Here is a 52,641-nt window from a genome sequence, read left to right on the forward strand (position 1 = left end):
CGGTGATGACGAAGGTCGATTCGCAGTCGACGATGCGGCCGGCCAAAGCGTCCGGCGAAAAGCCGCCGAAGACGATCGAATGGATGGCGCCGATGCGCGTGCAGGCGAGCATTGCATAGGCGGCTTCCGGGATCATCGGCATGTAGATGGTGACGCGGTCGCCCTTCTTGACGCCGTGCTTCTTCATCACATTGGCGAGCCGGCACACATGCTCGTAGAGCTCGCTGTAGGTGATCTTCTTGTCGTCGTAGGGGTTGTCGCCTTCCCAGATGATGGCGGTCTGGTTGCCGCGCTTCTTCAGGTGCCGGTCGATGCAGTTATACGAGACGTTGGTCAGCCCGTCCTCGAACCATTTGATCGAGACCTTGCCGTCGAAGGAGGTGTTCTTGACCTTGCTGTAAGGCTTGAACCAGTCGATGCGCTTGCCGTGCTTGCCCCAGAACTTGTCCGGGTTCTTGACGCTGTCGGCGTACCATTTCAGGTAGGTGTCATTATCGATCAGCGCGTTCTTCTTCCACGCCGGCTGGACGCGATGGACATGCACATCGGACATTTTTCACTTTCCTCCCGAACCAAACCGCCGGCTTGAAACGCCGGCGGGGATCACGGCGACGGGGCCGCGAATTCGGCGGCATTATTACCAGTTCCGCGGTGACGGCAACATTAGACGTTGGATTCGCGTGGCGGGATGCCGCAGGTGTGCTCTCCGGTGCTGTCAGCACTCGACGAAGCTCGCTGCTAACTGCATGTTTTTGCGCGGAAAACCCGCTTGCGATCAGGAAAAATCAATAGACAGTTAAGCAACGGTGCGCACAATCCAGCGTTGGGAGGAAGGAGAAACAACCTGGGGACCGCCATGCGCGACCATTCCGAAATGGACCTGATGCTCAAAGGCTACGGCTTGACCACGGCCAAGATCCTTTATCATTTCCCCGACCATCCGCATCTGCTGCAGAGCTTCATCTGGCAGGATTACGACCTGGCGCCGAAGTTTCCGGTGCTGATCCGGTTCATCGAGTTCTGGAAGGCCAGGCTCGACGGGCCACTGCATTCAGTCAGCTACACGCACCAGAAGCTGATCGCGCCGAACGAATGGCGCAAGGTCGACGGCGAGTTCGTGCTGCACTGAGCGCAGTAGCAAGGCGTTTTATCGACCACTAGTGATGGCACAAACGCGCATGGCGTCATCATCCCTGGGCGAAGCAGGAGCGAAGCTCCGTCGCGGAGACCCTGGGATGACGAGGTTAGGGAGGCTTCGATAGCGTCGATCAGACCGCCGGCGGGTTGAGCCGGGCGAAACCTTCCTGGCGGCGATAGGGGAAATACGGGTAGGGCGCGGTGACTTCGCTCGCCGCGTCGAGTTTCCTGATCTGCTGCGGCGTCAACGTCCAGCCGACGGCGCCGAGGTTCTGGCGCAGCTGCTCCTCGTTGCGGGCACCGATGATGACCGAGGAGACAGTCGGGCGCCGCAGGAGCCAGTTGATGGCGATCTGTGGCACGCTCTTGCCTGTCTCCTCGGCCACCGCGTCAAGGGCATCCATGACGCGGTAGAGATGCTCGTCCTCGACCGGCGGGCCGAAGCTTGCCGTGTCATGCAGCCGGCTCTTTTCCGGCAAAGCCTGGCCGCGGCGGATCTTGCCGGTCAGGCGGCCCCAGCCGAGCGGGCTCCACACCAGGGCGCCGACGCCCTGGTCGAGGCCAAGCGGCATCAGCTCCCACTCATAGTCGCGGCCGACCAGCGAATAGTAGACCTGATGCGCGACATAGCGCGGGTAGCCGTGCCTGTCGGCCAGCCCAAGCGACTTCATCACTTGCCAGCCGGAAAAATTGGAGACGCCCACATAGCGCAGCTTGCCGGCGCGCACGAGCTCGTCCAGCGTCGACAGCACCTCCTCGATCGGCGTGCCGGCGTCGAAGGCATGCAGCTGCAGCAGGTCGATGTAGTCGGTACCGAGGCGCTTCAGGGCGTCTTCCACCGATCTGATCAGCCGCGAACGCGACGAGCCGTAGTCGGCCGGCCCGTCGCCCATCGGCAGAGAGGTCTTGGTCGAGATCAGCACGGCATCGCGGCGGCCCTTGATGGCTTCGCCAAGCACTTGTTCCGAAGCGCCGTTCGAATAGACGTCGGCGGTGTCGAACAGGTTGACGCCGGCTTCGAGGCAGATGTCGATCAGCCGCCGCGCCTCCGTGGCGTCGCTGTTGCCCCAGGCGCCGAACAGCGGGCCGGAGCCGCCAAAGGTTCCCGTGCCGAACGACAGCGCCGGTACTTTCAGGCCCGATGCGCCGAGACGTCGATAGTCCATTTTTCTGCTCCTGCTGGTGTGGAAGCAAGGGATGTTGAAAAGCGGTCTGGCTTTGCCAGCTGAATGTCACGACCGGACGGAAGCAGGCGTGCCGAGCGTGGCAGGGCGATCGAGACGCAGCGCCAGCAACGCCACGGCGAGCGCCGTGAGCGGTACCAGGGCGGCGACCCAGGGGAGCGCGCCAAGGCCGAGGCCATCGGCGATGACCGCGCCACCAAGCCAGGCACCGGCGGCATTGCCGAGATTGAAGGCGGCGATGTTGAAGGACGAGGCGAGGCTCTGGCCGGCACCCTGCGCCTTTTCCAGCACCCACATCTGCAGTGGCGCAACGGTGGCGAAGGCGGCGGCGCCCAGCAGGCCGACATAGATGACGGCCATGACCTGGCTGTGGATGGCGAAGCTCATGGTTGCCAGCACCAGCGCCAGCACCACGAGACTGCCCAGCACGGCCGGCACCAGCCAGCGATCGGCGACCTTGCCGCCGGCGAGATTGCCGGCGATCAGACCACCGCCGAAGACGAGCAGGATCGGCGACACGGCCGCTTCGTGGAAGCCGGTGATCTCAGTCAGCAACGGGGTGATGTAGGTGAAGACGGCGAAGACGCCGGCGTAGCCGAGTACGGTGGTGGCGAGGCCGAGCAGGACGGGCGTGCGGCGCAGCACGGCGAGATCGGCGCGCAGGTCGCTCTTTTCAGGCGCCGTCCGGCTGCGCGGCACCAGAGCCAAGATGACGGCGAAGGCCGCCAGACCGACCACGGTGACCGCCCCGAAGGTCGCCCGCCAGCCGAAGGCCTGGCCGAGCCAGGTGCCGAAGGGCACGCCGAGGATGTTGGCGATGGTCAGGCCGGTGAACATCAGCGCGATCGCCGAGGCCTTCTTGTTGGGCGCGACCAGTCCGGTGGCGACGACGGAGCCGACGCCGAAGAAGGTGCCATGGGCAAAGGCGGTGATGACGCGCGCGCCCATCAGGGTCCAGTAGTCGGGGGCCAACGCACAGGCGAGATTGCCAAGCGTGAAGATCGCCATCAGCGCCAGAAGCACGGTCTTGCGTGGCCAGTTGCCGGTGGCGATGGTCAACAAGGGCGCGCCGATGACGACGCCGAGCGCGTAGCCCGAAATGAGCTGGCCGGCGGCCGAGATCGAGACGCCGAGATCCTTGCTGACATCAAGCAGCAGACCCATGATGACGAATTCGGTGACACCGATGCCGAAGGCACCGGCGGCGAGGGCGTAGAGAGCTAGAGGCATGGCGGTTTCCACTTCGACGACGAAGAGCGCCTGTCCAAACCCGCGCCCCGACCCGGAAGATCGTGTTGCCTCGCACTGTGAACCAGACTTGCAGTAGGCACATTTTCTGTGAAATAGATTCACAGATGGCGAGACCCGACATCAACCGCTCCGGCGAGATCGAAGTGTTCGTGCGCGTCGTCGAGGCGGGCAGCTTTTCCGCCGCGGCGCGCGAGCTGCGCATGACGCCATCGGCGGTCAGCAAGCTGATCGCGCGGCTGGAGGCCAGGCTTGGCGCACGGCTGGTCAGCCGCTCGACACGTCGCCTGCAGATGACGCCGGAAGGCACCGCGTTCTATGAAAGTGGTCTGCGCATCCTTGCCGATATGGCGGCGGCCGAGCGCGAGGCGGCGGCGGGTGCAGCGCCGCGCGGGCGGCTGCGCGTCAACACCTACGTGCCATTCGGCGTGCACCGGCTGATCCCGCTTCTGCCACGCTTCCTGGAGCGCTACAGAGAGATCTCGGTCGATCTGGTGCTGACCGACAGTGTCATCGACCTGATGGCCGAACGCGCCGATGTCGCCATTCGTGCCGGACCACTTGGCGAATCACGGCTGGTGGCGCGCAAGCTCGGGCAAAGCCCGGTGGTGGTCGTTGCCGCGCCCTCATATCTCGAGGCGAATGGCACGCCGCGGACACTTGCCGAACTGGAGCGCCACAACCGCATGGGCTTCGGCTTTGTCCGCCATATTGACGGTTGGCCGTTTGTCGATGCGGCCGGCGCTGCCGTCATCATCCCCATCACGGGCAATGCGCTTGTCGGCGACGGCGAAGCGATGCGGCTGATGACGTTGGCCGGGGTCGGCATCTCCAGGCTGGCACGCTGGCATGTGGCGCCCGACATCGCCGCCGGGCGGCTGGTGCCGCTGCTGGAGGAGTTCAACCCGGGCGACGAGGAGGTTACCCACGCCGTCTATGTCGGCCAGGGCCGTCACCTGCCGGCGCGAGTGCGTGCCTTTCTCGATTTTCTTGGCGAGAGCGTGCGGCTGACCTGACATCCCGGGAGCCGACGGGCTCCCGGGATGGTCATCATTGGCAGGGCGCTATGCCTTCGGCGTGAACGGCGCCGGGCGCCGGCCCGCTGTCTGGCGCTCCAGCATCCAGCCGGGATATTCGGCCGGCAAGGCGCTGACCTCGTCGAGCTTGGCGAGATCGTCCGCGTCGAGCTTCACTTCAGTCGCGGAAAGGTTCTGTTCGAGCTGCTCCATGCGGCTTGCCCCGATGATCACGCTCATCACGAAAGGCTTGGCCAGGACATAGCCGAGCGCAACCGTGGCGACACTGACGCCATGCTTGGCGGCGATCTCGCGCATGACGGCGACGGCCGCCCAGGCGCGGTCCTCGTTGACCGGCGGGAAGTTGAAGCTGGCGCGACGGCCCTCGCCATTACCGGGCGCGCCGGGACCGTATTTGCCCGACAGCAGGCCGCCGGCCATCGGCGACCACACCATCAGGCCGAGCTTTTCCTCGTTGAGCAGCGGCACGATCTCGCGTTCGAGGTCACGGCCGGCGATCGAATAATAGGACTGGACGGTTTCGAAGCGGGCGAACCCCTTGCGGTCGGCGATGCCGAGCGCCTTGGCGATACGCCATGCCGCCCAGTTGGAGACGCCGACATAGCGGACCTTGCCGCTGGCGACCAGGTCATCCAGCGCCCGCAGCGTCTCGTCGATCGGCGTCACCGTGTCGGTGCCGTGCAGCTGATAGAGATCGATATGGTCGAGCTGCAGCCGTTCAAGGCTGGCGTCGACCGAATCCATGATGTGGCCGCGCGAGGAGCCGCGCTGGTTCGGGCCGTCGCCCATGGCGCCATGGACCTTGGTGGCGATGACAACGTTCCGTCTGTCGACAGCGAGATCCCTGAGCGACTGGCCAAGCAGCCGTTCGGACTCGCCGAAGGAGTAGACATCGGCGGTATCGAAGAAATTGACACCGGCGGCGAGCGAGCGGGCGACGATCTCGTTGACGCCCTTCTGGTCGAGGCTGGCGATCAGGCCCCATTGGGCATTTTCGCCGGCGGCGCCGAATGTCATGGTGCCGAGGCAGAGTTCGGAGACGAACATCCCCGTGTTTCCAAGCTGGTTGTAACGCATGGTAAAGCTCCAGGAGAATTGTGAATGGCACAAAACAAATAGGAACGGTACGTTTCGTTTCAACCTTTGGCACAACGGACTTGCCGAACTGGTCCAAGGCCGTGGCGTATCAGCGGCTGCCGAAGATCGCCGAACCGACCCTGACACTGGTGGCGCCAAAGGCGATCGCCGTCTCGTAGTCGCCCGACATGCCCATCGACAGTGTCGCGACGCCGGCTTCCTTGCCGAGCTTCTCGAGCAAGGCGAAGTGGGGGCCGGGGTTCTCGTCGGCCGGCGGGATGCACATCAGGCCTTCGATGACGAGGCCATGGATATCGCGGCAGCGGGCGACGAAGGCCACCGCGTCGCGTGGCTCGATGCCGGCCTTTTGCGGCTCGGAGCCGGTGTTGACCTGGACGTAGAGTTCTGGCGCCCGGCCTTGCCGGGCGATCTCCTTGGCGAGTTCGGCGGCGATCTTCTCGCGATCGACCGTCTCGATGACGTCGAACAGCGCCACTGCTTCCTTGGCTTTGTTGGATTGTAGCGGGCCGATCAGGTGCAATTCGATATCCGGGAATGCCTGCTTCAGCGCCGGCCATTTGCCCTGCGCTTCCTGCACGCGGTTCTCGCCGAAGACGCGCTGGCCGGCCTCGATGACCGGGCTTATGTCGGCTGCATCGAAGGTCTTGGAGACCGCGACCAGCGTCACCGCGCCGGCTTCGCGACCAGCCTCTCGCTCGGCGGCGGCGATCTTCGTCTTGACCGCGAAAAACTGCTGAACGGCGTTGCCCATATGCGAATCCCGCTGTTTTGACCCGCGTTTTTACCCTACGCGATGCCCATATGGTTGACGGGTTTGCCAAACCATGGTGAACACCCGGACCACATTCCCTGAACCGCCGAGCTGTCGCCCGCGGTCCGCGCCTGCTTTTAAGTGAAAAACATCCGATGGCAACCGAACGATACAATCCGCGCGCGTCAGAGCCCAAATGGCAGAAGGCCTGGGACGCCAAAAAGCTGTTCGAGGCGAACAACGACGATCCACGCCCGAAATACTATGTGCTGGAGATGTTCCCCTATCCGTCAGGGCGCATCCATATCGGCCACACCCGCAACTACACGATGGGCGATGTGGTGGCGCGCTACAAGCGGGCCAAGGGTTTCAATGTGCTGCACCCGATGGGCTGGGACGCTTTCGGCATGCCGGCCGAGAACGCCGCGATGCAGAACAAGGTCCATCCCAAGGAGTGGACCTATCAGAACATCGCCACCATGCGCGAGCAGCTCAAGGTCATGGGCCTGTCGCTGGATTGGGCGCGCGAATTCGCGACCTGCGACGTCGACTATTATCACCGCCAGCAGATGCTGTTCCTCGATTTCGTCGAGAAGGGGCTGGTGACGCGCAAATCCTCCAAGGTCAACTGGGACCCGGAGGACATGACCGTGCTCGCCAACGAGCAGGTCATCGACGGCCGCGGCTGGCGCTCGGGCGCACTGGTCGAACAGCGCGAACTGACGCAGTGGTTCTTCAAGATCACCGACTTTGCGCAGGACCTGCTGGACTCGCTCGACGGCCTCGACGAGTGGCCTGAAAAAGTGAAGCTGATGCAGCAGAACTGGATCGGCCGTTCGGAAGGTCTGCTGATCCGCTGGCCGCTGGCGGCACCTATTTCCGGCGAGCATGAGCTGGAAGTCTACACGACAAGGCCCGACACTATTTTCGGCGCCTCCTTCATGGCTGTCGCCGCCGATCATCCGCTGGCAAAAAAAGCCGCCGAGAACAACCCGGCGCTGGCGAAGTTCATCGAGGAAGTCCGTCACATGGGCACTTCGGTGGCGGCGCTGGAGACGGCCGAGAAAAAGGGTTTCGATACCGGCATCCGCGTCGTCCATCCGTTCGACGACAGCTGGACGCTGCCGGTCTATGTCGCCAATTTCGTGCTGATGGAATACGGCACCGGCGCCATCTTCGGCTGCCCGTCCGGCGACCAGCGCGATCTCGACTTCGCCAACAAATACGGCCTGCCGGTGATCCCGGTGGTGATGCCGGAGGGTGCCGATGCGAAGACCTTCCAGATCACCGAGGAAGCCTATGTCGACGACGGCGTGATGATCAACTCGCGCTTCCTCGACGGCATGAAGCCTGAGAAGGCGTTCAACGAGGTCGCGAAGCTCTTGGAGCAGAAGACCATCGGCAACCGGCCGATGGCCGAGCGCAAGGTGAATTTCCGCCTGCGCGACTGGGGCATTTCGCGCCAGCGCTACTGGGGCTGCCCGATCCCGATGATCCATTGCGAGGATTGCGGCGTGGTGCCGGTGCCGAAGGCCGACCTGCCGGTCAGGCTGCCCGACGATGTCGAGTTCGACCGGCCCGGCAATCCGCTCGACCGCCATCCGACCTGGCGGCACGTCAAATGTCCGCAATGCGGCAAGGATGCGCGGCGCGAAACCGACACGATGGACACGTTCGTCGATTCGTCGTGGTACTTCGCCCGCTTCACGGCACCCTGGGCGCATGAGCCGACCGATCCCAAGGCGGCGAACGAGTGGCTGCCGGTCGACCAGTATATTGGCGGCATCGAGCATGCGATCCTGCACCTGCTCTATTCGCGCTTCTTCACCCGCGCCATGCGCGAGACAGGCCATGTCGATCTGGCCGAGCCGTTCAAGGGCCTGTTCACGCAAGGCATGGTGGTGCACGAAACCTACCGCGTCGGCTCGGCATCGAATGGTCGCTGGCTGGCGCCCACCGAGGTGCGCCTGGAGGGCGTCGATGGCGAACGCCGCGCCTTCGACATCGCCACCGGCGAGGCCGTCACCATCGGCCCGCTCGAAAAGATGTCGAAGTCGAAGAAGAACACGGTGAGCCCGGAAGACATCACCGACGGCTACGGCGCGGATACCGCACGCTGGTTCATGCTGTCGGATTCGCCGCCCGAACGCGACGTCGAGTGGACCGACGATGGCGCCGCCGGAGCGCATCGCTTCATCCAGCGCATCTGGCGCCTGGTGTCGACGGCGGCCGAAACGCTGGCAGGCATCAAGCCCGGGGCGGCTGGTGCCGGCGAAGCCGGAGCGGTCTCGAAGGCCGCGCACAAGATCCTGAAGGCGGTCGGCGAGGATATCGAAAAACTCGCCTTCAACCGCGCCATTGCCCGCATCTACGAACTGGCCAACGCGCTGACCGCGCCGCTCAACGAAGTGGCGGAAGGCAAGGCCGATCCGGCGCTGCGGGACGCCTGCCGCGAGGCCGTCGAGATCCTCGTGCATCTCATCGCGCCGGTCATGCCGCATCTGGCCGAGGAGTGCTGGGAAGCGCTTGGTGGCACCGATCTGGTCGCCGAACGGCCATGGCCGGCCTTCGATCCGGCGCTGGTCGTCGACAACGAAGTCACCTATCCGATCCAGGTCAACGGCAAGAAGCGGGGGGATTTGACAATTGCCCGCGACGCGGACCAAGGTGCGGTCGAAAAAGCGGTATTGGCTCTCGACTTCGTGCAGAAAGCGCTCGAAGGTAAGGCACCGCGCAAGGTGATCATCGTGCCGCAGAGGATCGTCAATGTCGTTGCCTGATCCGAAGAAGACAGACGTGAGCCGCGTGCTGCGCCACATCGCGCTTGCGGGCCTGATCGGCTCGCTTGCGCTGGTCTCGGCCTGCACGGTGCACCCGCTCTATTCGAACGCGCCGCTGTCTGCCGGCTCGAACGCCAGCGCCAATGCCGAGTTGGCGTCGATCGGCATCAAGCCGGTCAAGACGCGGTACGCCCAGCAGGTGCGCAACAATTTGATCTTCGGATTTGGACGCGGCGCCGGCGAACCAGCGTCGCCCGCCTATTCGCTTGATCTCAGTGTTACCGAAGCCGTCGAATCCTCGGCACTTGTGCAGGTTGGGACCGATCAGGACGAGCCGACCGCCGGTTCCGTGACGCTGACCGCCAGCTACTTGCTGCACGATGCGAGTACCGGGGCGGTGATCGCATCCGGCAAGCGCTCGATCACTTCGTCCTTCGACAGGCCGCGTCAGGAATTCGCCTCGTACCGGGCGCAGATCGACGCCGAGAATCGCGCCGCGCGCGAACTGGCCGAAGCGCTGCAGCTATCCATCGCCCAGGACCTGGTCAGGCACGGCAAGACAGCCGGCTAGCGCCCTCTTCGTTTCACGGAAACGCAATCTCGATCTTGGTGCTCGGGTCGCTTTGCGATGGCCAAGAGCCAGATCTTCGGCTCTCCTTCTATCCCTACGCTTGTGGATGAGTGGTTGATCGTGGGTGACGATCAGCGGCCCGAATCCGATCGTCCGCCATCGCTGCGAAAGATGAGGCTCGGTCGCTCCGGCGGAGCCGACGGGAAGCAACTGTTAACCACTCGCTCCCTATTGCTCGGAGGATGTTTCGGAGTGAGTCTTGAGAATGGAATCCAAGCGTTTTCCTCGGGTCAATTCATTGAATACAGCTTCGCCCGATGATCCCGAGGGTGAGCGTTTCAACGGCATGAGCGACAAGGTAGATGGCCGGCAGGCTGGCGCAGCCAGGGCCGGCCATTCCCCGCGGTTTGTTGATCTCGGCGGCAACGAAAGCCCTGCCTGGCAAGACTATTTCTTCCTGGCGCCGAATGTGCGGTTCACGCGCACGCCAGATTACGAAGCCAACACGCGCCGTCCGCAGCACGACCAGATTGCCGTCGAGCAAAGCGAAGCACAGGTGCCGCCGGCGCGGCAGGGAAGCACACAAGCCACCGGGGCTGCGGCATCCCACGCAGCCTCGTCCCCGCCATTGTCGGTGCCGATGAAAAGCCCCGCTTTGGACGTGGCCCGGCCGCCTGCCGGCAACAGGGCCATGATGCGTGAGAGACCGCCGGTGCCGGCCACGGCGCCGGCTGCGCCGGTGGGTCCGAGGATGGCAGCGACGGCACGCGCACCCGCAGCGTCTGCCCAGAGGACGGCGGCGGTCAAGACGACCGGCCGCGAAAATGTGCGCTGGCCCTATCTGTCGGATCACGTCTTTTTCGAGGTCATGGCGCCCTACATGATCGAAGGTCCGTCACCAGCGCCGCGCGCCGTCCCGGTTCGGCGCACAGCCGCGCCGGTTGCCGAACAGGTCGACGTTCGTGCCACGCCAACGGCCGATCTCACCTCGTCGTTCCGTGTCATTGAATGCCTGCCAGGCTTGCAAGCGCCGTCAGCCGTGCCGGACGTCCGCCCGGCCAATTCGAACGAAGCCGCGGTGCAGCCGGCGGCGGTCGCAATTCCTGCCACTGTGAGCAACGCCATTTCGGTACGAGCCGTGCCGGCTCCGGAAGAGACCGTGCCGGTTCCGGTCGCGCGCGTATCTTCGCCACTGCCCATGGCCGGCAGGATTGTGTCAATGACGACCGGCGGTCCCTATGAGCTTCCCTCCGAAGAGCTGTTGCAGCAGCCGCCGGAGGGACAAGGCTTTTACATGTCGCAGGAGCGGCTCGAGCAGAACGCCGATCTTCTGGAAAGCGTGCTCGAGGATTTCGGCGTGCGCGGCGAGATCATTCATGTTCGCCCAGGCCCGGTCGTCACGCTCTATGAGTTCGAGCCGGCACCCGGTGTCAAATCCTCCCGTGTCATCGGGCTTGCCGACGATATCGCCCGCTCCATGTCGGCGATTTCGGCGCGCGTCGCTGTCGTGCCTGGCCGAAACGTCATCGGCATCGAACTTCCGAACGAGACGCGCGAAACCGTCTATTTCCGCGAGCTGATCGAATCGGAGGGTTTTCGTAAGACCAGCTGCAAGCTGGCGCTTTGTCTCGGCAAGACGATCGGCGGTGAGCCGGTCATCGCCGAACTGGCGAAGATGCCCCATTTGCTCGTCGCCGGCACCACCGGCTCCGGCAAGTCGGTCGCCATCAACACCATGATCCTGTCCTTGCTTTACCGGCTGAAGCCGGAAGAGTGCCGGCTGATCATGGTCGACCCAAAGATGCTCGAACTCTCCGTCTATGACGGCATCCCGCATCTCCTGACCCCCGTCGTCACCGATCCCAAAAAAGCCGTCACCGCACTCAAATGGGCGGTGCGCGAGATGGAGGACCGCTATCGCAAGATGGCGCGGCTCGGTGTGCGCAACATCGACGGCTACAACGAGCGCGCCGCCGTCGCCCGCGACAAGGGCGAGACGGTTGTCATGACCGTGCAGGCCGGCTTCGAAAAGGGCACTGGCGAACCGCTTTTCGAGCAGCAGGAAATCGACCTTGCGCCGATGCCGTACATCGTCGTCATCGTCGATGAGATGGCCGATCTGATGATGGTTGCCGGCAAGGAGATCGAAGGCGCCATCCAGCGTCTGGCGCAGATGGCGCGCGCCGCCGGCATCCACCTGATCATGGCAACGCAACGCCCCTCGGTCGATGTCATCACGGGCACGATCAAGGCGAACTTCCCAACCCGGATTTCCTTCCAGGTGACATCCAAGATCGACAGCCGCACCATCCTCGGTGAGCAGGGCGCCGAACAGCTGCTCGGCCAGGGCGACATGTTGCACATGATGGGCGGGGGGCGCATTTCCCGCGTGCATGGACCCTTTGTTTCCGACGCGGAGGTCGAGCATGTCGTGGCGCATCTGAAGGCGCAAGGCCGGCCTGAATATCTGGAAACCGTGACAGCCGACGAGGATGAGGAAGAAACCGAAGACGACCAGGGCGCGGTCTTCGACAAGGGATCCGTTGCGGCCGAAGACAGCGATGCCATTTACGATGAGGCGGTCAAGGTGGTGGTGCGTGACAAGAAGTGTTCGACGTCCTACATCCAGCGCCGCCTCGGCATCGGTTACAACCGCGCCGCATCCCTGGTCGAGCGCATGGAAAAGGAAGGGTTGGTCGGCGCACCCAACCATGTCGGCAAACGCGAGATCATCATGGGGCGGCGCCAGCAGGTGAGCGCGCCTGACGATGACGGCATCGATTGAGCGGTAGCGCCTTTGGCGATGCGGCTTCTTCGGAAGCGCATATGAAAAAAGGCCGGTTGCCCGGCCTTTTTTGTCAAAGCGGCGACTGGCTTCAGCCGATCTTCTGGCCGGTCTTCGCCCAGTCGGCCAGGAACTGCTCCAGGCCCTTGTCGGTCAGCGGATGCTTGACCAGCGCTTTCAGCGTCGCCGGCGGGGCCGTAACAACATCGGCGCCGATCAGTGCTGCCTGCTTGACATGGTTCACGGTGCGAACCGAAGCGACGAGGATCTCGGTCTGGAAGTCGTAATTGTCGTAGATCTGCCGGATCTCCTGGATCAATTCCATGCCATCCGAGCCGGTGTCGTCGACGCGGCCGACGAAGGGCGAGATGAAGGAGGCGCCGGCCTTGGCGGCGAGCAGCGCCTGGTTGGCCGAGAAGCAGAGCGTGACGTTGACCATGCGGTTCATCTGCGTGCGGATCGTCTTGCAGGCCTTCAGTCCGTCGAGCGTCAGCGGCACCTTGATGCAGACATTGGGCGCGATCTTGGCCAGCACCTCGGCCTCCGCCATCATGTCCTTGTACTCGGTCGCCACGACTTCCGCCGAGACCGGACCTTCGACGATATCGCAGATCTGCTTGGTGACGTCGGCGATCTTGCCGCCCGATTTGAGAATCAGCGACGGGTTGGTGGTGACGCCGTCGAGCAGTCCCAGATCGTTCAGCTCACGGATATCCTTGATGTCGGCGGTGTCGACAAAAAATTTCATGGCGGTCTCCTGACGATTTCGTCGTGCCGACAAGGGCACGTTCAGCGTTGCGCTTTGATCTAGACCAAAGTCGGGGCAAGGTCACGCCTCATGATCGAAGATTCGCCCTTTGTCGCGGCCGCACCGGTGCTGGTGCCGATGCCCGCAGAACGCCCCTACACCTACGCAGTGCCAACAGGCATGCGTGTGGTGCCGGGTTCGATCGTGCGTGTGCCGCTCGGCCCGCGCCAGGTCGCCGGTATCGTCTGGGATGGCGCCGTCGAGAAGGTCGACGCAAGAAAGCTGCGTCCCATCGAGCAGGTCTTCGATTGCCCGCCGATCGACCGCGCGATGCGCCGTTTTGTCGACTGGGTGGCGCAGTACACGCTGTCGCCGCCGGGCATGGTGGCGCGCATGCTGCTCAGGGCGCCGGAGGCCTTCGATCCCGAACCGTGGATCGAAGGGCTGCAACGCACCCGCATCGCACCCGACCGGATGACGGGGGCGAGAGAGCGCGTGCTGGAGACAGCCGAAGGCGGTCTTGCCTGGACGCGGTCGGGCCTCGCCCATGCGGCCGGTGTATCGTCGACGGTGATCGACGGCCTGAAGGCGCAAGGCGTGTTCGAGACGGTGATGATCCCGCCGCGACCGGTGGTGGCCGCGCCCGATTCCGGCTATGCCATGCCGGAATTGATGCCGGACCAGAGTGACGCGGCGCTGATGCTGCGCGCCAATGTCGCAGCCGGCGTGTTCAATGTCGCGCTGCTCGACGGCGTCACCGGCTCGGGCAAGACCGAGGTCTATTTCGAGGCGGTGGCGGCGGCGCTCGACCAGGGCAAGCAGGTGCTGATCCTGCTGCCGGAGATCGCGCTGACGCATGCCTTTCTCGAACGCTTCCAGCAACGCTTTGGCGCCAAGCCGGGCGAATGGCATTCCGACCTGCCGCCGAGGATGCGGGAACGGGTCTGGCGGCAAGTGGCGGAGGGCGGCGTGCGTGTCGTCGCCGGCGCGCGTTCGGCGCTGTTCCTGCCGTTCAAGGAGCTTGGCCTGATCGTCGTCGACGAGGAACACGACCCTGCCTACAAGCAGGAAGACCGCGTCTTCTACAATGCGCGCGACATGGCGGTGGTGCGCGGCCATATCGGCAGCTTTCCGGTCGTGCTGGCGTCGGCGACGCCATCGGTCGAAAGCCGCGTCAATGCCCAGCAGGGTCGATACAGCAGGGCCGTGCTCACCGCCCGCTTCGCCGAGGCGGCGCTGCCGCACCTCAAGGCGATCGACATGCGGCGCGCGCCGCCCGCGCGCGGCGGCTTCCTGTCTCCGGTGCTGCTCGACCATATGCGCCAGACGCTTGAGAGGAAGGAGCAGTCGCTGCTGTTCCTCAACCGGCGCGGCTATGCGCCGCTGACGCTGTGCCGGGTCTGCGGCCATCGCTTCGGCTGTCCGGTCTGCTCGGCCTGGCTGGTCGAGCATCGCTTCCGCGGCCAGCTCGTCTGCCATCATTGCGGGCACAATGAGCGCCGTCCCGAGGCCTGCCCGGAATGCGGCACGCTCGATCATCTGGTGGCTTGTGGGCCAGGCGTCGAGCGCATCGCCGAGGAGGTCGTCGCGCATTTCCCCGACGCGCGCACCATCGTTTTGTCGTCCGACCTGATGGGCGGCGTGCGGCGGCTGCGGCTGGAGCTGGAGGCGATCGCCAATGGCGAGGCCGACATCGTCATCGGCACGCAACTGGTCGCCAAGGGCCACAACTTCCCCAACATGACCCTGGTCGGCGTCGTCGACGCCGATCTCGGCCTGGCCAATGGCGATCCGCGCGCCGCCGAGCGCACCTTCCAGCTGCTCAGCCAGGTGACCGGCCGCGCCGGCCGCACCGGCAAGAAGAGCCTCGGCCTGCTGCAGACCTTCCAACCCGATCATCCGGTGATGCGGGCGATCGTCTCCGGCGATGCCGAGGCTTTTTACGAACGCGAGATCGCCGAGCGCGAGCGGGCGGCCTTGCCGCCCTTCGGCCGGCTCGCCGGCGTCATCGTCAGCGCGGTGACGCGAGCGGAAGCCGAGGGCCACGCACGCGGCCTGCGTCGCGCCGCGCCCGAGGCCACCGACCTGTTCGTGCTCGGGCCGGCCGAGGCGCCGCTGTCCTTGCTCGGCGGCCGTCACCGCTTCCGGCTGCTGATCCAGGGCGAAAAGCGCGCCGACATGCAAGGCTTCATCCGCGCCATGCTGGCCAACGGGCCGAAGCAGCGCGGCTCGGTCAGGGTGCAGGTCGACATCGACCCGCAGAGCTTTTTGTAGGGTCGCGATATCAGCGCTCGGCCCAAGCCGGAGAGAGATGGAAGATGAAAACCCTTGGCCTTCTGGGCGGCATGAGCTGGGAATCGACCGCCATCTACTACCGCCTGCTCAACGAGATGGTGCGCGAGCGCCTGGGCGGCTTGCATTCGGCGAAACTGCTGCTGTGGTCGTTCGACTTCGCCGAGATCGCCGAGCGGCAGCATCATGGCGACTGGGACGGCGCCGGCGTGCTTCTCGTCGAAGCGGCGCGCAAGCTCGAGGCGGGCGGCGCGGAGGGCCTGCTTCTGTGCACCAACACCATGCACAGGCTGGCCGATCAGGTGCAGGCGTCCGTATCGATCCCGCTGATCCACATCGCCGACGCCACCGCGGTGGCGATCAAGCGCACCGGCATGCAGCGCCCGGCGCTGCTGGCGACCCGCTTCACCATGGAGCAGGATTTCTACAAGGGCCGCCTCGCCGACAAACATGGTCTGCGGCCCGTCGTGCCCGATGCGGCCGGGCGCGACATGGTCCATCGCGTCATCTACGAGGAACTGTGCCAGGGCGTCGTCGCCGAAGCCTCCAAGGCGGCCTATATTGCCGAGACCGAACGCCTGCGGCGCGAAGAGGCGGCCGACAGCGTCATCATGGGCTGCACCGAGATCACCATGCTCATCGGCCAGCAGGACTTCGACATCCCGGTCTTCGACACGACGCGCATTCATGTCGAAGCGGCGGTCGAGTTCGCGCTGGGCTGACCGGCTTCCGCTCGAAAATCGCCGACGCCTATCTGGCGCATGTCTGCGCCTTGGCTAGAATGCCCGGAATTTCAAAGCAGGCATTTCGAGGGGACACGATGGATTTTGCGTTTCCATGGCCGATGAGCCAGGGCGAATGGCTGGCTTGGTCGAGCGCGGTCGTCACCGCGCTGCTCGGTCTTCTGTTTTTTCTGGCGCCTGCCCTGGCCTTTCGTGTCCTGCGCTTGCAGGTCAAGCCCGAGAAGGCGGCGGCGATCGCCGAGGGGCGCGGCAGAATGTCGGGCTTTTATCTCGGCGTCGGCCTGTGCTGCATCCTGCTGGCGCAGCCGCTGATCTACATGACGCTTGGCTTCTCCTGGCTGTTCACCGCCTTCGGCAGGCTGCTGTCGATGATGTCGGATGGCGCCAACACGCCTTTCAACTGGGTCTCCATTGTGGTGGAATTGGCGCTGGCGGCGTTGCCGCTCGCCTTCGCCTTCGGCTTTGTGCCTTGAATCCTTAGCTATTCCGGGGCGCAAGACGGGTGACTTTCGCCGGATGCGACAATAGTGCCTGAAAACCATGCGGAACGACGCATTGCGGTCTTAAAATGCCTGTGCTAGACGGCAATCGACTTTCGGCCGGGGATAGCGGAAGCCGCGCCTCCGTGCTCGAAAAAATGCAGTAAGGTCAAAGATTTAGCCAGAGTTTTTGCTCGCGCCAACAATCTGCGGCCTGTCAGACAAGAGAAAAGACGGTCCGTGGCCCAATCGTCATCGCCAATCTCAGGTGTCGCAGAACGCTATGCGGGTTCGCTGTTCGAACTCGCGCTGCAGGCAAATTCCATCGCCAAGGTCGAGGCCGACCTCAACAGTTTCGAAGCGATGCTCGCGGGCAGCGCCGATCTTACCCGGCTGATCAACAGCCCGGTGTTTTCCAGCGAGGACCAGGCCAAGGCTATCGCGGCGATCGCCGACAAGGCCAAGATCACCGGCCTCACCGGCAATTTTCTGCGCGTCGTCGCCAGGAACCGCCGGCTGTTCGCCATCCCCGGCATGATCAGGGCATTCCGCCAGATCGCCGCCGAACATCGTGGCGAGACTGCTGCCGAAGTGACGTCGGCTCATGAGCTGACCGCCGCCCAGCAGACCGAACTCAAGGCGGCGCTGAAGGGCGTTGCCGGCAAGGATGTGGCCATTTCCGTCACCGTCGATCAGTCGCTGCTCGGCGGGCTGGTGGTCAAGATGGGCTCGCGCCAGATCGATACGTCGCTCAAAACCAAACTCAATTCGCTCAAGCTTGCACTGAAAGAGGTCGGCTGATGGACATCCGCGCCGCGGAAATTTCCGCAATTCTGAGAGACCAGATCAAGAATTTTGGCAAGGAGGCCGAGGTCTCCGAAGTAGGACAGGTGCTGTCCGTCGGTGACGGTATCGCCCGCGTCTACGGCCTCGACAACGTCCAGGCCGGCGAGATGGTCGAATTCCCCGGCGGCATCCGCGGCATGGCGCTCAACCTCGAAGCCGACAATGTCGGCGTCGTCATCTTCGGTGCCGACCGTGACATCAAGGAAGGCGACATCGTCAAGCGCACTGGCGCCATCGTCGACGTTCCCGTCGGCCCCGGCCTGCTCGGCCGCGTCGTCGACGCGCTCGGCAACCCGATCGACGGCAAGGGCCCGATCAAGGCAGTCGAGCGCAAGCGCGTCGACGTCAAGGCGCCCGGCATCATCCCGCGCAAGTCGGTGCATGAGCCGATGTCGACCGGCCTCAAGGCCATCGATGCGCTGATCCCGGTCGGTCGCGGCCAGCGCGAGCTGGTCATCGGCGACCGTCAGACCGGCAAGACCGCCATCATCCTCGACACGATGCTCAACCAGAAGTCGGTGCACGACAACGGCCCCGAGAAGGAAAAGCTCTACTGCGTCTACGTCGCCGTTGGTCAGAAGCGCTCGACGGTCGCGCAGTTCGTCAAGGTGCTGGAAGAGCGCGGCGCGCTGGAATACTCGATCATCATCGCCGCCACCGCGTCCGATCCGGCGCCGATGCAGTTCCTGGCGCCGTTCGCCGGCTGCACCATGGGTGAATATTTCCGCGACAATGGCATGCATGCGCTGATCAGCTACGACGATCTGTCGAAGCAGGCCGTCGCTTACCGCCAGATGTCGCTGCTGCTGCGCCGCCCGCCGGGCCGCGAAGCCTATCCGGGCGACGTCTTCTATCTGCATTCGCGCCTGCTCGAGCGCGCCGCCAAGCTCAATGACGACATGGGCGCCGGTTCGCTGACCGCCCTGCCGATCATCGAGACGCAGGCCAATGACGTTTCGGCCTACATCCCGACCAACGTGATCTCGATCACCGACGGCCAGATCTTCCTGGAAACCAATCTGTTCTTCCAGGGCATCCGTCCCGCCGTCAACGTTGGCCTGTCGGTCAGCCGCGTCGGCTCTGCCGCGCAGGTCAAGGCGATGAAGCAGGTCGCCGGCTCGATCAAGGGCGAGCTCGCGCAGTACCGCGAAATGGCGGCCTTCGCGCAGTTCGGCTCGGATCTCGACGCCGCCACGCAGCGCCTGCTCAACCGCGGATCGCGCCTGACCGAGCTGCTGAAGCAGCCGCAGTTCTCGCCACTGAAGACGGAAGAGCAGGTCGCGGTGATCTTCGCCGGCGTCAACGGCTATCTCGACAAGCTGCCGGTCAACCAGGTCGGCAAGTTCGAGCATGGCCTGCTCAGCCACATGCGTGCGGCCGGCAAGGATGTGCTCGAGGCCATTCGCAAGGAAAAGGCGCTGTCGGACGATCTGCGCGCGAAGCTTAAGGCGGAAATCGACGCCTTCGCCAAGACCTTTGCTTGAACGAAGCCGGACGACGGGATCAGGTTTGAAGCATGCCTTCACTAAAAGACCTTCGTAACCGTATCGCCTCGGTCAAGGCGACGCAGAAGATCACCAAGGCGATGCAGATGGTCGCCGCGGCGAAGCTGCGCCGCGCGCAAGAGGCCGCGGAAGCGGCGCGTCCCTATTCGGAGCGCATGGGTTCCGTACTGGCCAATATCACCCAAGCTATCGGCGGCGGCGGCGATGCCCCGGCGCTGATGACCGGCACCGGCAAGGACGACGTGCATCTGCTCGTCGTCTGCACCGCCGAGCGCGGTCTGTGCGGCGGCTTCAATTCGCAGATCGCGCGCCTTGCCCGCGACCATATCCGCAAGCTGCTGGCCGACGGTAAGCAGGTCAAGATCATCTGCGTCGGCAAGAAGGGTTTCGATATCCTGCGCCGCGATTATGCATCGATGATCCTCGAGCGCGTCGACCTGCGCGAAGTCAAGACGCTCGGCTTCGTCAATGCCGACGCCATCGCCAAGAAGGTCATCAACCTCTTCAACGAGGGCGGCTTCGACATCTGCACGCTGTTCTATTCGCAGTTCAAGTCGGTGATCAGCCAGATCCCGACCACGCAGCAGATCATTCCGGCCGGTCTCGCCTCCGCTCCCGCAGAGGCGGTGGATGGTGGCAACGCCGTCTACGAATACGAACCGGAGCCGGGCGAAATCCTCTCAGACCTTATTCCGCGCAACATCTCGGTGCAGGTTTTCCGGGCGCTGCTCGAAAACGCGGCCGGCGAAATGGGCGCCAAGATGAGCGCCATGGACAATGCGACGCGCAACGCCGGCGAGATGATCAACAAGCTGTCGATCACCTACAACCGTCAGCGGCAGGCGCAGATCACCAAGGAACTGATCGAAATCATTTCGGGCGCCGAGGCGCTCTAGGCGCGGTTCGCGGGTCATCGACCCGCGACCGGACCGCGTGAGAAACAAAGGACGAAAAAGGGTAAAGACGATGGCGAAAGCAGCGACCCCCAATACGGCGGCCCCCAAGGCCGCAGCCGCGAAGACCGCAGCCCCCGCGAAGGCGGCAAAGGCTCCGGCAGCGGCAGCCAAGGCGGCTCCGGCGAAGGTATCTCCGGCAAAGACGGCGGCAGCACCCGCAAAGGCCGCCGCAGCCAGGACATCGGCAGTGGCCACCAAGGCGACCGGCGTCGTCGGCAAGGTTCGCCAGGTCATCGGCGCCGTCGTCGACGTGCAGTTCGGCGATCACCTGCCGGCGATCCTGAACGCGCTCGAGACCACCAATGTCGGCAATCGCCTGGTGCTCGAGGTTGCCCAGCATCTGGGTGAAAACACCGTGCGCTGCATCGCCATGGACTCGACCGAAGGTCTGGTACGCGGCCAGGAAGTGCGCGACACCGGCGCGCCGATCACCGTTCCGGTCGGCCCGGGCATGCTCGGCCGCATCATCAACGTCATCGGCGAGCCGGTCGACGAAGAAGGCCCGGTTGACGCGATCGAAATGCGCTCCATCCATCAGCCGGCTCCGAGCTATGTCGAGCAGTCGACGGAGGCCCAGATCCTGATCACCGGCATCAAGGTGCTCGACCTGCTGGCGCCCTACGCCAAGGGCGGCAAGATCGGCCTGTTCGGCGGCGCCGGCGTCGGCAAGACCGTGCTGATCCAGGAACTGATCAACAACATCGCCAAGGCGCATGGCGGCTACTCGGTGTTCGCCGGCGTCGGCGAGCGCACCCGCGAAGGCAACGATCTCTATCACGAGTTCATCGAATCCGGCGTCAATAAGAAGGGCGGCGGCGAAGGCTCCAAGGCGGCACTCGTCTATGGCCAGATGAACGAGCCGCCGGGCGCGCGCGCCCGCGTCGGCCTGACCGGCCTGACGGTTGCGGAATATTTCCGCGACCAGGGCCAGGACGTGCTGTTCTTCGTCGACAACATCTTCCGCTTCACGCAGGCGGGTTCGGAAGTGTCGGCTCTGCTCGGCCGTATCCCGTCGGCCGTGGGCTATCAGCCGACGCTCGCCACCGACATGGGCGCGCTGCAGGAACGCATCACCACCACCACCAAGGGTTCGATCACCTCGGTGCAGGCCATCTACGTGCCGGCCGACGACTTGACCGATCCGGCGCCGGCGACCTCGTTCGCCCACCTTGACGCGACGACGACGCTGAACCGCGCCATCGCCGAAAAGGGCATCTACCCGGCTGTCGATCCGCTGGATTCGACCTCGCGCATGCTCGACCCGCTGGTCGTCGGCGACGAGCACTATGGCGTCGCGCGCCAGGTGCAGTCGATCCTCCAGCGCTACAAGTCGCTGCAGGACATCATCGCCATCCTGGGCATGGACGAGCTATCGGAAGAGGACAAGCAGACGGTGGCCCGCGCCCGCAAGATCGAGCGCTTCCTGTCGCAGCCCTTCTTCGTCGCCGAAGTGTTCACCGGCGCGCCGGGCAAGCTGGTCGACCTCGCCGACACCATCAAGGGCTTTAAGGGCCTCTGCAACGGCGACTACGACCACCTTCCGGAAGCTGCCTTCTACATGGTCGGCGGCATCGAGGAAGCAGTCGAGAAGGCACAGCGCCTGGCGGCTGAAGCGGCTTAATTTAGGGAATAGGGAGTAGTCAGTAGCGGGTAGGGAATAGCAGCTGCGTGATGTGGGCCGGTCAGGACCACTTACTACTGCCTAGTTCCTATTCCCTACTCACTAAATTGATCATGGCTGAAGCTTTCAAATTCGAACTGGTTTCGCCAGAGCGCCTGCTGGTTTCCGAGCAGGTCGAGTCCGTCGTCATTCCAGGCGCCGAAGGCGAGATGACCGTGATGGCGCATCACGCGCCGGTCATGACCACCATCAAGCCGGGTGTCGTCACGGTGAAGACTGCGTCGGGTGGCGAAGAGCGCTATGTCGTGTTCGGCGGTTTCGCCGACATCGTCCCGGCCGGTTGCACGCTGCTGGCGGAATCGGCTGTCGCGGTGAAGGATGTCGATCGTGCCGATCTCGCGCGCCGCATCCAGGAAGCCAAGGAAGACGCCGCCGACGCCAAGGACGACCAGGCCCGCAGCAAGGCGGAACAGTTCCTCAGCCAACTCACCACGCTGGAAGGCGCCATCCTGCCGGCCTGAGCCGGATCGCGATCGTGATTGGAAAAAGCGGGGCTTGCCCCGCTTTTTGTTTAGCTGCCCAATGCAGCGAAGGCAGCCGCCGGTCCGCCACGGCGTAACTGTTCAAGATGGTTGGCTGTGAGCTCCATCAATCTTTCGCGCCCTGGCTCCCCCTTGGCAAAGCCGGCCAGGTCGAACACCGCGGCGACAGTCTCGGCGGCCGACAGGCGGTTGCCACAGATTGCTGTCATCGGCACGTCGAGCGGATCAGTGAAATGCGCCTCGGGCAAGGCTTTGCCACGCGCTTCGCAGGCCGCGATCCAGGCGGCCACCACCAGCATAAGATGCCTTGGCGCGGCGCTTGCATGGAGGCGCTCGATGGCCGACGCGACGATACGCTGCGGCAGTTTCTGGCTGCCGTCATTGGCGATCTGCGCGGTGCGGTGGGCGAGCGCGGTGTTGGAAAAACGCTCCGCGAGTTCGGCCGTGTAGGCTGATGTATCGAGCCCGGCATCCTCGGGCAACGTCGGAATGGCTTCGGCCCACAATGCGTCAACAAACTGGCGTATCGCCGGGTCGGCGAAGGCGCGGTCGACGGTGGCGTGACCGCTGAGCAGGCCGAGATAGGCGATCCCCGAATGCGCGCCGTTGAGCAGCCTGAGCTTCATGTCCTCGAACGGCCCGACGTCTTCGACCATGGTGACGCCGAACCGTTCCCAAGCCGGTCGTCCCGCTGGGAACCGGTCCTCGATCACCCACTGGCAGAATGGCTCGGTCATGACCGGCCAGGCGTCCTCGACACCGAGTTCGACGGCGATCCTTGCCCGGTCGGCGTCGGTGGTTGCGGGCACGATGCGGTCGACCATGCTCGACGGAAAGGCAACCTGGTCGGCGATGTGGCGGGCGAGCCCGGCATCGCCCTTCGCGCCGAGCCTGGTATCGCCCATTTGGTCGAGCCTGGCATCGCGCAATTCGGCGAATTCGGTCAGCAGCCGGTGCAGCGTGGCGCCGTTGGCCGGCAGGTTGTCGCAACAGAGCACGGTGAAGGGCGGCGTGCCGGCGTCGCGTCGCCGGGCAAGCGCCTCGGCGAGAAAACCATGCGCGGTCTTCGGCATTTGCGGATTCGCCAGATCATGGACGATATCGGGATGAGCGGTGTCCAGTCCGCCGCCCGCTGCCCTCAGATAGGCCTTTTCGGTGATCGTCAGTGTCACGATGCGGGTGCGCGGATCGGTCAGCGCGGCCAGCACGGCGCACGGGTCTTCCGGCGCCACCAGCATCGAGCCGATGGAGCCGATGACGCGGAGTTTCTCCTCGCCGCTGCTCCTGATTGCCAGCGTGTAGAGCCCATCCTGTGGCGAGAGCGCGTCGCGCGTATCGACGCTGCGCAGCGAAACGCCGACGATGCCCCAGTCCATGCCCCCCGCCGCCAGGCAGTTGTCGACGTAGGCCGCCTGATGGGCGCGGTGGAAGGCGCCGACGCCGAGATGCACGATACCGGGGATGACCTTGCTGCGGTCGTATCCCGGGATTGCGACCCGCTTGGGCAACTGTTGTAGCGTGGTGTCGGACAGATGGCTGCTGGTCATCGCATTGCAGGAGCTAAGGGGTTTGGGCAGCGTGGCATGGAGATATCCCGGCGCGGCGGATGACAAGCGGCGTAACACCTGTTTCCGCCTGCCGCAAGGATGCCTGTTTCGGAGGCGACGTTGACATCGCCTCTGGGCGAACGTACCGATAACCAATCTGGAAGGAGCCGCTTTTCCCATGGTCGCGCTGACCGATCCGGACCTGCTGTTTCCATCCGAGGCGCATTCGCGCTCGCTTGCCCGCGGCCTCTACGCCGGCGTCAAGGATCTGCCGATCGTCAGCCCGCACGGCCACACCGATCCGCGCTGGTATGCGCTCAACGAGCCGTTTCCCGATCCGGCGCAACTGCTCATCGTGCCGGATCACTACATCTTCCGCATGCTGTTCAGCCAAGGCGTGCGCCTCGAGGATCTCGGCGTGGCGACGCTGGACGGCGCACCGGTGGAGACCGACGGCCGGGCGATCTGGCGGCGCTTTGCCGAAAACTATTTCCTCTTCCGCGGCACGCCGACCAGGCTTTGGTTCGACCATGTGCTGGCGCATCTGTTCAACATCGAGGAGCCGTTGAACGCCGCGACCGCCGACCGCCATTACGACGCCATCGCGACGCTGCTGCAGTGGGAGAATTTCCGCCCGCGCGCTTTGTTCGAGCGCTTCAACATCGAGGTGATCGCGACGACGGAAGGCGCGCTCGACGATCTCAAATGGCACCAGATGATCCGCGACAGCGGCTGGCAGGGCAGGGTCGTCACCGCCTACCGGCCGGATGCAATCGTCGATCCCGACTTCGAAGGGTTTTCAGCCAATCTCGACCGGCTCGGCGAGATCACCGGCTGCGACACGGGCCGCTGGGCCGGCTATCTCGATGCGCATCGCCAGCGGCGCGCCTTCTTCAAAAGCTTTGGCGCGACCTCGTCCGACCACGGTCATCCGACGGCCGAGACCGCCAATCTCTCCGATGCGGCGGCCGAAGAGCTGTTCAATCGGGTTCGCCATGGTTCGGGCGACGAGCGCGAGAAGCGGCTGTTTCGCGCCCAGATGCTGACCGAGATGGCCAAGATGAGCCGGGATGACGGGCTGGTCCTGCAGATCCATCCCGGCTCCCAGCGCAACCACTCGCGCGCCATCTTCGAGACATTCGGCCGGGACAAGGGTTTCGATATTCCGACCAGGACCGACTACGTCTCGGCATTGAAGCCGCTGCTCGACTGTGTCGGGCTGGAGCGCGAGCTGACGATCATCCTGTTCACGCTCGACGAGAGCAGCTATGCGCGCGAGCTGGCGCCGCTGGCCGGCGTCTACCCGGCGCTGAGGCTCGGCCCGGCGTGGTGGTTCCACGACAGCCCGGAAGGGATGCGCCGGTTTCGCGAGATGACCACCGAAACGGCCGGCTTCTACAACACCGTCGGCTTCAACGACGACACCCGTGCCTTTCCGTCGATTCCGGCGCGCCACGACGTGGCGCGCCGGGTCGACTGCGCTTTCCTGGCCAAACTCGTCGCCGAGCACAGGCTGCGCGAAGACGAGGCGCATGAGCTGGCGCGGGAACTGGCCTATACGCTCGCCAAGAAAGCCTATCGGCTCTGAAATATGCTGCCGCGGGCCCGGCTGTCTGGCGCGATGAGGAGGGACGATGACTCAAGCAAGGATTTTCGCGCATGCCGGCGAGGGTGCCTGGACGGCGACGGCGGACGGCAATCGCCGCCGTGTTCTCTTGCACACCGATGAACTGATGATGGTCGAGTTCGGCTTCGACAAGGGTGGCGTTGGCGCCCTGCATTCGCACCCGCACGTCCAGGCAAGCTATGTCGCCGAAGGCCGCTTCGAGGTGACCATTGACGGCCGGACCGAGATTTTGGAAGCCGGCGGCAGCTTCATCGTGCCGTCCGGTCTGGTGCACGGCGTCAAGGCCCTGGAGGCAGGGCGGCTGGTCGACAGTTTCACGCCGCACCGGGCTGATTTCCTCGCCTGATCGAGTGGAATCAGTGCGCGCCGGAAGGTGCCCGCGCCGCTTTGGTCCAGCACATCTCGCAAACGAAAAAACCCGCACCTCCGGAGAGGCGCGGGCTGCCGCCTGCGCGCTCTTGCGCCGCGAGACTCCAAACATCACCGCAGGAATACGAACCTGCCGCATCATGGCGAAAACAGGCGGCGCAGTGGCCGGGGCATCGGTGGGAAGGATGCGGATCAGAACTTGTAGCTTAGGCCGGCCCGGATATCGTGCGTCTGGAGATCAACGTTCGCCTTGACCAATCCGGTCGCTGCCGAGAGGTCCTTGCTGCCGAAGTCGGAATAGCGATATTCGACCCGAGCGATCCATTTGTCAGTGAAGGCATGCTCGACGCCAGCCCCAACCGTCCAGCCAATATGGGTTTCCTCGTGGAGTGGTATTTCACCGACGCTGACGCTGGATGCAGTCAATTCATATTTGGCCGCGGCCACGCCGGCAGTGATGTAAGGCAAAGTCCGATCGAAAGCGTAGCCGGCCCGCAGCCGCGCCGAACCCGACCATTTGACTTCGTTCCTGAGCAACACGTTGTCCAAGGTCGTCAGCCCATCCACATTGTTGTCCGTAACATCAGCCTCGACACCGAGCACGAAGCGGTTCGCCATTTCCTGATTGACGCCGATATGGATGCCGCCAATAAAACCGTCCGGATCGATTGAGCTGCCAACGTCCCCGATGAAAAGATCGGATTTTCCGGCTGCGTAACCGAAGTGAATGCCGGCATAGAGGCCAGACCAGGTAAAGCCCGCTTCAACCGGCGCTGGCTCGCCATCGACGATGGCGTCGGCCGCGAAGGCAGAGCTCGTCATGAAAATCATTGCAGATGTGATCAAAATCGTTTTCTTCATCGTAAATCCCTGAAAATTGGAAACGTTGCGTGGCGTGGAAATGGCAGGTGGGCACACGATGCTGCCCAGCAACGAGCTGTTGCAGTGCTTTGGCAATGCATTGCACTTCGCTACGCCAGCGTGGCGCACGTCGATCCGCGACTGGTATCGACGTGCGATGGGGTGTCTTACGACCAGTGAATTGTCACTTTTTGCTCGGATCGTCCGCCGGGTTGACGTAGGTGATCGCGAAGGGGCCCTCGCCGTGAACCTGGACAATCGTATCGCTTGTCGTCCACGCGTAGTGATTCATTCCAGTCGGGGCAACGCCGAAGCCGCCAGCCGTCAGTTCGATACCCTTCGCCTCGTCGAGCTTGTCGCCCATGCCGATATGAAAGCTGCCGGAAATCACCGTCACATATTCCGAGGTGGGGTGGTTGTGCGCGGGAATTTTGTAGCCTGCGGGCATCTTCAGCCGCAGCACATAGATGCCGTCCTTTGACGGATCGCCTGCAACAACCGCGAACTGCGCGCCAGCTGGAAGGACAGCAGGAGCAGGACTCCATTTGATGCTGTCGGCATTCATTGGCATATCATCAGCAAGCAGCTGCGCTGTTCCAACAAGCAGAAGTGCAAGTGTGCAGGCAAGTTTCAACATCCTGGTGTCTCCATTTGGTTCGCGGAAATGTTGCGTTTTTGCTGAGCTCGACGGATGACAAGGTCAGGCCATCGGATGGGGACTATTCGGCTGAGCTGCAGCGTTTGGAGATGTAGACGCCCGACTCGAGGTTCAACAATGATTGCAACATCGGATTTACATGCAGGGACACCGGATCACGGGCCTCCTGCCGGGCCGGACCTGTTGTCGGAAATGCTGAAAGCCGTAAGACTGACCGGCTCCGTCTTTCTGAACGCCTGCTTTAGCGCGCCGTTCGGCGTCGTGGCCCCGAAATACTACGACCCGTCCGCCCCCATGGCGCACCTGCGCCATATCAGCATTTTCCATTTTGTCGTGACGGGCAACTGCACTTTCGAGGCTGCAAACGGCGAGCGGCGCGAAGTCACTGCTGGCGATCTGCTGTTCCTGCCATTCGCCGGTCATCACAAGATCTGGAAGGGCGAACCGCTGGTCATGGCCGAAGCCGGACACATCGTTCAGCCTGGTCGCATCGAAGGGATGTGGACTGTCAACTATGGCGGCGGCGGTGACGAATTGCGCATGGTCTGCGGCTTCCTCGAGTCTTCGGAATTTCTGTTCGCGCCGGTGTTCCGCACGCTTCCGGCGCTCATCGTCGAGAAGATGTCGGACGACAAGGTTGGCGCCCTGATCGCCTCAACCGTGCGCGAAATCGATTTGCACGTCGAGGCGGCGGCGCCGGGTTCGCAGGCGATGCTTGGAAGGCTCATGGAGCTTCTGTTCGTCGAACTGCTGAGGCGCCATGTCGCCCGGCTTCCACCCGGCTCAAAGGGTTGGTTCGCGGCGCTGAACGATCCGATTGTCGGAAGGACGCTGCAGCTTCTCCACGCCGACCCCGCGCGCCACTGGACCGTTGGTCAGATTGCCGACAAGGTTGGCTCATCGCGCACGATCGTTGCAGAGCGGTTCAACGCGCTGCTCGGCCGCCCGCCGATCGAATACGTGACGAGCTGGAGGATCCAGCTGGCTGGAGAGCGTCTGCGTTTCGGCCACGAAAGTCTCGCAAGTATCGCTGCCGGTGTTGGGTATCAATCCGAGGCTGCATTCAGTCGCGCCTTCAAACGCGTTACCGGGATCACGCCGGGAAAATGGCGAGAACGGACCGGCTCCCCCGCGGGTTTTGCCATAGGAACTGCTTCACCCTGGGCCGCTTCGAGGTGACATAGACGGCCGGACAGAAATCCTCGAGACCGGCGGCGGCTTCATCGTTCCGTCCGGTCTGGTGCACGGTGTCAGGAACTGGAAGCGGGCGGCCACCGATTCGCGGTCATTCGGAAATGACAAAACCCGCGCCTCCGAAGAGGCGCGGGCAGTTGCCTGGGCGCCTGTGGCGCCGCGGTACTCAAGACATAACCGCAGAATTGGAAACCTGCCGGATCATGGTGAATATAAGCTTAACGCGCCGGTGCCGGGTGGTCGCGACGGCTGGTGGCCAGCAAGCGATGAGTGGCTTCGAGAATGGCCTCGACCGGCGTGTCGGCGATATCGGCCGACCCGCCACGCCTCGGCGCCGTCACCACTTCGACCATATTCGACAGCGGTCGCCAACGCTCCATGTTGGCGCCGTTGTTGACGATCACCGTCGGGGTCATGACTGCGGCGAACAGGTGCCCAAGACCGCCTTCCATGCCGACATAGGCGGTCGCCATCTCGCCGAGCGCGAGCAGCAGATCACCGAACGCCTCGGTATCGAGCCCAAGATCCGGACCGACCACGGATAAACGAGGTTCCTTGGCGGCAAGGGTCTGCCACGTCGGTCCGTTGCCAGGAGTCACCAGATAGAGCACCTGGTAGCCGGCATCGATGAGATTGCCTGATATGGCTGATATCTGGGCCTCGCTCATGGACTTGTTGCTCCTGGCGTTGCCGCCGAGAAGCACGAGCGGACGGTCGTCCGCGCCGCGAAGCCGGCGCGCCAGGGCGCGGGCGGCCAGCGGCACGTCCAGCCTATGGTCGAACGGCAGGTGCCGGCCAGCCAGGCGCTCGATCAGCCGATGATAGCGCCAGGCATTGTGTTCGGGACGCAGCGTCCATCTGGTGCCCCATCGCAACGACAGAAGATGGCCGGCAAAATTCGGCTCGTAGCGGACGCCGCGACCGAGAAGCTGCAATCCGGTCACCATCAGGCCGGGTACCCCCGCGCGGAGGTCGACGACCGTTGCCTTTCCCCCGCGCGGCGCGAACTCGGCCAAAATGGCGGAAAGCGGCAGCACGGTCCTGAAATCGTCAACGAGGGGGGCGACGTGCCTGCGCAGCACGCCCGTGAGCGAGGACCTGCCCAAGCTGCCATAGACGATGTGGCTCCGCGGGAAAGCCGTCCGTGCGGCGCGCAATGCCGGTATCCGCAGCAATCCGTCGCCAAGCGCGTCGTTGCGGGCATAGAAGATCAGCACAGGTGCGGTCGAATCCATGGCCATGTGCGGAATCCGTAGGTCGCTCGACGAAGGCGTGAAAATGGATGGCCCCGATCGGAGGCGATGTTCCGATCGTCAAAGCCTGATATTGAAGCCCTTCTGGCAAGTCAAAGACGATCTGCCGCGCCTGCGCCCCGGCCAGGTTTTCCCGACAGACAGGCTTCGGTCAGGTGATTTGCCGGAGCAGGCTGAAAATCCGCTCGAACGTCTTGCCGTAAGGCGGACGCAGAAGCCCTCCGGCGCTCAGCCGGGACTGCAGGAAAACCGGCTTCTCCTTGCTGAAAGTGCGAAAACCCCATTCGCCGTGATAGGCACCCATGCCGCTGGCGCCAACACCGCCGAAGGGCTGGTTTTCCTGCACCAGATGCAGCATGCAGTCGTTGATGGTGACGCCGCCGGCGACCGTCTCGCGCAGGATGCGCTGGCGGTTGCCGCCGTCGCTCCCGAACCAGTAGAGCGCCAGCGGCCGGTCCGCCCGGTTCACGTGGTCGATCGCGTCGTCAAGAGTGGCGTATTCGACGATCGGCAGCACCGGGCCGAAAATCTCCTCGCGCATCAGCCGTAGGTCCGGGCTGGCATTCCTGACCAGGGTCGGGAGCAACTTTCGACTTGCGGAAAGCTCCTCGCCGGCCGGGTTGATTTCGGTGATATCGGCGCCGGCATCGCGGGCTTCCGCGATCATGTCGCGCAGACGCTGGTGGTGCCGGTCGCTGACGATGGCGGTATAGTCTGGGTTGTCGCGCAAGGTCGGGTAGAGCCGCGCTATCGCGGTTGCGAGCTTCGCGGCGACGGTGCCTGCCTGCCCTTGCGGTACCAGAAGATAGTCCGGAGCGATGCAGGTCTGCCCGGCATTCAACAGCTTGCCATAGGCAATGCTGGATGTCGCCGCATCGAGATCGCAGGACGGATCGAGGATTGCCGGCGACTTGCCGCCGAGTTCGAGCGTGACCGGGGTCAGGTTGGCAGCAGCCGCGATCGCGACCTGGCGGCCGACCGCGGTCGAACCGGTGAACAGCAAATGATCGAACGGCATCGACACGAAAGCCTTTCCCACCTCGGCGTCGCCGGCGATGACGCTGAGCTCATCCGGCGCGAAATGCTCGCCAGCCAGTCGCGCCAGCAGCGCGGAAAAAGCCGGCGTCAGTTCGGACGGCTTGACGAGCACGCGATTGCCGGCGGCGAGGGCCGCGGTGACCGGCGCGACAGCGAGCTGGAAGGGATAGTTCCAGGGCGATACGACCCCGACGACACCGAGCGGCTGCGGCACGAGACGATTTCTACCCGGCAGGAACGGCATGGTGGTGGCAACACGACGCTCCCGCATCCAGCCCTTCAGATGGGAAAGCGAGTGGCGGATGCCGGCACGCACGACAAACAGTTCCGCCAGGCGCGTCTCGTGTGCCGAGCGGCCGCCAAAATCGGCGTCGATCGCCGCGCAGATGTCCGTCTCATGCCGCTCGGTGAGCGCCAGCAGGCGTTTCAGACGGTCCTTGCGGACGCCAAGGTCCGGAAAGGGCTGCGCCTCGAAGGCGGCGCGCTGCAACCGGAACCGCTCGCCGAGAGCATCCTGTCTGGTCTGCAGCATCACCTTCTCCCTGCATTGTCGGTCAAGCTTACATCGCGACGCGTGAAGGAATCCAGCGGGGTGCAGGTGTCGCAAGGGAAGGCGAGGCTCTCCTTTGCTGTCTCTGCCACCTTGCAGACAGAGCGAGGTCCGCTTCCCAACCATGCACCGCGGTACCCAAACATCGCCGCAGTACGTCGACCATGCCGTATCATGGTGGAATAGGATCCAGGCCGCGTGCTTTAACCTTCCGTTTTTATGCATGTCGTTGTACCGAAAGCGGCCAGGCTGGACTCACCGCCAAATCGGCCATCAGGGAAGGCGGCTGTTGCAGGCAGCGCCGACGAAATCAGGCTTTGGAGGGGGCGGGCTTGGAAGAGCAAGCGGCACATGAGACCGGGCGTCACCGGGCCGGAACACGCGAGCTCTGCAACACGCGAGTTCGTCGTCGGGCTGGGGCTTGCAGGCGGCTGCGGCCGAGAGTCGCCTTGCGCGGGCGCAAATTCGGATGAAAGACGCCAACAGGCTTGAGGCCGCGTTTGGTGCAGCCGCGCGGAGGGTCGTCCGGGAGTTTCAGCGGTTCGTGCCACTGTCTCTAAAAAGGCGCATGCAAAGACGTACATACGCACGCGCGACGCCGGCCAACAGAATTTTCATCTCGGGCTGCGCGCGCAGCGGGACGACACTGACACAGCGGCTGATGAGGTGTTTCGAGGACATTTTCGTTCATCCGCCTGAAGCGCGTTACACGATCCTGGATATGCTGGATCGGCCGGAATCCAACCTCGTCGTCAAGCGCGATGCGCGCAGCTTTGCGCACCTTGCGAAGCTACCTCCCTCCATCGGGCTGATCTACTGCCTGCGCCATCCATTCGACGCCCTAACCAGTTCGCATCCGCAAACACGCAACGAGCGTCGGTTCCATGTCACGCCTCATCGCTGGCTGGCTGAATATGATGCGCTGATACAGCTGAAGAAAGCACAGCCGTACCGGCAGATCTTTTTTGTTCGCTACGAAGATATGATCGGCTCGCCCGATGCCATGCAGGAGAGAATCGCACAGTCGTTCGGGCTGACGCCGCGGATTCGCTTCAGCGAGGATCCGGACAATCCGATCAGGGCGGCTTCGTTGAGAAAATGGGAAAGGAACGAAGAATTCCGGACCTATCTCGAAAGCCTGCCGCCGGCATTTCTTGCCCGCGTCGAGCGCTTCTGTGCCGAGTTCGGGTATGACATGCCGGTATCCGGGTCGACCATGGACGCTCCATGATGCAGGCACCGGCGGCGGTCATTGCAATAGACGAGCAAGATCCCAAGCGGCGCGTCCTGAAGGATGTGTTCGGCTTCGATGATTTTCGTCCCGGCCAGGCCGATGTCATGGAGGCGCTGCTGGCCGGGCGTCATGTGCTGGCCGTGATGCCGACGGGTGCGGGCAAATCGCTCTGCTACCAGGTTCCGGCGCTGGTTCTGGGCGGACTCACCATCGTCGTTTCGCCGCTGGTGGCGCTGATGCAGGACCAGGTTGCCGCGCTGCGCCTCGCCGGGGTGGCGGCCGATACGATCAATTCCTCGATCGACCGCGATGCCAATATCGCCGCCTGGCGCCGCGTGGCTTCGGGCCAGACGCGCTTGCTCTATCTCGCGCCGGAGCGGCTGATGACCGAACGGATGCTGGAGGCGCTTGCCAGGCTCGACGTCCGCCTGATCGCCGTCGACGAGGCGCATTGCATCTCGCAATGGGGCCCGGCGTTCCGGCGCGAATATGAAGACCTGTCGCGGCTGCGCGACATTTTTCCTGAGGTGCCGATCATCGCGCTGACGGCGACAGCGGACGAAAGCACGCGCACCGACATCGAGGCACGGCTGTTCGCCGAGCGCGTCGAAACCCTGGTGCTGGGCTTCGACCGGCCGAACATCAAGCTTGCCATCGAAGCCAAGCAGGACGGCAAGCGGCAGTTGCTGAACTTCGTCGGGCGCCATGCCGGCCGCAGCGGCATCGTCTATTGCCTGTCCCGCAAGAAGACCGAGGAGACGGCGGCGTTCCTCGAGAAGAACGGCGTCACCGCGCTCGCCTATCATGCCGGCATGAGCAAGGACGCGCGTGACGCGAATCAAAACGCTTTCATGACCTTGTCCGGCGTCGTTATGGTGGCGACCATCGCCTTCGGCATGGGCATCGACAAGCCTGATGTCGCCTTTGTCTTCCACACCGATATGCCGGGCAGCCTGGAAGCCTACTACCAGGAAATCGGCCGCGCCGGCCGCGACGGGCGGGAGGCCGAGGCGCATATGCTGTTCGGTCTTGGCGATATCCGCATGCGGCGGTTGTTCATCGACGACGAGGAGGCGTCGGCGGAGCACAAAAGGCGCTCGCATCGCCGGCTCGACACGCTGATCGGCTATTGCGAGACGGCGCAATGCCGACGCCAGGTGCTGCTTGGCTATTTCGGCGAGGAAGCGCAGCCGTGCGGCAATTGCGACAACTGCCTCGACCAGGCGCCGCGCGCCGATGGTGGGCCGGAGGCGCGGATCATCCTGGCCGCGATCGCGCAGAGCGGCGAACGTTTCGGTGCGGGCCATGTCATCGACATCCTGCTTGGCCATGAAACCGAGAAGGTGCTGGCCAGGAGCCACCAGCGGCTGGCCAGCTTCGGGAGCGGTGTGGCGCACAAGAAGGATTTCTGGCTGTCGCTGATCCGGCAACTGGCCGCGGGCGGGTTCCTGGCACCGGATGCGGCCGGCCATGGCGGCCTCGCCATCTCAGACGGCGGCCATGCGCTCGACCGGGGTGAGGTCCCGTTCCACTATCGCATCGAGGTGCGCAGCCGAGCCTTGCGCGGCAAGATGCGTTCCGCACAGGGTTCCGCCGCGGATGCCGAAGGCGTGGATGCTTCGCTGCTGACTACGCTCAAGGCGTTGCGCCTGCGTCTCGCCAAGGAACGCCAGGTGCCGGCCTATGTGGTGTTCTCCGATCGAACCTTGATCGACATGGCCGAGCGCTGTCCGCGCGATCTCGACGCCTTCGCCGAAGTGAATGGCGTCGGCGCCGCCAAGCTCAAGGAGTTCGGCCAGGTTTTCCTGAGTGCAATCGCCGCGCACCTGTCCGACGGATCGGTCTGAATGGCGACCGCGCAGCGGTGGCGAAAACGCTGGTCTCGTCAGAGGCGCCTATCGGTCAGGAGGCGCCTACACTTATTTTTGCCATGCGTCCATGTAAATTGAGATTCAAAATTAAAAGACTGTTTTGTGCGCTCGGTATGTCATAGTTAATAGACGGCACTTTGTTTACGTGCACAAATAGATTTGTCATCAGCAATTTAGCACTCGCTGATGGTTGAGGGCGATTATCATTCTCATGCCCAAAGAGAGCTGTGCAATGACAAATATCTTGACCTCTATATTTTCTGTGAATCCCACCAAGAGCCATGACGGCACGATTTCGGCCCTGGGGACGCATCCCCAATTGGCTGGAGCCCTGGCGAACGACGGGCCGTCCGGCGGCCCGACGTTTTTGGCTGCGCTGGCTGCCTCGGTCGAGGGAAGCGTTGGCTGTTACGGCACTGGGGACGCCCGCCGAGCCTTCCTTGTGGCGGCGGTCGACGCGGATCTTCTTCCCGACAGCAACATGAAGAGTTGAGGGCAAAATGCCCCTCACACTCCGCACGACACTCTGTGAGACGAGAGATGCGCTGCACGTGCTGCGCAGGGCCTTGTTCATCAGCGGCCATACCAAATCAATGGAGGGTATAGACTCACTCATTGGCGTCGCCGAAGACAAAGCCGTCCAGGCGATAAACGCCATTGACCGGGCGGAGATTCGAAGGCCTGTCCTTGTGGCGGTGGCAAATCCGGCGGCGCCGGCAGCCATTGTTCTGCCGATCGCCCAGCCCAAAAAGCTTGGCGAGCTTCGCGACCAGGGGATGGGCCTCAGCGTATATTGCGGCAATCCCCGTTGCGGTCATCTCCGCGCGCTCGAGCTCGATGGTCTGATCGAGATCTACGGCACGCACTACGATTTCATCACCGAAAGGCGACTGGCATCGAAGTTGGTCTGTAAACGGTGCCAAAATGCTGGAGGAAGGCTCGTCGTCGTCTCCGACAAAAGGCCACGGTACTGATCGCCAGGTCGATCTGGCGCTCGAATTGGATCGCCCGGAAACCAACCTTGTCGTCAACCAGCTCGATTTCCACCAGCATTCCGGATTGACCATCGATGGCTGTCAGCCGAGCCATGGTTGCACCGCAGATCCTCCATAATCATTTCCACGCCATGACAAGCCTCGACCCCGGCTCGATCGCCTGACAGCCATAGCCGGGCTAAAGTCCTGCGCAAGGCAAGACTGAAGCCCAATGTCGCAAGCGTTGCATAGTCTCTATGATCGCCGCAGTCAGGATGGATCGTGCGATTGGTTGAGGACTTCATACGGCGCTGGAACAGGCTTTCGCTGGCCTTGCAGTTCCTTGTCGCCGGCGGCGTCGGGCTGCTGACGGTGATGCTGGTGGTCGGACTTTGGGTGACCTCGCAGATACGGCAAGGCGTCATCCGCAACTCCGCCGCCACCACGGCTCTCTATGTCGACAGCGTGATCGCGCCGCTGCTGCCGGACATGCGCAAGAGCCGCGAGCTCAGCGACAGCGTCAAACAGGCGCTCGACGAAACGCTCGACCAGGGCGCGCTCGGCAAGCGACTGGCCTCGTTCAAGCTGTGGCGGCGCGACGGCACGGTTCTCTACGCCAAGGACAAGACGTTGATCGGCAAGGTTTTCGAGCCGAACGCCAACCTCAACCACGCTTTCAACGGTAATGTCGTTGCCGAGTTCAACAAACTCGACGACGCCGAAAGCAGGAGGGAAAAGGGCATCGGCGTGCCGCTGCTGGAAATCTACAATCCGGTGCGCGAACCCTGGTCTGGCGATGTCGTCGCCGTCTCCGAATTCTACGAGGTGGCCGAGGATTTCCAGTTGACGTTGAACGCTGCCTTGTGGTCGAGCTGGCTGGTGGTGGCCGGCGCCACGGCGGCGGCACTCGCACTTCTTTCGGGCATCGTCTTTCGCGGCAGCCGTACCATCGAGACCCAGCGAACCGCGCTCGAGGCAAAGGTTTCAGAATTGCAGGCGCTGCTGTCGCAGAACTCGACGCTGCGCCAGCGCGTCCAGCGTGCCTCGCGCCGCGCTACAGCCATCAACGAGCGATATCTCAGGCGCATCGGCGCCGACCTCCACGACGGGCCGGCCCAGTTGGTGGCGCTGGCGGCGCTCCGGATGGACAGTCCGCTGCTACTGGACCCAGACACCTCGGCCGAAAAGCGCCAGGCCGAGGTGGCCGGCATCCACAAGACGCTCAGTGAGGCCATGCGCGAGATCCGTGGCATCTGCAACGGGCTGGTGCTGCCACAGATCGAAACGGCCGCGGTGGCCGACATCCTGCGGCTGGCAGTGGCCGAGCACGAAAGGCGCACGGCGAGTTCGGTATCGCTGGCGCTGCCCACACAGTTGCCGGAACCTGGCGCTTCCGAGAAGATCAGTATCTATCGCTTCGTCCAGGAAGGGTTGAACAACGCCTGGCGCCATGGACAAGGCAAGGACCAGGCGGTCAAGGCGGGGACGAAATCCGGCAAGCTTTTTGTTACAGTGTCGGACGGTGGTCCCGGGTTCGATCCCGCAAGGAGCGAGGGCCTGGGCCTCGCCGGCCTGAGGGAGCGCATAGAGAGCATCGGCGGCCGTTTCGAAACTGTGTCCGGCCCGAAAGGCACGCGCCTGTTGATAACATTGTCCGTCGAGGAGCAGCCGTGACCGGTATCATCCACATTGCCATTGTCGACGATCATCCGCTGTTTCGCGAGGGGGTTGCGCGCAGCCTTGCCGAGATCGGCGGCTTCGAAGTGGTTGGCGAAGGCGGGAATGCCGAGGACGCCGAGCGACTGGTCGCGGCCAAGCACCCCGACATACTGCTGCTGGACATCAGCATGCCGGGCGGCGGACTTGCCGCGGCGGCAAGCATCCTGGCCCGGCATTCCGGCCAGAAAATCGTCATGCTGACGGTGTCGGAGACCAATGCTGACGTTGCCCAGGCGCTCAATGCCGGCGTGCGCGGCTATGTGCTGAAAGGCGTCGGCTCGAAGATGCTGGCCGAAATCCTGCATGACGTGTTTGCCGGCGAAAGCTATGTCTCGCCAACGCTGTCGGCGAGACTGCTGTCGGACCTGCTGCAGCCAGCCAACCGCAGGGCCGATCCGCTGGGCCTGCTCACCGACCGCGAGGCCGGGATCCTGCGGCTGGTGGCGGAGGGCTTGAGCAACAAGGAGGTTGCCGGGCGGCTTGCGCTGCAGGAAAAGACCGTGAAGCATCACATGACGCGGGTCCTGTCGAAGCTCAATGTGCGCAACCGCACCGAGGCCGCGCTGCTGATGCGCGAGGCGAAGGACCGGACTGGCTGAGAGCGGGTTCCGAGCCCTGGCGGCGATCCGTATCGACGCAAGAACTCACCCCCGCCCGAAGGCGAGGGTGAGGTGAGAAGCGAGTGTTGCCTTACTAAACTCCCCCGCTCTCACAACCTTGGCCCTCACAACCTTTTCAGGCGGGCCAGATCGGCGGCAGTCGCCGCGCGCTCGACGATTGTGCGGCCGAGCGCATCCTTCATCACGAAGCGGCCGTTTTCGATCTTTTCCCGCAGGCCATCGGGGTGGACAACCTTGATGGTGCTGCCGTGAATACTAACCTTGTCGCCTGTCTGGGGATTGACGTGGCTGTTGCCGGGACCTGTACCACCACTGCTGCCGCCGCTCCCACTCCCGCTACCGCTGCTACCGCTGTTGCTACCGCTACCCCCGCTGCCACTGTTGCTGCCGCTGCCGCTGCCGCTGCCGCTGCCACCTTCACTCTCGCCGCCATCATCCTCGGCGCGGACATCGGCAGGAACGACCTTGGCGGTGCCGTCAAACGTCAAGTGGTAGGGTGCGACGGTAAGAACGAGCGCCGTCGAGGCCCGCAGGACGAACCAGCAAATTCGGGTCAACGACAGCGCTCTCATATCTACAGTCCAGCCATGCTAGGGCGTGGTCACCGGCGGTGGGGTATCGTCGTCGCTGGCATCGGTACCGTCGTCGCTGCCATTGTCGTCGCCAGCGTCGTGGCCTGCGCCGTCGTCGCTGCCATCATTGCCCGCGCCGTCATCGCCGCCATCATGGCCTGCGCCGTCATCGCCGCCATCATGGCCTGCGCCGTCATCGCCGCCATCATGGCCTTCGCCGGAGTGGCCACCCTCGCCGCCACCGCTGCCACCACCACCCTCGCCACCGCCTCCTTCGCTCTCGGCGTAGGCGCTGGCGGAGACTACCTTTGCGACGCCGGCGCCGTCAAAGGTGATATGGTAGGGTGCGATGGTCAGCGCGAGCGCCGCGGAAGCCCGCAGGGCGAGCCAGCAAAGACGGGTTAAAGGTAGTTTGCGCATCTTGATCCTCCTTGTGCCGGTCCGTGGGAGGTCCTGCTTGAAAAAACGAACCCGAACCGGCGTTGTTGACAGGAGGAGCATTCACCGGAATGGGGCCCGATGAAAGCGGCCCAAGACCCATGCCTTGCCTGGTAGGACTTTTTCGCCACCGGCATCCGACTTAAGTCCGCCGTCCTAGCCGGCTCCGCGTTGTCAGCGCAGCCACCGCAGCCCCAAAAGCGGTTTGCGCGTACGCGCGTTGATCCGCTCAATCGCGTCAGTGCTCAGGCCGACCTTGCGGAAGAGGTCGATATCAATGAGAACCGGCCAACTGGCATCAGTCGGGCTTCTTGTTTGAAGATCCAGTAAAGATGCCGCGGAGCTTGGGAAGATACAGGACTACAACCGAGGCCGCCAAGATCAGCAGGAGGAAAACCACAAACTGCATGATCGTGTAGCCAATCTGATCGCGTGGCATGAACCAACCGGCCACGATACCGGCGCCAGCCAGGAGAATGCGAACGAGCCAACTCATAGTGATGGAATCCAATGGTTGAACATTGACAGCATATCGGGTTCTGCCCGCCGGACCTTGCTTTGGATCAAGTGCCTATGATGGCAGTGGCCCGGTGTGAGGAAAAACGAGCAGTTGCGTGACGAATGACTGGCGGTACGGCAATTCAGAGCAGTCCGCTCACGACAACGCCTGTATGCCAACGGACGAAGATCCAGCCTACTGTGTCGTCGCAATGGAGCGCCTGAAAAGGAGCAGGCTCGCTGCGAGAAACGTTATCCCCATTATCAGCACGGTCGCGAACTCCTTCCATACAATTGTGAAATCCGCGCCCCGGGAGACGATCGCCTGCATGAAGCTGACGTAATGTCGGGAAGGCAGAAACCACGTTACGTACTGAAGCCATTGAGGTTGGCTCGCGACCGGTGACATGCCCCCCGACAACATCATCATCGGCATGACGACCATCATCATCAGCAGCGCGAACTGAGCCATGGTGCGCGCCAGCGTACCGAGAAAGATGCCGATGGCAGCGGCGGCAAATACGTAGATGGTCGTGCCAAGCATCAGCAACCCGCGCGAGCCAGCGATTGGAACGTCGAGCGCTCCCTCCACGACCAGCAGCAAGGAGCAGGCGAATGCGACGATGATCACGAGGCCGTTCGCCCAGACCTTGGCCAGCGCGATCTCAAATGCCGTGAGGGGCATCACCAGGAGATGCTCGATGGTGCCGTGCTCGCGCTCGCGCAACAGCGCCGCTCCGGTCAGGATGATGACCAGCATCGATAGCTCATCTCCCAAGCTTACAATCGACTTGAACCAAGATTGGGTTCCGTCAGGATTGAAAGCGCGACGGATGGCGAGATCGGAGGAGCGCCCCGTTGTCGCTTCGAAATCCTTCCGGTAGCGGTCGATCTCATTCGTCACCATGTTCTGGATATAACCAGCACCGAGCGAAGCCTGTTGCGAGGCCGTAGCGTCCACATTCACCTGGATTTCGGTGTCACGCCCCTTTCTCGTGTCTTTCTCGAATCCCGGGGGGATGACGATGATGAAGGTGTAGAGCCCCTCGTCCATCGCCCGGTCGATGTCGGCGGCACTGATGGTTTTGACGGTCTGGAAGTACGGCGGATAGAACAACCCGGCGATTGAGCGAGAGAGCTGCGATTGGTCCTCGTCGACAATGCCGATGGCGGCGTTGTTGACAGTCTCTCCAGCGCCGGTCGACTGCATGTAGATGCTGAAGCCAAACGACCAGATGATGAAGAGGATCATCGTCAGATCCTTTGCAAGCGCCCGAAGCTCCTTGGTGCCGAGCCAGAAGATGTTGGAGAAGCTCGATAGCATCACTTCTCCTGTTTTTTCAGCAGCATCACCGACAGCATAAGAAAGGCCGGGGGGAACAGCGCGAGCGCCAGGAGATCCGTCATCATGTCGCCAAGCCCAAGCCCCTTGGTGAAGGCGCCCACGCTCATGTGCGTGTAGTAGGTCGTCGGCCACAGCCGGCCCATGAGGCGCGCGCCGCCTTCAAGCGTGGAGACGGGCTGCATCATCCCCGAGAATTGCATGGTTGGCAGCATCGACAAGACCGCGCCAGCGAAGACCGCTGTCACTTGGCTCTTGGTGAGGGTCGAGATGAAGAGTCCATAGCCAGTGGCGGCCGCGGTGTAGAGCAGAGCCCCAAGGGCCAGGACCATGCCGTTGCCCTTGAGTGGAACCCCAAACAAGAACAGCACGGTCGCCGTCAGGATGACGAAATTGATCATTCCGACGCCGAGATAAGGCACCTGCTTGCCGATCAGGAATTCCAGCCGGGTGGTTGGCGTCGCATAGAAATTGGTGATCGTGCCGATCTCCTTTTCCCGGGCGACGCTCACCGCCATCAGAATCGCCAGGAACATCATCATCAGCATGGCCGGAAGCGATGGCCCGATGGAATAGATGCTCTCGGCTGTCGGATTATAGCGATAGCGGACCTGGAGCGTCGTGGTGGGATCGGATGTGGATGGGGTGCTCGCCTCACGGCTTCTTTGCTCGGAAAAGAGATCGTGCGCCTGCTGCACATATCCCTCTATGGTCGCCGCCCTCGTGGTGTTCGCGCCATCGATCCAAGCCGAGACCTGCCAGTCGGAGCCGCGTTTCACCATGCGCCCGAAGTTCGGCGGGATCTCGATAGCGAGCTCAATCTCGTTGGACTTCAGGCGGTCTTCCATCGCCTGCACGTTCTGGATCGGCGACCGCTCCGTAAAGTAGTGGGAGCTTGAGAAACCGCCGAGATAGGCCCGGCTTTCGGGTGTGTTGTCATGGTCGAAAGCCGCGTAGGTCAGATTGGTCACGTCGTTCGACAAGCCGAAGCCGAAGATCAGCATGATGATGAACGAGCCGAGGAAGGCGAAGGCGAGCCGGACGGGATCGCGCATGAGCGACAGCATCTCGCACTGCGTGTAGGCGAACAGGCGCCGCAGCGGCAGGAAGCGCGGGCGAGCAGGCGAAGTGGCCCGCGCTTCCTGCCGGACCAGCGACGGAGCTTCCTGCGCGGCCGGCGCAGATCGAGACCCCTCGGCTTCCTCGATATAGGCGATGAAAGCCTCTTCGAGATCGGCGCCGTTCTTGGAGGCGATCACGTTATCCGGTGCGTCGCACACGAGCACGCGACCTGCATGCATCAACGAGATGCGGTCGCAACGCATCGCTTCATTCATGAAATGCGTGGAGACGAAGATGGTCACGTTGCGGCTTCGCGACAGGTCGACCAGCAGCCGCCAGAATTCGTCTCGCGCCTGCGGATCAACGCCGGAGGTCGGCTCATCGAGTATGAGCAGTTCGGGATCGTGCACGATCGCGACGGCGAGCGAGAGGCGCTGGCGCACACCAAGCGGAAGGGAATTGGCGTCAGCATCCGCATAGTCGGTCAGCCCAACCTCCTTGATGAGCTTTTCGCTGCGGTCGGCAGCATTGGCTTTGCTCAGGTGGAACAGGCGGGCGTGCAGGAGAAGGTTCTGGCGAACCGTCAGCTCGCCGTAGAGAGAAAAGGATTGCGTCATGAAGCCCACGCGCCGACGTATCGACAGATCCTTCGCGTCGACCGGGCTGCCGCACACCTCCGCCTGGCCCTCACTCGGTGCAAGCAGCCCGGTCAGCATCTTCATCGTCGTGGTCTTGCCGCAACCGTTGGAGCCAAGGAAGCCGAAGATCTCGCCTTTCTCGATGGTGAAGGAGACACGATCGACCGCGGTGAAGTTGCCGAAGCGGCGAGTCAGGCCCTTCGCCACGATCACCGGTTCTTCGGCGCTCGGCTTGCGCGGCGGAATGACGAAGCGCTCCTGTTTGCTCTTTTGCCCTGGCTGCAAGGCGACAAAGACCGATTCAAGATCTTGCTCGCCGGTGGCTTCCCGGAGCTCGTCGGCGGTGCCGAAGGCGAGTATTTTCCCGTGATCCATTGCGACCAGCCAATCGCAGTGGCTGGCTTCGTCCATGTAGGCGGTCGAGACAACGACGCTCATCGCCGGCCGCTCGCGGCGCAGGTCGGCGATGAGCGTCCAGAACTGTCGCCGCGAGAGTGGATCGACCCCCGTCGTCGGCTCATCGAGAATAAGAAGATCGGGATCATGGATGAGCGCGCAGCACAGTCCCAGCTTCTGCTTCATGCCGCCCGAGAGCTTCCCCACGGGGCGGTCGAGAAAGGGCAGCAGTCCTGTTGCGCCCGCGAGCTGGCGAATGCGCGTCTCCCGCTCACCCGCGGTAAGACCAAACAGCGTGCCAAAGAAAGCAAGGTTCTCCGCAACGCTTATCTCCTGGTAGAGGTTCTTGCCGAGCCCCTGCGGCATGTAGGCGATGCGCGTGCAAACTGCCCGGCGATGTCTGGCGTTGGCTATGCTGCCGTCCAGGACCTGGACCGTACCGATCTGCAGTTTCCGCGCGCCGGCGATCAGACCAAGCAGGGTCGACTTGCCGGCGCCGTCGGGGCCAATGAGGCCCGTCATCCGGCCACTCGGCAGATCGAACGACACGTTGTCGAGCGCCAAGACCTTGCCGTAGGCATGGGTCACGCCGGAGATCCGGGCAATCTGGCCAGCCTGTGCCGCCATCATCATTCCCCAGCGTCGATGGGATCGCCCTGGAAACGTTTCTGCAGGGACTCCGGCCAGTCGGGCGGGTTCGGTTCGAGTCGGACATAGCCGGTGCCCCTCGCCCCGGTCTTTACCTGCTCGATGTGATCTTCAACGAGGCTCGACGGAATGCGCAGCTTGACCCGGAACATCAGCTTGTCCCGCTCGCTGCGCGTCTCGATCTGCTTCGGGGTGAACTGGGCCTCGGGCGAGACGAAGCTCACCTTGGCGGGCACGGCGAAGTCGGCGCCGTCGAACTGGATGCGAGCCTGCGAGCCAACGGGAACCCGCATGGCCTGCTCGGAGGTCAGATAGATCTCCATGTAGATCTCCGAGAGATTGACGATCGTCAGAACCTTGCCGCCGGCGCTGACGACTTCGCCGGGATTTGCAAGGCGATAGAGGACGCGGCCCTTGACTGGTGTTGCGAGGGTCGCGTCGGCGATCTGGGCATCGGTCTGATCCACCAAAGCTTTCGCCGCTTCGATCGAGCGCTCCCTGGCAGTCACATTCTTTTCCGCGGCCTCAACGACGGCGCGCGCGGAATCGCGCTCGCTCTGGTACTGATCGCGTGTTTGCTGGCTGAGAGCGCCTGTATCGACGAGTGTGAGAGCCCGCCGGAGGTTGGCCTCCTTGAGCATTAATTCGGCCTGCCGCTGAGCCACCGTCGCCTTAGCCTCGAGCATCGAAGCTTCCTCGGAGGTCTGATCGGCGACATACTTGGCACGCTCGGCCAGAAGTTCCGTGGTATCGATCCGGGCGAGGATCTGCCCGGCGGAAACGAGGTCGCCCTCTTCGACGAGCACGTCCCGTACGCGACCGGCGGATTTCGCGGAGATGTCGACCTCATCGGACTCGATCCGACCGTTGCCCGATACCAACCCATCCGGCAGCTTTCCTTGCTGGCTCTGCCACCAATACCAAGCGCCGCCAGCACCGGCCGCCACGATCAGGACAAAGATCAGAACACTCGTCGTCGATGGGCGGCGGATCTTCACAAGTGGGCACTCCATTCCTCTGGCAGGCTTATGAGACGGTGGAAATCGGATTGAACTTTTGATCCGGCTCAAATCCTGATTTTTCAAGAACCGCATCGAAAACGACTTTCTGAGAAAGACCGCCGCCATGGCGGTTCTCCAAGGTCACGGTCCCGCCGTACCGTTCGATAATTTCCTTCGCGATGGCCAGACCAAGGCCGGCACCTGGAATTGATTGCCAGCGGCCCGCGTCGACGCGAAAGAACGGCTCGAACGCCTTGTTCAGCAGCTCGTGCGGGATGCCCGGTCCGCGATCGGCAATGCTGAGAACGACGTGACCGTCCGCGGCGGCGAGCGAAACGCAGCAACCTTTGCCATGGGTGGCCGCGTTGACGATGAGATTGCGCAGGGCCCGGCGCAGGCCAAGCGCGCCTGCCCTGACCGAGACCTTGTCCAAATTGCCGGTCGTTACCGCGTGACCAAGCGAAACCATCTCGGCCTCGATGTCACGGACCAGCCTTTCAAGATCAACAGATTCGACGGCATCCCCCGCAACCTCCTCGCGCACCAGCCGGATGGCGCTATCGGCGATACGGTCGAGTTCCTCGAGATCGTGCAGCCATTTCTCGCGTTCTTCTTCCGCCAGAAATTCGACACGCAACCGCATGCGCGTCATCGGCGTTCGCAGATCATGGCCCGCGGCTGCGACCAGCCGCATGCGGCTTTCCATGGCCGCTTTGAGCCTAGTCGAAAGCTGGTTCAGTGCGCGTGCGGTGGCACGTACCTCGCCAGAGCCTTCTTCCGGCAGCGGCGCAAGAACTCCATCCAGTCCGATGCGCGCGGTGGCGGCTTCCAGCATGACCAGTGGCTTCGTCAAAATCGTCGCGAAGTATAGCGACACCGCTGTGGCACCAAGCACAATCAAGGTGATCCAGCCAGCCAGCACCAACCAGCGGTCGGCCGGCGGCGAGAAATCCGGAATATCGACGGCCATCCAGCGGCCGTCCGGCAGTTGCACCGACGCGACCATGCCTTGCTTGCCTGCGACGCGGACCACGAGGGCTGGAAAATCCGCACCGCTGTGTTGAAGCGCTCTGACAAGAAGATATGTCGCGCGTTCGTCTTCCTGCCCGCTTGCCGGCTGGGTCCCCAGCTCGATCCGCAGATCGTCGGCGCTGGCGACATGGCTCGGGAGCGACTGCGCCAGAAGCCTGATCTGTCGTGCAACTGGCTCTATGGTCGATTCCGGCGTCGGAGGCCCAACCACGCTGACGACCGCAAACGTCGCCAACGCGACCACCCCTACGATCGCCGTCACCAGAAGCAGCGCAATTCGCGCTCTGAGAGAACTCACGCCCGCTCGTCCAAGGTCTCGACGCGCACGGTCATCTGGTAACCGCCATTGCGCACAGTCTTGAAAAGGGGCGCCGCCGCATCTTCGCCAAGCTTGCGCCTAAGCCGGCTCATCAGCACATCGACGGAGCGATCAAGAGGTTCCCGCTCGCGGCCTTGCGTGATATCCAGAAGCTGGTCGCGCGACAGAACCCGACCCGGCCGATCGACAAAAACCTGCAACAGATCGAATTCCGCACCGGTAAGGTCGATTGTCTCATCTCTCACATTGGTGACGCGGCGAATGCCTGGCTCCATCGTATAGTTGGCGAAGCGGTAGACCCGGGTAATGGCAGGGGCCTGGTCGTGCGACGAACGCCGCAGCACCGCGCGGATGCGTGCGGTCAACTCGCGCGGGTTGAATGGCTTGCCGAGATAATCATCGGCGCCGAGCTCAAGTCCGACGATGCGGTCCACATCCTCCTTCAGCGCCGTCAGTAGAATGACGGGGACGTGCGGTTTGCTGTCACGCAGGGCGCGGCATATATCGAGGCCCGAGCCATCGGGCAGCATGACATCGAGCACGATCAGATCGAACTGCCCTGTGATCAGCTGTTGCTCGCATTCGCGCCGATCCGCCGCAACTGAAACACGGAAACCCTGGCCGTCGAGATAGCGACCGAGAAGCGTCCTGATCTCGTGATCGTCGTCGACGACAAGAATCTGTGGTTGTGGCTGCATTGCCTGTTCTGCTCGATGCTGTGCCCTGTTCTTTGCCAATTATAGGCGAGCTGAGGGAGTGCGGGACGGAAAATTGCAACGGAATGTTTCCAGACAGGGCGCAGAAACATTCTGTAACAAATATCCCTTTTCCAGCAATCTTCGGAAATAGACCGAAGCAAATGGGAAAAAAATGCTCCCTATCCTGCTGTCATCGATGCATGCTGGAAAGGAATACATCATGCGAAGCAGGCTTTTCGCGCTTGGTCTCTTTTCCGTGGCGATGATTCATCCCGCGCTGGCGCGGCAGTTCGAACTCACCGCCGCATCCGGCGACGGTCCGCCGGCCGTCGCCATGCCGGGAGGATCGGACCAGGGTCCGATGCCGTTGCCCGGGCCGATGCGGCATGGACAAGGAGGCTTCGGCTCGCACCGCATGGGGCCACCGCCGGAATTCATGCTGGCAGCCAGGCTTGCGGCGATCGAGGCCCGCATAGGTGTCAGGACCGAACAGATTGACGCATGGCGCGACTATACCGGCGCACTGCAGGCGGTGCTGGCGCCGCCGCGGCCTAACCATGGTCATGGGGGCTCCGGGGAGCGCGAGCCCGACGCTGGCGTGGCCGGCGCTGAAAGCAACGCCGATGTCCCCGATCCTTTCGCCTTTCAGGATAGGCTGGCCGACGATCTCACCAAACGTGCTGCTTCTGCGGGCAAGCTGAAGGTCGCAATCGCCGCGCTGCGCACCAGGCTGACGCCCGAACAACTCGAAATTCTCGCTTCGGCGGAACGACCCCAGGGACCACCCCCCGGCCCCTGGGACAATCCGCCGGATGATGCAGCCGGCCCCAGAGGCCTGCCCAGTCCTGGCAGGCAGCTCCCACCCCCCCAACCCCGGATAGGTGAGCAACTCTGAGCGGCTGCACCGGCCGGATCTGCTGCGTGTCGCTAATGATCCGGCCGGTTCCTTTCCCGAAACGGCGGCCCATCCGAACGAATGGGCCGTTCGAAACCAGGAAAATCGAAAGCGCAAGAATGTGGGAAGCCCTGATGATGATGCGGTTGATCGCATCCATCGCTCCGACTTTTTCGAACAGCAACGGAGCCAGCGCATCGCCAGTGACCCTGCCGGCGGAGACGCTCAAAGGCATGATCCGGCTGAGCTTTGCCGCGTATCGCCTGTCACTGCCGCTTTCCGACCACCGAAACGAAACCAGAAATCATGATCAGAAAATTGCGTAAGGGATATCTCGTCCTGGCGGGCGTGTTGGTTGCAGCCGCGGCACTCAAGGCCTATGGCCGCGGTGCGGTCGAACCAGCGGCACAAACGGTTGCGCCCGCGCAGGCCGCCGCGTTGACGGTTTCGGTCGAGAACGTGCGTCCCGAGCTCATCGCCTCCTCGGTCGATGCCACGGGCACAGTTGCGGCCTGGCAGGAAGGGACGATCGGCGCGCAAGCCAGTGGTTTGCAATTGACCGCGGTGCTGGTTTCCGAAGGCGATCAAGTGAAATCAGGCGAAGTCGTTGCGCGGCTGGACGCCTCGCTGTTGAAAGCGGAACTGGCCGAGCAGAAGGCTGCGGTCACGCAGGCCCAGGCGACATTGGACGCCGCTATATCGGCGGCCGCCCGTGCCGACAAGCTGCTGGCGAGCAAAGCGGTCAGCGCCGAGACGGCAGAGGATAAGGCGACGGCGGTCAAGACCGACCGGGCGCAACTGGAGCAGGCTGAAGCTGTCGCCCAGAAGTTGCAGGCGGAACTTGATCAGACGACCATCCGCGCGCCCTTCGACGGCATTGTCTCCAGCAAGCCGGCGGTCGCCGGCTCGATCGTCCAAACCGGCACCGAGCTCATGAAGATCATGCGTGACGGCAAGCTGGAGGTCGGTGTTCTCATTCCGGAAAAGGACCTGCCGGCAATTGCGGTTGGCCAGTCGGCTACCATCGTCGACGGGGCGGGGCGCACGACAAAGGGCGCGGTTTCGTCCATCGCCCAGACGGTCAATTCGACGACGCGGCTTGCCACGGTCCATGTCTCCCTGGGCGAAGGCTCAGACCTGAAACCGGGTATGTTCGCGCGCGTATCGATCGCAACCGCCGCTTCGCCGCAGCTGAGTGTCGCCGAGGCCGCCCTGGTCTGGCATGACGGCAAACCTGCCGTCTTCGTCGTGGGCGACGGTGGAAAGGTCAGTGCGCGCGCTGTCTCGACCGGCATGCGCCAGAGTGGCCGGGTGGTGGTCGAATCCGGCCTGTCGGAGGGCGACAGCATCGTGGTTGCCGGCGCCGGTTTCCTCAACGACGGCAATCTGGTGCGCATCGCCACCAGGGAGGCGGATGCCGGCGATGCCGCGACCGCCAGGGATATTCCCCGATGAACGCCATTTCCTCCTGGTCGATCCGCAACCCGGTTCCGACCATCGTGCTGTTCCTGTCGCTGACGATCGCCGGCCTGTACGGCTTCATGCAGCTGCGCACCAACAACATGCCCGACATCGACCAGCCGACGGTTACCGTCACGGTGACGCAGTCGGGCGCGGCTCCAAGCGAGATGGAGGTTCAAGTCGCGCAGGTGATCGAGAATGCCGTGGCGAGCCTCGAAGGCGTCGACGACGTCTCGACTTCGATCAGCGAAGGCTCTTCGGTTACCACCATCGAGTTCACGCTCGACACAAACTCCGAGACGGCTGCCAACGACGTCCGCAATGCGGTTTCGGGCGTACAATCCAGCCTGCCGGCGGCTGCCCAGACACCGGTCGTGGCCAAGGTCAACGCGACAGGCAATTCGGTGCTGACCTACGTGGTCGAGGCGCCGACCATGTCGCCCGACCGGCTGAGCTGGTACATCGACAACGACGTCGCCAAGGCCATGCTCGGCGTCGACGGCGTCTCCAAGATCACCCGTTCGGGCGGCGTCGACCGGGTCATCCGGGTCGAGCTCGATCCCGATCGGCTTGCCGCGCTCGGCATCAGCGCCGGCGATGTCAGCCAGACGCTCGCATCCAACAATGTCAACCGGCCGGGCGGCCGCACTGCCATCGGCGGCCAGGAGCAGTCGGTGCGTACGCTCTCCAGCGCCGCGACCGTCGAGGCGCTGGCCGATACACGCATCGCGCTGACAGGAGCAGGCGACGTCAAACTCTCCGATCTCGGCACGGTGGTCGACAGTTGGGAAAAGCCGCGCCAGGCGGCCTATCTCGACGGCAGACAGGTCGTCGCCTTCAACATCTACAGGTCCGTCGGGTCGAGCGAGATCGACGTGGTCAAGGCCGTGCGCGCCGCGATCACCGAAATCGGCTCCAGGACCACCGCTGCAAAATTCACCGAGGTCACGTCATCATCGGGTTTCGTCCAGGAAAGCTACGATGCCGCGTTTGAAGCGCTCTGGCTCGGCGCGCTGCTCGCCATCGGCGTCGTCTGGCTGTTCCTGCGCGACATCAGGGCAACGCTGGTATCGGCGGTCGCCATGCCATTGTCGCTGATCCCGACCTTCGCGGTGATGGCGGCCTTCAACATCTCGCTCAACAACATCACTCTGCTCGCTCTGTCGCTGGTGGTCGGCATTCTGGTCGACGACGCCATCGTCGAGATCGAGAACATCGTGCGCCATATGCGCCAGACCGGCAGCAGCGCCTATCAGGCGGCGATCGAGGCCGCCGACGAAATCGGCCTTGCGGTGGTTGCGACCACCGCGACCATCGTCGCCGTGTTCCTTCCGGTGGCCTTCATGCCCGGCATTCCCGGAAAATTCTTCTTCAGCTTCGCCGTCGCCGTGTGCGTCTCGGTGCTGTTCTCGCTGCTGGTCGCGCGCATGCTGACGCCGCTGATGGGCGCCTATCTGGTGCGCGCCGGCGCCCATAGTGAGGACGACATGCCGGCCTGGGTGCCGACTTATCTCTGGCTGCTGCGCAGCGCGCTCAACCACCGCTGGATCACACTTGTCGCCGGCATTGCCTTCTTCGCCGGCTCAATGGTGCTGGCGACGAAACTACCGACCGAATTCATGGCGGCCGCCGATCGCGGCCGTTCGGTGATCTCGGTCGAGCTGCAGCCGGGATCGACCATCGAGCAGACGGCGGCTGTCGTGCAGGGCATCACCAGCCGCCTCGAGAAGGAGCCGGCGGTCGACAGGGTCTTCGCCACTATCGGCACAGCGGCCACATCGGGCGGCGGACCGAACCGCGGTTCGACATCGGCCGAGGTGCGCACCGCCACCATAACCGTCAATCTGAAGCCGCGCGCCGAACGCACCGTCAGCCAGCAGGCGTTCGAGGCCGAAGCCTCGCCGAAGCTTAACGACATCCCCGGGGCCCGCATCCAGTTCGGCGCCGATGGCTTTTCGGGAGCCAAGGTGTCGGTCACGCTGGTCGGCGACGATGGCGAGGCGCTGCAGAAGACGAGTGACGCGCTGATGGACGAGATGAAATCGATCCCGGGCCTCAGCAATCCAACCTCGACGGCGGCGACCACCAAGCCGGAGCTGATCGTGCGCCCGGACAGCGCAAAGGCTGCTCAGCTCGGCATCACGCCGACCGAGATCGCCGATACGGTGAAGATCGCCACCCTTGGCGATACCGACACCAGCCTGCCGAAATTCAATCTCGGCGATCGCCAGGTGTCGATTGTCGTGACACTGCCTGATGGAGCTATCGACGATCCGTCGAAACTGGCTGTCCTGCCGCTGACCGGCACGAAGGGCGTAGCGCCGCTTGGAGCGGTCGCCGACATCAGCTTCAGCGCCGGGCCCAACAGCATCGCAAGGGTGGATCGCAGCCGCAGCGCCACGATCGAGGCGAATCTTTCCGGCATCACGCTCGGCGAAGCGACCGCGGCAATCCGCGCTCTGCCGGTCATGCAGAACTTGCCGGACGGCGTGCACGAATTGGCGCGCGGCGACGCCGCTCGCATGCAGGAGTTGTTTGCCGGCTTTGCCACCGCGATCGTCGCCGGCATCCTTCTGATGTACCTGACGCTGGTTCTGCTGTTCCGCAGTTTCGTGCAGCCGGTGACCATTCTGGTCGCGCTGCCGCTGTCGGTCGGCGGCGCGCTCGGCCTGCTTTTGATCACCGGCAAGGCGCTTGGCCTGACACCACTGATCGGCCTGCTGATGCTGATGGGTATCGCGGCGAAGAACTCGATCCTGCTCGTCGAATATGCGCTGGTGGCGCAGAAGGAACGTGGCCTGGGCCGCTTCGAGGCGCTGATCGACGCTGCCCGGAAGCGCGCCAGGCCCATCGTCATGACATCCATCGCCATGGGCGCCGGTATGCTGCCGATCGCGCTTGGCATCGGTGCCGATGCCGAGACGCGGGCGCCAATGGCGATCGCCGTGATCGGCGGGCTGTTGTCCTCGACCATGCTCAGCCTGGTCTACGTGCCGGTGGTCTATACCTTCATGGACGACATCCAGCGCTTCCTCGCCCGCCACCTGGGCAGGTTGCTGGTGGAACCACCCGCCGGTGGGCACGCGGCGAGCGCAACTCCAGGGAAAGATCGACCTGACAATGCCTATCCAGCCTGACCGGTCCCTGCAGTCGGGCGCGGGGCGCCGCTACGCGCCCCGGGCCGCAATGCTCGCCTCGCCCTTCTTCTGGCGGCTTGCATCGGTGTCATGGGCGGCATGATCGCGGCGACGGTGATCGGCGTGTTCCTGGTGCCGCTGCTGTTCGTGACGGTGCGCCGCATCTTCAAGGGCGGGGCGGCCAGGCAGGATGCCTCGACGGACACCGGGCCGGAGGCAACGATCCATGACAATTGAGGGTAAGGGTATGACGGGTGATGATATCGCCACCAGGCGGGCCTCGGCACAGATCAGGAGCGCACCGGCAAGACGCGCTGTCGGGGCGCGGCTGATCGTCGTGACGCTGACGGCAACGGCGCTCGCCGGCTGCGTCGTCGGCCCGGACTACCAGAAGCCATTCCTGGCGATGCCGGCAAGCTGGAGCGGTCACAACAAGGCCACGCCGGCCAAGCCGGCACAATTGTCGAAATGGTGGCAGCGGCTGCGCGATCCCGAGCTGAACACGCTCGTCGACGAGGCGGTTGCCGGGAATCTCGACGTCGCCACGGCGAAGGCCAAGATCCGCGAGGCGCGCGCCAGCTATCGCCAGAGCAGCGGGGCCCTGTTCCCGTCGGTCGACGGCTCCGGCTCGGTCACCCGCAACAAGTCGGCCGCGACCACGTCGGG

The 52,641-nt window shown here is 63.5% G+C and carries 47 protein-coding genes (1 of these 47 running past the window's edge); 28 read left to right on the forward strand and 19 right to left on the reverse strand.

What is annotated here, in order from left to right; translation table 11 throughout:
- On the reverse strand, positions 1 to 553 hold the 5' portion of the coding sequence (acs, locus tag BLS48_RS06505) for an acetate--CoA ligase (RefSeq protein ID WP_091576147.1). It extends 1,403 nt beyond the left edge of the window; 553 of the gene's 1,956 nt are visible here — the first part of the coding sequence; the start codon lies at positions 551 to 553; its stop codon lies beyond the left edge, outside the window.
- 303 nt (positions 554 to 856) lie between these two features.
- Between acs and BLS48_RS06510 the strand changes: the two genes are divergently transcribed.
- A complete protein-coding gene (locus BLS48_RS06510) occupies positions 857 to 1,129 on the forward strand; it encodes an usg protein (protein WP_091576148.1) in 273 nt (90 codons plus the stop codon).
- 139 nt (positions 1,130 to 1,268) lie between these two features.
- Here the strand turns inward: BLS48_RS06510 and BLS48_RS06515 are convergent, their stop codons facing one another.
- Entirely contained in the window at positions 1,269 to 2,303 is a 1,035-nt protein-coding gene (locus tag BLS48_RS06515) for an aldo/keto reductase (protein ID WP_091576149.1), read from the reverse strand.
- 66 nt (positions 2,304 to 2,369) lie between these two features.
- Positions 2,370 to 3,551 (reverse strand): MFS transporter, encoded by a 1,182-nt coding sequence (locus BLS48_RS06520; protein WP_091576252.1) that lies wholly within the window; start codon positions 3,549 to 3,551, stop codon positions 2,370 to 2,372.
- A gap of 125 nt (positions 3,552 to 3,676) precedes the next feature.
- Between BLS48_RS06520 and BLS48_RS06525 the strand changes: the two genes are divergently transcribed.
- The gene (locus BLS48_RS06525) at positions 3,677 to 4,585 is read left to right on the forward strand and encodes a LysR family transcriptional regulator (RefSeq protein ID WP_091576150.1); all 909 of its coding nucleotides are present in this window, start codon (positions 3,677 to 3,679) and stop codon (positions 4,583 to 4,585) included.
- A gap of 48 nt (positions 4,586 to 4,633) precedes the next feature.
- On the opposite strand, the gene BLS48_RS06530 is transcribed toward BLS48_RS06525, so the two are convergent.
- Entirely contained in the window at positions 4,634 to 5,683 is a 1,050-nt protein-coding gene (locus BLS48_RS06530) for an aldo/keto reductase (RefSeq protein WP_091576151.1), read from the reverse strand.
- A gap of 109 nt (positions 5,684 to 5,792) precedes the next feature.
- A complete protein-coding gene (locus BLS48_RS06535; RefSeq protein ID WP_091576152.1) occupies positions 5,793 to 6,455 on the reverse strand; it encodes a YggS family pyridoxal phosphate-dependent enzyme in 663 nt (220 codons plus the stop codon).
- A gap of 155 nt (positions 6,456 to 6,610) precedes the next feature.
- On the opposite strand from BLS48_RS06535, the gene leuS reads away from it, so the two are divergent.
- From leuS to BLS48_RS06550, 3 genes are all read left to right on the forward strand, one after another.
- Complete coding sequence (gene leuS / locus BLS48_RS06540) at positions 6,611 to 9,235, forward strand: leucine--tRNA ligase (RefSeq protein ID WP_091576153.1); 2,625 nt, start codon at positions 6,611 to 6,613, stop codon at positions 9,233 to 9,235.
- The gene (locus tag BLS48_RS06545; RefSeq protein ID WP_091576154.1) at positions 9,222 to 9,806 is read left to right on the forward strand and encodes an LPS assembly lipoprotein LptE; all 585 of its coding nucleotides are present in this window, start codon (positions 9,222 to 9,224) and stop codon (positions 9,804 to 9,806) included. Before leuS ends, BLS48_RS06545 begins: the two co-directional genes overlap by 14 nt.
- A 265-nt stretch (positions 9,807 to 10,071) precedes the next feature.
- The gene (locus tag BLS48_RS06550) at positions 10,072 to 12,591 is read left to right on the forward strand and encodes a DNA translocase FtsK (RefSeq protein ID WP_091576155.1); all 2,520 of its coding nucleotides are present in this window, start codon (positions 10,072 to 10,074) and stop codon (positions 12,589 to 12,591) included.
- A gap of 91 nt (positions 12,592 to 12,682) precedes the next feature.
- Here BLS48_RS06550 and fsa read toward each other — a convergent pair whose 3' ends face one another.
- A complete protein-coding gene (fsa, locus tag BLS48_RS06555) occupies positions 12,683 to 13,339 on the reverse strand; it encodes a fructose-6-phosphate aldolase (RefSeq protein ID WP_091576156.1) in 657 nt (218 codons plus the stop codon).
- Between the two features lie 90 nt (positions 13,340 to 13,429).
- Between fsa and BLS48_RS06560 the strand changes: the two genes are divergently transcribed.
- The 8 genes from BLS48_RS06560 to BLS48_RS06595 all read left to right on the forward strand — a co-directional run bounded on the left by BLS48_RS06560 (position 13,430) and on the right by BLS48_RS06595 (position 22,302).
- Positions 13,430 to 15,613: a primosomal protein N' gene (locus BLS48_RS06560; protein WP_091576157.1), complete on the forward strand. Its 2,184-nt coding sequence runs from the start codon at positions 13,430 to 13,432 to the stop codon at positions 15,611 to 15,613.
- Positions 15,614 to 15,657: 44 nt separating this feature from the next.
- Positions 15,658 to 16,353 (forward strand): aspartate/glutamate racemase family protein, encoded by a 696-nt coding sequence (locus BLS48_RS06565; protein ID WP_091576158.1) that lies wholly within the window; start codon positions 15,658 to 15,660, stop codon positions 16,351 to 16,353.
- Between the two features lie 98 nt (positions 16,354 to 16,451).
- A complete protein-coding gene (locus BLS48_RS06570; protein ID WP_091576159.1) occupies positions 16,452 to 16,847 on the forward strand; it encodes an AGROH133_08824 family phage infection protein in 396 nt (131 codons plus the stop codon).
- Between the two features lie 246 nt (positions 16,848 to 17,093).
- Positions 17,094 to 17,654: a F0F1 ATP synthase subunit delta gene (locus BLS48_RS06575; protein ID WP_091576160.1), complete on the forward strand. Its 561-nt coding sequence runs from the start codon at positions 17,094 to 17,096 to the stop codon at positions 17,652 to 17,654.
- The gene (atpA, locus tag BLS48_RS06580; RefSeq protein ID WP_091576161.1) at positions 17,654 to 19,183 is read left to right on the forward strand and encodes a F0F1 ATP synthase subunit alpha; all 1,530 of its coding nucleotides are present in this window, start codon (positions 17,654 to 17,656) and stop codon (positions 19,181 to 19,183) included. Before BLS48_RS06575 ends, atpA begins: the two co-directional genes overlap by 1 nt.
- A 32-nt stretch (positions 19,184 to 19,215) precedes the next feature.
- Positions 19,216 to 20,100 carry a F0F1 ATP synthase subunit gamma gene (locus tag BLS48_RS06585; protein ID WP_091576162.1) on the forward strand — a complete coding sequence of 295 codons (885 nt, stop codon included), beginning with the start codon at positions 19,216 to 19,218 and terminating at the stop codon, positions 20,098 to 20,100.
- A gap of 70 nt (positions 20,101 to 20,170) precedes the next feature.
- A complete protein-coding gene (gene atpD, locus BLS48_RS06590; RefSeq protein ID WP_167364959.1) occupies positions 20,171 to 21,781 on the forward strand; it encodes a F0F1 ATP synthase subunit beta in 1,611 nt (536 codons plus the stop codon).
- 113 nt (positions 21,782 to 21,894) lie between these two features.
- Positions 21,895 to 22,302 (forward strand): F0F1 ATP synthase subunit epsilon, encoded by a 408-nt coding sequence (locus BLS48_RS06595; RefSeq protein WP_010912151.1) that lies wholly within the window; start codon positions 21,895 to 21,897, stop codon positions 22,300 to 22,302.
- A gap of 50 nt (positions 22,303 to 22,352) precedes the next feature.
- On the opposite strand, the gene BLS48_RS06600 is transcribed toward BLS48_RS06595, so the two are convergent.
- Complete coding sequence (locus BLS48_RS06600) at positions 22,353 to 23,870, reverse strand: mannitol dehydrogenase family protein (RefSeq protein WP_091576163.1); 1,518 nt, start codon at positions 23,868 to 23,870, stop codon at positions 22,353 to 22,355.
- A gap of 178 nt (positions 23,871 to 24,048) precedes the next feature.
- Between BLS48_RS06600 and uxaC the strand changes: the two genes are divergently transcribed.
- Both uxaC and BLS48_RS06610 read left to right on the forward strand, forming a co-directional pair.
- Positions 24,049 to 25,458, forward strand: coding sequence for a glucuronate isomerase (gene uxaC, locus BLS48_RS06605; protein WP_091576164.1), 1,410 nt, complete (start codon positions 24,049 to 24,051; stop codon positions 25,456 to 25,458).
- Positions 25,459 to 25,504: 46 nt separating this feature from the next.
- Complete coding sequence (locus BLS48_RS06610) at positions 25,505 to 25,843, forward strand: cupin domain-containing protein (RefSeq protein WP_091576165.1); 339 nt, start codon at positions 25,505 to 25,507, stop codon at positions 25,841 to 25,843.
- A 215-nt stretch (positions 25,844 to 26,058) separates the two neighbouring features.
- Here BLS48_RS06610 and BLS48_RS06615 read toward each other — a convergent pair whose 3' ends face one another.
- Together BLS48_RS06615 and BLS48_RS06620 are read right to left on the reverse strand one after the other, a co-directional pair.
- Positions 26,059 to 26,727 (reverse strand): outer membrane protein, encoded by a 669-nt coding sequence (locus BLS48_RS06615; RefSeq protein WP_091576166.1) that lies wholly within the window; start codon positions 26,725 to 26,727, stop codon positions 26,059 to 26,061.
- 184 nt (positions 26,728 to 26,911) lie between these two features.
- A complete protein-coding gene (locus BLS48_RS06620; RefSeq protein ID WP_091576167.1) occupies positions 26,912 to 27,364 on the reverse strand; it encodes a cupin domain-containing protein in 453 nt (150 codons plus the stop codon).
- A gap of 75 nt (positions 27,365 to 27,439) precedes the next feature.
- Here BLS48_RS06620 and BLS48_RS06625 point away from each other — a divergent pair, with 75 nt between their 5' ends.
- Entirely contained in the window at positions 27,440 to 28,564 is a 1,125-nt protein-coding gene (locus BLS48_RS06625) for an AraC family transcriptional regulator (protein ID WP_167364960.1), read from the forward strand.
- A 233-nt stretch (positions 28,565 to 28,797) separates the two neighbouring features.
- Here the strand turns inward: BLS48_RS06625 and BLS48_RS06635 are convergent, their stop codons facing one another.
- Positions 28,798 to 29,820, reverse strand: coding sequence for a glycosyltransferase family 9 protein (locus BLS48_RS06635; RefSeq protein ID WP_091576169.1), 1,023 nt, complete (start codon positions 29,818 to 29,820; stop codon positions 28,798 to 28,800).
- 163 nt (positions 29,821 to 29,983) lie between these two features.
- The gene (locus tag BLS48_RS06640; RefSeq protein ID WP_091576170.1) at positions 29,984 to 31,402 is read right to left on the reverse strand and encodes a coniferyl aldehyde dehydrogenase; all 1,419 of its coding nucleotides are present in this window, start codon (positions 31,400 to 31,402) and stop codon (positions 29,984 to 29,986) included.
- Positions 31,403 to 31,889: 487 nt separating this feature from the next.
- Here BLS48_RS06640 and BLS48_RS06645 point away from each other — a divergent pair, with 487 nt between their 5' ends.
- The 6 genes from BLS48_RS06645 (at position 31,890) to BLS48_RS06675 (ending at position 37,817) form a co-directional block, all read left to right on the forward strand.
- A complete protein-coding gene (locus tag BLS48_RS06645; RefSeq protein WP_091576171.1) occupies positions 31,890 to 32,651 on the forward strand; it encodes a sulfotransferase family protein in 762 nt (253 codons plus the stop codon).
- On the forward strand, positions 32,651 to 34,501 hold the full coding sequence (recQ, locus tag BLS48_RS06650; RefSeq protein WP_091576254.1) for a DNA helicase RecQ: 1,851 nt from the start codon (positions 32,651 to 32,653) through the stop codon (positions 34,499 to 34,501). Before BLS48_RS06645 ends, recQ begins: the two co-directional genes overlap by 1 nt.
- A 256-nt stretch (positions 34,502 to 34,757) precedes the next feature.
- The gene (locus tag BLS48_RS06655) at positions 34,758 to 35,018 is read left to right on the forward strand and encodes a hypothetical protein (protein ID WP_143019395.1); all 261 of its coding nucleotides are present in this window, start codon (positions 34,758 to 34,760) and stop codon (positions 35,016 to 35,018) included.
- A gap of 7 nt (positions 35,019 to 35,025) precedes the next feature.
- Positions 35,026 to 35,499, forward strand: coding sequence for a hypothetical protein (locus tag BLS48_RS34855; RefSeq protein ID WP_143019396.1), 474 nt, complete (start codon positions 35,026 to 35,028; stop codon positions 35,497 to 35,499).
- A 282-nt stretch (positions 35,500 to 35,781) separates the two neighbouring features.
- Positions 35,782 to 37,173, forward strand: coding sequence for a sensor histidine kinase (locus tag BLS48_RS06670; protein WP_425284655.1), 1,392 nt, complete (start codon positions 35,782 to 35,784; stop codon positions 37,171 to 37,173).
- Positions 37,170 to 37,817, forward strand: a complete 648-nt coding sequence (locus BLS48_RS06675) for a response regulator (RefSeq protein ID WP_091576176.1) — start codon at positions 37,170 to 37,172, stop codon at positions 37,815 to 37,817. Before BLS48_RS06670 ends, BLS48_RS06675 begins: the two co-directional genes overlap by 4 nt.
- 125 nt (positions 37,818 to 37,942) lie before the next feature.
- Here the strand turns inward: BLS48_RS06675 and BLS48_RS35580 are convergent, their stop codons facing one another.
- From BLS48_RS35580 to BLS48_RS06715, 8 genes are all read right to left on the reverse strand, one after another.
- The gene (locus BLS48_RS35580; RefSeq protein WP_167364961.1) at positions 37,943 to 38,410 is read right to left on the reverse strand and encodes a hypothetical protein; all 468 of its coding nucleotides are present in this window, start codon (positions 38,408 to 38,410) and stop codon (positions 37,943 to 37,945) included.
- Between the two features lie 18 nt (positions 38,411 to 38,428).
- Complete coding sequence (locus tag BLS48_RS06685; RefSeq protein WP_143019397.1) at positions 38,429 to 38,830, reverse strand: hypothetical protein; 402 nt, start codon at positions 38,828 to 38,830, stop codon at positions 38,429 to 38,431.
- Positions 38,831 to 39,146: 316 nt separating this feature from the next.
- Positions 39,147 to 39,344 carry a hypothetical protein gene (locus tag BLS48_RS06690; protein ID WP_091576179.1) on the reverse strand — a complete coding sequence of 66 codons (198 nt, stop codon included), beginning with the start codon at positions 39,342 to 39,344 and terminating at the stop codon, positions 39,147 to 39,149.
- Positions 39,345 to 39,542: 198 nt separating this feature from the next.
- Positions 39,543 to 40,670 carry an ABC transporter permease gene (locus BLS48_RS06695; protein WP_091576180.1) on the reverse strand — a complete coding sequence of 376 codons (1,128 nt, stop codon included), beginning with the start codon at positions 40,668 to 40,670 and terminating at the stop codon, positions 39,543 to 39,545.
- Positions 40,670 to 43,411: a ribosome-associated ATPase/putative transporter RbbA gene (gene rbbA, locus BLS48_RS06700; RefSeq protein WP_091576255.1), complete on the reverse strand. Its 2,742-nt coding sequence runs from the start codon at positions 43,409 to 43,411 to the stop codon at positions 40,670 to 40,672. Before rbbA ends, BLS48_RS06695 begins: the two co-directional genes overlap by 1 nt.
- Before the next feature lie 2 nt (positions 43,412 to 43,413).
- Positions 43,414 to 44,430, reverse strand: coding sequence for an HlyD family secretion protein (locus BLS48_RS06705; RefSeq protein WP_244529525.1), 1,017 nt, complete (start codon positions 44,428 to 44,430; stop codon positions 43,414 to 43,416).
- A 28-nt stretch (positions 44,431 to 44,458) separates the two neighbouring features.
- Positions 44,459 to 45,763 (reverse strand): ATP-binding protein, encoded by a 1,305-nt coding sequence (locus tag BLS48_RS06710; protein WP_091576182.1) that lies wholly within the window; start codon positions 45,761 to 45,763, stop codon positions 44,459 to 44,461.
- Positions 45,760 to 46,482 carry a response regulator gene (locus BLS48_RS06715; RefSeq protein WP_091576183.1) on the reverse strand — a complete coding sequence of 241 codons (723 nt, stop codon included), beginning with the start codon at positions 46,480 to 46,482 and terminating at the stop codon, positions 45,760 to 45,762. Before BLS48_RS06715 ends, BLS48_RS06710 begins: the two co-directional genes overlap by 4 nt.
- Positions 46,483 to 46,702: 220 nt before the next feature.
- Between BLS48_RS06715 and BLS48_RS06720 the strand changes: the two genes are divergently transcribed.
- The 6 genes from BLS48_RS06720 to BLS48_RS06740 form a co-directional block, all read left to right on the forward strand.
- A complete protein-coding gene (locus BLS48_RS06720) occupies positions 46,703 to 47,377 on the forward strand; it encodes a hypothetical protein (protein ID WP_091576256.1) in 675 nt (224 codons plus the stop codon).
- Between the two features lie 119 nt (positions 47,378 to 47,496).
- Entirely contained in the window at positions 47,497 to 47,703 is a 207-nt protein-coding gene (locus tag BLS48_RS06725) for a hypothetical protein (RefSeq protein ID WP_091576184.1), read from the forward strand.
- Positions 47,684 to 48,832, forward strand: coding sequence for an efflux RND transporter periplasmic adaptor subunit (locus BLS48_RS06730; RefSeq protein WP_091576185.1), 1,149 nt, complete (start codon positions 47,684 to 47,686; stop codon positions 48,830 to 48,832). Before BLS48_RS06725 ends, BLS48_RS06730 begins: the two co-directional genes overlap by 20 nt.
- Positions 48,829 to 51,975, forward strand: a complete 3,147-nt coding sequence (locus BLS48_RS06735) for an efflux RND transporter permease subunit (protein ID WP_208604588.1) — start codon at positions 48,829 to 48,831, stop codon at positions 51,973 to 51,975. The genes BLS48_RS06730 and BLS48_RS06735 overlap by 4 nt, the downstream gene beginning before the upstream one ends.
- Positions 51,976 to 52,065: 90 nt before the next feature.
- Entirely contained in the window at positions 52,066 to 52,212 is a 147-nt protein-coding gene (locus tag BLS48_RS35585; protein ID WP_167364962.1) for a hypothetical protein, read from the forward strand.
- Positions 52,202 to 52,641: TolC family protein (locus BLS48_RS06740; protein WP_244529526.1), on the forward strand; the 440-nt coding region annotated here is incomplete at its 3' end. The genes BLS48_RS35585 and BLS48_RS06740, both read left to right, overlap by 11 nt.

It is taken from the genome of Mesorhizobium qingshengii (genome assembly GCF_900103325.1).
Taxonomy (GTDB): domain Bacteria; phylum Pseudomonadota; class Alphaproteobacteria; order Rhizobiales; family Rhizobiaceae; genus Mesorhizobium; species Mesorhizobium qingshengii.

What these genes read in the sequence shown, in the direction of transcription:
- BLS48_RS06655 (WP_143019395.1), top strand. Translation starts at nt 34,758, where the DNA reads ATGACAAATATCTTGACCTCTATATTTTCTGTGAATCCCACCAAGAGC.
- BLS48_RS06685 (WP_143019397.1), bottom strand. Translation starts at nt 38,830, where the DNA reads ATGCGCAAACTACCTTTAACCCGTCTTTGCTGGCTCGCCCTGCGGGCT.
- BLS48_RS06525 (WP_091576150.1), top strand. Translation starts at nt 3,677, where the DNA reads ATGGCGAGACCCGACATCAACCGCTCCGGCGAGATCGAAGTGTTCGTG.
- BLS48_RS06550 (WP_091576155.1), top strand. Translation starts at nt 10,072, where the DNA reads ATGGAATCCAAGCGTTTTCCTCGGGTCAATTCATTGAATACAGCTTCG.
- BLS48_RS06600 (WP_091576163.1), bottom strand. Translation starts at nt 23,870, where the DNA reads ATGACCAGCAGCCATCTGTCCGACACCACGCTACAACAGTTGCCCAAG.
- fsa (WP_091576156.1), bottom strand. Translation starts at nt 13,339, where the DNA reads ATGAAATTTTTTGTCGACACCGCCGACATCAAGGATATCCGTGAGCTG.
- BLS48_RS06620 (WP_091576167.1), bottom strand. Translation starts at nt 27,364, where the DNA reads ATGTTGAAACTTGCCTGCACACTTGCACTTCTGCTTGTTGGAACAGCG.
- BLS48_RS35580 (WP_167364961.1), bottom strand. Translation starts at nt 38,410, where the DNA reads ATGAGAGCGCTGTCGTTGACCCGAATTTGCTGGTTCGTCCTGCGGGCC.
- BLS48_RS06615 (WP_091576166.1), bottom strand. Translation starts at nt 26,727, where the DNA reads ATGAAGAAAACGATTTTGATCACATCTGCAATGATTTTCATGACGAGC.
- BLS48_RS06725 (WP_091576184.1), top strand. Translation starts at nt 47,497, where the DNA reads ATGTGGGAAGCCCTGATGATGATGCGGTTGATCGCATCCATCGCTCCG.
- BLS48_RS06535 (WP_091576152.1), bottom strand. Translation starts at nt 6,455, where the DNA reads ATGGGCAACGCCGTTCAGCAGTTTTTCGCGGTCAAGACGAAGATCGCC.
- BLS48_RS06625 (WP_167364960.1), top strand. Translation starts at nt 27,440, where the DNA reads ATGGGGACTATTCGGCTGAGCTGCAGCGTTTGGAGATGTAGACGCCCG.
- BLS48_RS06690 (WP_091576179.1), bottom strand. Translation starts at nt 39,344, where the DNA reads ATGAGTTGGCTCGTTCGCATTCTCCTGGCTGGCGCCGGTATCGTGGCC.
- BLS48_RS06545 (WP_091576154.1), top strand. Translation starts at nt 9,222, where the DNA reads ATGTCGTTGCCTGATCCGAAGAAGACAGACGTGAGCCGCGTGCTGCGC.
- recQ (WP_091576254.1), top strand. Translation starts at nt 32,651, where the DNA reads ATGCAGGCACCGGCGGCGGTCATTGCAATAGACGAGCAAGATCCCAAG.
- BLS48_RS06720 (WP_091576256.1), top strand. Translation starts at nt 46,703, where the DNA reads ATGCGAAGCAGGCTTTTCGCGCTTGGTCTCTTTTCCGTGGCGATGATT.
- atpD (WP_167364959.1), top strand. Translation starts at nt 20,171, where the DNA reads ATGGCGAAAGCAGCGACCCCCAATACGGCGGCCCCCAAGGCCGCAGCC.
- BLS48_RS06520 (WP_091576252.1), bottom strand. Translation starts at nt 3,551, where the DNA reads ATGCCTCTAGCTCTCTACGCCCTCGCCGCCGGTGCCTTCGGCATCGGT.
- BLS48_RS06565 (WP_091576158.1), top strand. Translation starts at nt 15,658, where the DNA reads ATGAAAACCCTTGGCCTTCTGGGCGGCATGAGCTGGGAATCGACCGCC.
- BLS48_RS06645 (WP_091576171.1), top strand. Translation starts at nt 31,890, where the DNA reads ATGAAAGACGCCAACAGGCTTGAGGCCGCGTTTGGTGCAGCCGCGCGG.
- BLS48_RS06640 (WP_091576170.1), bottom strand. Translation starts at nt 31,402, where the DNA reads ATGCTGCAGACCAGACAGGATGCTCTCGGCGAGCGGTTCCGGTTGCAG.
- BLS48_RS06510 (WP_091576148.1), top strand. Translation starts at nt 857, where the DNA reads ATGCGCGACCATTCCGAAATGGACCTGATGCTCAAAGGCTACGGCTTG.
- BLS48_RS06730 (WP_091576185.1), top strand. Translation starts at nt 47,684, where the DNA reads ATGATCAGAAAATTGCGTAAGGGATATCTCGTCCTGGCGGGCGTGTTG.
- BLS48_RS06515 (WP_091576149.1), bottom strand. Translation starts at nt 2,303, where the DNA reads ATGGACTATCGACGTCTCGGCGCATCGGGCCTGAAAGTACCGGCGCTG.
- BLS48_RS06735 (WP_208604588.1), top strand. Translation starts at nt 48,829, where the DNA reads ATGAACGCCATTTCCTCCTGGTCGATCCGCAACCCGGTTCCGACCATC.
- BLS48_RS06715 (WP_091576183.1), bottom strand. Translation starts at nt 46,482, where the DNA reads ATGCAGCCACAACCACAGATTCTTGTCGTCGACGACGATCACGAGATC.
- BLS48_RS06570 (WP_091576159.1), top strand. Translation starts at nt 16,452, where the DNA reads ATGGATTTTGCGTTTCCATGGCCGATGAGCCAGGGCGAATGGCTGGCT.
- BLS48_RS06595 (WP_010912151.1), top strand. Translation starts at nt 21,895, where the DNA reads ATGGCTGAAGCTTTCAAATTCGAACTGGTTTCGCCAGAGCGCCTGCTG.
- BLS48_RS34855 (WP_143019396.1), top strand. Translation starts at nt 35,026, where the DNA reads ATGCCCCTCACACTCCGCACGACACTCTGTGAGACGAGAGATGCGCTG.
- BLS48_RS06560 (WP_091576157.1), top strand. Translation starts at nt 13,430, where the DNA reads ATGATCGAAGATTCGCCCTTTGTCGCGGCCGCACCGGTGCTGGTGCCG.
- rbbA (WP_091576255.1), bottom strand. Translation starts at nt 43,411, where the DNA reads ATGGCGGCACAGGCTGGCCAGATTGCCCGGATCTCCGGCGTGACCCAT.
- BLS48_RS06585 (WP_091576162.1), top strand. Translation starts at nt 19,216, where the DNA reads ATGCCTTCACTAAAAGACCTTCGTAACCGTATCGCCTCGGTCAAGGCG.
- uxaC (WP_091576164.1), top strand. Translation starts at nt 24,049, where the DNA reads ATGGTCGCGCTGACCGATCCGGACCTGCTGTTTCCATCCGAGGCGCAT.
- BLS48_RS06635 (WP_091576169.1), bottom strand. Translation starts at nt 29,820, where the DNA reads ATGGCCATGGATTCGACCGCACCTGTGCTGATCTTCTATGCCCGCAAC.
- BLS48_RS06530 (WP_091576151.1), bottom strand. Translation starts at nt 5,683, where the DNA reads ATGCGTTACAACCAGCTTGGAAACACGGGGATGTTCGTCTCCGAACTC.
- leuS (WP_091576153.1), top strand. Translation starts at nt 6,611, where the DNA reads ATGGCAACCGAACGATACAATCCGCGCGCGTCAGAGCCCAAATGGCAG.
- BLS48_RS06695 (WP_091576180.1), bottom strand. Translation starts at nt 40,670, where the DNA reads ATGCTATCGAGCTTCTCCAACATCTTCTGGCTCGGCACCAAGGAGCTT.
- BLS48_RS35585 (WP_167364962.1), top strand. Translation starts at nt 52,066, where the DNA reads ATGGGCGGCATGATCGCGGCGACGGTGATCGGCGTGTTCCTGGTGCCG.
- BLS48_RS06610 (WP_091576165.1), top strand. Translation starts at nt 25,505, where the DNA reads ATGACTCAAGCAAGGATTTTCGCGCATGCCGGCGAGGGTGCCTGGACG.
- atpA (WP_091576161.1), top strand. Translation starts at nt 17,654, where the DNA reads ATGGACATCCGCGCCGCGGAAATTTCCGCAATTCTGAGAGACCAGATC.